Consider the following 54,457-nt stretch of genomic DNA (forward strand, 5'->3'; position numbering starts at 1 on the left):
TGTTAGAGGTTAGTCCAACTTTTGGGGGGCAGATCAGATAGGATGGCTTTTTTGTATCGGTTATAGATAGCGATTATTAGCGGTCGGTTTTGTGCAGTTTAGTACAAAACCATTGAGTTTCACGCCTGTTCTCGCAAAATGCTGGAGTGTCGCTTCTAACTCTGGACGAGTCGTTTCGCCAAATTTGCCGACTAGGATCGCAGTGCCAGCATAGCTGGCCGATAATTGCTGCATCATTTGAACTCAATACCGGCGGTGTATCAATAATGACTAAGTCATAATGTGTATTTGCCCACGATAGAAGTTGTTGGAAACGTTCGCCGAGTAAATATTCAGAGAGATTTTCCGTGATTTTACCTTTTGAGATCATATCAAAATGCGCGTTAGCCGCAGGGTTGACGACAGATTCAAAGGGTAATGATTGAGTTAAGGCTTCACCAATACCATTTTTATTTTCGGTATCAAACATTTTGTCTAAATAGCTATAACGTGTATCGAAATCAATAAGTAAAACTTTTTTGCCTGATTTCGCCACGATATTGGCTAGGTTGGTTGAAAGGTATTGCCGGTGTCATATGAAGCACTTGAAACCATTAACACCTTATTTTTCGCCTCTTGCATAGCGAAGTGAATATCTGCTCGCAAGCCTCGTAACGCTTCAAGCGCTGCATCTGTCGGTACATTTTCCGATAATAATTTCGCATTATTTATATTTAAGCGCCCTTGCTTGAACTTATCAAATGAAAAGTTCGGCTGCTTTTTGCTATTCGGTATGCTGGTATAAGCGGTTAGCCCTAATTTTTTCGCCATAGCCGGTGATTGAATTGTACGGTTAAATAGCGCTTTAATTAACGAGATGATAAGTCCTAATATGAATCCTAAAAATCCGGATAGTAATGTTGAAACCGCTTTGCTTAATACGCTTGGATTCGGTAGCACTTGAGCCGCATCTAAAATACGAGCATTTTCGACCGCACCGGCTCTAACTACATCCAACTCCTGCAATTTATTAGAAAGCTGCATATAGATTTGCTGATCCACTCCAAGCTCACGGTTTAATCTCACCATATCTCGTTGGGTTGCCGGTAAATTTTCCATTTCCTTAGTGATTTTAGCTTTTTCATCATATAAGGTTTTTTTCTGGTTTAGCAAGGCAACGTAAGTCGGGTGGCGTTTAGTAAACTTCTGAGCAATCTCGCCTTCTTTAATGGTTAAGGCGTTTAAATCTGCATCAATACGTACCAAGCGGTCTAAATAAGACTTAGCTTCTAAATCTAAGTCGATAGAGCTATTGTCTTCTTTATACTTATTCAGACTGTTTTCCGCTTCGACTAATTTTTCTCTTACTTCCGGTAAGCGATTTTGCAGTAGCTCTAAGCTTTTAGAGGCTTCTGCCGCATTTTTATGCGCATTTTGTTGCACATAACTTTCGGAAACACTTTTTATGATATTTTTGATATCACGCTGGCTTTCACCTCGGATCGCAATTTCGATCACACCGGTTTGTTTACCTTTTTCATTAATGTGTAAACGTTGTTGCAATCTTTCAATTGCCGCCAGTTCTGCGATCTTTTTCAAACTAAAGCGTTGTCCTGCATTGCCGTGCAAGATAGACACTTTAAATTTAAGTTGATCGTTAGCGTAAGAACGATTAACCAATCCCTCTAAAATTAGCGTTTCGCCATCTTTGTGATAAAGGCTATATTCCCCCTTATTTGCTCCGACCTCGAGTACTAATTCTTCCAAGTTCTCATTTTCTGGCACAAATTCGGCAACCAAAATATCCGGCGTATAACCAGAAAGATTCTCAAGCCCTTTGCTGATAAAAGGAATTGAGCGTATCGGTTTTACTTCTGTTGTCAGATTGAGATCTTCCACGGTTTTTGCCAGCACCAAGCGAGATTTAATCACCTCGATTTCAGTATTTGGCGAAGACTCTTGGGTAAAACCGTCGGACAATTCTTTTAAAATATTACCCGACTTCTTTTCATCAACCTGCACAACCGCATTCGCAGTATAAACAGGTGTAGAAAGAATACTGTAACTTAAGCCTAATGCGGCACAAACAACGGTGCAGAATAGGAGCAGATACTTATTATCAAGTAATACATTGATGAATTGCATTAAATCGATCTCATCATTTTTAACGTCTTTATTATTCATTCCATTACCTTTTCGATTGAGGTTTGATTACCAATTCTTAATACGAAGCGTACCTTCGGTTAAATCGTTAAAGCCGGTAATTGTCGGTAATACTTGAGTGATCACACGGTTCCAGCGGGTAAGAGGTGCTGTTGTAACATAAACGACATCGTATGGTTTCAGGAAGAACTCGGTACCTAAAATATAAGAAGTCGGATTGGTTACGTCTAACTGGTAGATATTTGCCACTTTTTCAATTTGGTTGCCGTTATTATCTTCAACCACTTGTTTTGTACCTCGTTCTCCACGGATAAGGAAAATATCCGTTGCATCGGCAGCGAGCTTATCAATGCCGCCGCTAGCAGAAATCGCTTCAGTAAGGCTCATGCCATTACGTCCGATTTTTAATAACTGCGGCGCTTGTACCTCGCCGATAACAAATACTTTTTGTGCGTCATTACGCGGGATATGAATAATATCGTCGTCTGTGAGCAAGCGATTTTGCGTAAGATCGCCTTTCTGTAACAGAGCTTCTACTGATACAATTTCATCTTGTCCACGATGAGTAATTGTGACGTTATTCCAATCTGCATCGGTAGAAAGTCCGCCAGCCTTATTAATCGCATCAAGCAGTGTTAAAGGCACATTGCTGATAAATTGTTGCCCCGGATTTTTTACTTCTCCGGTGACGTAAGCTTTTTTAGATTGGAAAGAAGCTACCGTCACTTCCACTTGCGGCTCCATAATATAAGAGGCAAGGCGGCTAGTGATGCGATCTCGAATTTGGTTCACGGTTAAGCCCTTTACTTTAATTGTGCCGACATAAGGATAAAAAATTGTACCGTTAGCATAGACTTGGTTACCGCTATCCGCTGCCGAACGATAAGTTCCTGCCGGTGTGGTTAGCTCAGGGTGATCCCAAACGGTAACATTTAATACGTCACCGATCCCGACGTGATATTGATAAGCCTTGATTTGCTGATCCAATGTGGGATTGTTCTGTGCGCTGGCCTTGAAAGGTGCGAGTTCTTTCAATAATTGCGGGGTAATCAGATAAGCATCAACCGCTTTATCGACATCAAGACTTCACCCTTTACTTCTACATTTTTATAACGAATCGGAGAATAACTACTCGGAAAAAGAGAGCAACTCGCCAATGCTAAAGAAGCGGTAAGAATTGAGAGTTTTTTTACTAATCTATTCATAAATACAATACTCTTTGTAAAAAAGAGTCGAAAACAGACCGCTTAGCGGGCACCGAAACCGGTTAACATGGTTTGGATCGTCTTAAAGAAAATTAATACGTCAAGTGCAAAAGAGAAATGTCTAATATAGTAGAAGTCATGTTCAATTTTTACTTGCGTTTCATCTTTGGTTGCAGCATAGCCGTGCGTTACTTGCGCCCAGCCGGTAATACCCTGTTTTACGATATGACGATAGCTATAAAACGGAATATTTTGGTCGAATTGTTCCACAAATGCTTTTTGTCCCGGACGAGGGCCGATTAATGCCATATCACCCTTAAGTACATTGAAAAATTGCGGTAATTCATCAATACGTGTTTTACGAATAAATTTACCGACCCGAGTAACTCGCATATCACCAACGCTTGCCAATTTCGCACCGTCTTTCTCAGAGTCTTTACACATACTGCGGAATTTATAAATACTAAATTCTTCGCCTTTCTGACCAATACGTTTTTGAATAAATAGTACCGGTCCTTCGCTTTCTAATTTAATCAGAATAGCGGTAATCAGCATTACCGGTAAGACGATTGGAAAGCTAAGTAAAACCAATACCGAATCAATAAACTACTTGGTTCTTAAATAGGCTACTGAAGGTTGAAGTGAACCAAGGTCATTTTCATACATATGAGTAATTTTATTACGTCCGGTAAGTGATTCGCGGATCTAGCGCACGTTATAAGTATCAACACCTGCTAGAGTTTGTTTTGAGATAAAACGCTCCCACTCATCGGTTAATTTTGGTGAGTACAGGTCTGCAACAAGTGTTTGTATATTTGAAACGACTTGATTCGGCTCTTCGAGTTTTACCAAATTTACATTTGGGATTTGTTCAAGATTTTTGGCTTTACCTAACGGAATATAGTGAATAGTCGGATTTGGACCGCTATATTTCATTCGGTTTGACCAATAATCTAAACAAATCACTAATAGGATATGCCAAACAAAATAAGCAACAGAATAAGTTACTTGGAATAAAGTGATGACAACTAAACTAAAGCTATAGGTTACGATTACGCTTGGTAATAAAATGAGATTCTCATGTTTACCTGGGTAATTTGATAATTTATGTGAAAGTAATAAGTGGAATACATAGCACACTGCACCGATAAAAATACTGTGCGAAATAAAACCTTCCGGTAAATCGGCAAATATATTTAATATGAATGCAGGTAGAAAAATGGCAATTACGCCACAAATAATAAATCTCATCTTAGCTCTCCTCTAGAATAGAAATCAGTTTGTCGTTGACTTTGGCAATATCAAATTTTTGTTCGGCCATTTTGCGGCTCTCAATGCCCATATTGAGAATTTCCTGTTTGTTTTCAATGAAATAGCGCATAGCTTGTGCAAGCTCATTCACCGAATATACCGGTACCAGTAAACCGTTTTTATGATCTGCAACAGTTTCTCGGCATCCCGGTACATCTGTTGTAATAACAGCTCGACCGATTGCCATTGCCTCTTGAGTACTTCTTGGCACGCCTTCTCGATAGGATGGCAATACGAATATCGAATTGTTAGCAATCACTTTCGGGACGTTATCTACATAACCAAGATATTCGATAACACCGTGTTTGATATAATCGTCCAATGCATCTTTTGATATTGCAAAAGGGTTACCTTCATCAAAGCCACCAATAATAGTGAAGCGTGTAGTTGGATATTCCGCTTTGATTTTTTTTGCCGCTTCAAGATATTCAAAAATTCCTTTTTCTTTTAATAGGCGAGAGATAAATAAGAAAGACACTTCTTTTGTGATATCTACTTCTTGATAACCAAATCGTTCCAGATCCATTCCCTCCTAGAATGGCGGTAGATTTTGTCGAAATACGGTAAGTATCGATTAAATCTTTTTTATCATCCGGATTTAAGAAAATAAGTTTATCCAAGAAGGGGAGAGAAATTTTATAAAGCAAGACTTGGATTGCTTGCACAATCTTCGCTTTTCGTGTTTTTCCTTCTTTATAAGGTGTAAACGCATTACCTAAGCCTTCAATCATACCGATCACTTTAGGTACTTGAGCAAGTTTTGCAGCTAAAGAACCAAAAATAACCGGTTTGATAAAGGTGCTGAAGACGATATCAGGTTGAAGCTGTTTTAATTCTTTCATAAGTAGATAAACCGCTTTTAAATCTTTAACTGGGTTCATGCCTTTTGGATTAATAAAATGCGCTTTAGGAATTGCTCCCCAACCGCTGACTTCTTTTTGTTCCTTTTCCGTATAGCCATAGGCATAACAGTAAACTTTATAGCCTCTACTCACTAATTCAATGACTAATTCTTTACGGAAATTAGTAATCATGGAGGCAACATTGCCGATAAGTACGATCTTTTTCATAATAAGCTACATAAATAGAACATTTCTGTAATCGAAACAGCATAAAGCATAAGGCGAATAATTTATCCAAATGAAAAACAGCATGGTATTTTCAATAATTAGAGCAATTAAAAATAATGCTTTTAATTCAAAGGATTTTAAATATTCAAAAAATCTTCCGAAGACAGCGATGTCGAAAATAAAAAAATAAAGATTAAAACGGTCAGCAATGGTTGAATAAACAAAGCTAACGGGTAAAAATATTAGAATTAAAATACATATTAAATCTAATAAACGATAGGTATTTGGGTAGCTTTCCACAAAAATATGTCGTTGCCATAAATAAACGACAATAGGTAATAAGTGGAGTGCTATCCTAAATACCGCACCTGCTGAGGATAATTCACCAGAGGTATATGCACTTTCTCCTTGTGAAATCATATAAATGATATAAAACGAGAAAAGAATGACGAATAAAGAATATAAATAAAACATTTTATTCTTATAAAATTCCGAGTTAATTAATGGTAAAAATGCGAGAAAAATAATTGCGGATTTATGAAATAAATAGGCAAGGGCAATCCATACGAAAAATTTCCATTTCTTCGGATTTGGTGCAAATAAGGTTGAAAATGCATAACATACTAGACCTATTGCGGCAGATTGACGGTATACCTCATACCTACGGCAATAATGGTATAAGAGAATGCAATCAGAAATGCTAGGAACAGATGCTTGAATTGGCGTGATAATTGATAAAATCCTATTATCAAACAGAACGCACAAACAAAGTTAACAAATGAAATCGAATAATTTAATTGATGGGCTAACCAGTTAAAAAATCCATATCCATATTCTGATAAACCGGCGACTTCAAAACGACCGCCAATAAAAATAAAGATAAATGCGGAGAAAATTAATAAGAAAATTTCTCCACCTTTATTTTTAGGAAGGTTTATGAGGTTCATGACAACAATAGTTGCCAAAATATACCAATAAACATAAATACTTATTATTTACTTTCTAAAATGTTGGTCAAAAATTCTGTAAAATGACAATTGTCTAGAATTGCTTCCCAAGAATACATAGACATATCTATGCGATGATATTTATCGAGTGATAAATCACATTGCTTAGCATTTATGTTTTCAAGCCAAATTGGTTCGTAGCCAATTTTTTTACAAAATTCTTCAACCCAGTAATAACGATTTGAAATCAAGCGTAATCCTGACGCTAAATATTCCAATGTTTTTGTGCTAGTTTGAATATTAAACGGATACACATCAGGTGTGTAATTTAATCCAAAACGTGCATTAGCATAAATTTGCGGCAAGTCAGTTCGGTTGACTTTACCGGTCATATTGATACCTGAGGTTTTTAAAATCGCATAGGTTTCATTATCAACTTCACCAACCACTACCACTTTGTAGTATTTGGCAAGATTTACCAGACTTTGTATTAAGCCTGTTCTTCCAATAATTGATCCGGCGTAAACCACATCATATTCGGGATGCGGATTTGGACTCTGAAATAAGGCGGAATCAATCCCCATATCCCGATATATGTAAGGAAGGTTATCGCAGAAACCGAACTCTTTTTTTACAATTTCATTAAGAAATATGCGCCCTTGGGGCTTTGTATTAGCACGTTTTTTAATGAAATTTTTTATGCTGGAATATTTAGGCATAGAAAGGCTTTGATATTCATGCACTTCTAATACCGATTGTGGCGCATATCGTTTCCAAAAAGGGCGCATTCCCAAGAAATAGATATTAATATCATTATCGGGAGCTAAGTTTTCTTCGTAATCTAACTGAACTAAATGATTGCGTTTAGTTAAATATTCTTTATAAGCGAAGGCCTCTGGGGTATAGGCCTGCCTTTTTAACGTAATGCCGATTTTCAATGGTTATTACCACCTAAATAATGCCAAGCTTAGTATTTTCTCTTCGATAATAATTCCACACTAAGGCTTTAATCATATTAACGCCTAGTGCAGTGGAAATTGCTGCACCGATAATGCCGTATAGATGAGCTAAGAATACGCATAAGAGAGCGCTAATACAGAAAACAACGGCTTGATATTTCAATAATATCTTTTTATTTTCCATATAGCTGGCGAGTGTCATTCCAAATCCCCATATTTGAGAAAGTGATACTCCCAGCATTAAAATCAGTAATGAAACATATCCTTCGTATGTATTTTCAACACCGTAAAGATAAAACAAGAAATCACCAATCACCGCACTTACTGCGACAATTGAGAAACTAAATAAGCATAAGAAAATCGTGTATTTTTTAGTGTAGCTATAAAGTTTCGTATATTCCTGTTGTTTATATAAATTGACGATATTTGGTGTTACTACCGCCATTACCGAGGCGGAAAAGTAAGAAATTAACGCCATAAAACGGTAACAAATGACATAGATCCCCACGGCTTTATCATCAACAAAGTAAGACAAAATAATACGGTCAAATTGTGCATTCAGTAGCACGAAAAGTGCCGATAATGTAGGAATTGCACCGTATTGCAACAAATCTTTATAGTGATAAGCGGTCGATTTCGTGTCATTTTTTACATATTTTTTCGTTAAGCACGCAGCAAATAAAAAGAGTACGAAAGTGGCATAAAAATATAACCAGAAGAAATTTACGTCTTCTATAAAATAGCTAAATACCAAGATAAAAATTAGTGGTAACAAATAACGTAACCCGTCATCAATCGAAGTATTGGGATACTGCATCTGGTTTACGATAAAAATCGAGGATTTACAGTAGAAAAAAGAGTAGAACAGCACTACAAATCCTATATACCAAAGCCCGAATTCAAACTGAAACAGCCAAACGGAAAAGGCGGTAATCAAGCATGAAGTTAATGTTCAAAAACCGAGGAATTTCGGGCTAATGGTTCGTTGGTTAAACTCAATAATGTGAACATAATTCCCCCAGTTGGCAATTAATGAAAGGATCAAAATATAGGTGGTTACTAACCCATATTGACCTAACACATCCATCCCGAAATATCGGGATATTGCCATACCTAGCAGTAATGATGATCCCGCACCAATCGCTTTTAGTAAAAGGAGGAAAAATACTTTTTTTCATTCTTATTCAATAAATGTCACGTTATTAGAGTGGGACATACTTTGTTCATATACGCCCTTGCATTTATAGTATCCATTGTTATAAATGCTTAATTTTTTATTTAGCAGATAAGCACCGACTGCTACATGTAATCTATCGGTTTTAACTTCTTCGTATAAATCAATGAGTTTTAAAAATTGTTTAGCGCTATAGAGTGAAGCTTGATAATTGTCAGTTCCAAAACTAGCAACAAGTGATAAGTCATTAGCCAAGCTTCTTTTTACATTTAAATTTTGATTACTCTCTTTATCGGTGCGCATAGCATTAATTTGAGAGGTAAATAGTAAACGTAAGCGGTGGAAATTGATCAATATTTTACGAATAATATTTTTACTCGTTAATTTAATTTTAAAATGAGGGTTGCTTGTCAAAATTTTCATTGAATTTATAACTATATTTTTCTCGACAAAAGATAATGCTATCTTCCGGTAAATTTGAAATTAATTCATCAATGCCACGAATAGAATGCGGTAAAATAATTAACTTTAGGTTTAAGTTGATTAATGCTTTTAAAAAATTTGGAGTTGAATTCCATTCAGGAACTAAACAACCACCACCGCCAATTAATACAATGTCGTTATCTTTTAATTGACTGATTTTGTCCTGAGAGATTAAAGAAAACTTCAGGTTAAATTGTTGTGCTAAAGTATAAAAGCCCATATATATCAGCGCATCACCTGCATTCCCTCCATTAGGATAGTAAAAAATGTTTCCTTGTTGAGATTCAGATAATGCTTTAAAAATAGTATGTAAATTAGACATAAAGACCCCTGTAATATTTATTAATTAGTAGATTTACTCGCTAGTTGTATTAAAAACTACAAATGTATTTTTTTATCTTCTGTTGAGTATTCTTTTGGTGTAAAAGCCATTATTTATAGGCTGTTTATCTAAATTGGGGTAAATGTTATTCGTCTGTTTTAGCGAAATATACAAATATACTGCTGAGTTTTATGTGGCAGTAATTTTTTAAAATCTGTTAACTTGTGTAATGTATTATAGCGAATAAATATAGTTAAATTTATTATAGAGTGATATTTATATGATAATCAATAGCGGTAGAGGTCTAACATGTCATATAAAATATAAATAGTGGTCTTATATGTTGTTAATATGGAACTTTTTTAAAATTTCATAATACAAAATATTATTTCTTTAAATAACAAGTGAAAAGCCGGACGTAAACCTATGTGAAGCTTGTTCACTGTTATCTTAAAACGAGTATAATAGAAAACTATTGATACTTAACTGAGGGGGCTATATGGCTATTTTAGTGACTGGTGGTGCGGGTTATATCGGTTCGCATACGCTCGTTGAATTATTAAATGCAAATCGTGAAATTGTCGTGTTAGATAATTTATCTAATTCCAGCGAAGTTTCTTTGGAACGTGTAAAACAGATCACAGGAAAAACGGTAACTTTTTATCAAGGCGATATTTTAGACCGTGATATTTTACGTAAAATTTTTGCAGAAAATAAAATTGAATCTGTTATCCACTTTGCAGGTTTAAAAGCGGTAGGTGAAAGTGTGCGTGAGCCACTACGTTACTATCAAAATAATGTAACGGGGTCTATCGTTTTAGTCGAAGAAATGTTAGCGGCAGGTGTGAATACGATTGTATTCAGTTCATCTGCAACAGTTTACGGTGATCCGCAAATTATTCCGATCGTAGAATCTTGTCCGGTTGGTGGTACGACAAATCCATACGGCACATCAAAATATATGGTTGAGCGAGTATTGGAAGATACAGTAAAAGCGTTCCCACAATTAAGTGCGGTAGTGTTACGTTATTTCAATCCGGTAGGGGCGCATGAAAGTGGTTTAATCGGTGAAGATCCGAACGGTATCCCAAATAACTTATTGCCTTATATTAGCCAAGTTGCAGTCGGTAAATTAAAAGAACTTTCAGTATTCGGTAGCGATTATGAAACACACGATGGCACTGGTATACGTGACTATATCCACGTGGTAGACCTAGCGTTAGGACATTTAAAAGCGTTGAATAAACACCAAGGCGATGCCGGTTTCCATGTTTATAATTTAGGTACAGGAACGGGTTATTCTGTGCTGGATATGGTAAAAGCGTTTGAAACGGCAAATGACATCAAAGTACCTTATAAATTAGTTGATCGCCGTCCAGGGGATATTGCGGTTTGCTATTCTGAACCGTCTAAAGCGTTAAAAGAATTAGGTTGGAAAACCGAACGTGGTTTAGAGCAAATGATGAAAGATACTTGGAATTGGCAAAAAAATAACCCGAATGGTTATAAAGGCTAATTATTTTTAGGAATATGAAGGCACAAGCGTTTACGTTTGTGCCTTTTTTATCTTTGAGGTTTTCTGTTATGATGCCTGATAATTAAGCTAACACAAGTTGGCGAATTCTCATCTATTTGTAAAAGAAAAGGAAAAAATGACCGCTTCTCATTCAGCCCCTCAGACCTCAATTTGGCGACAAATTTTTACCAAAAATATGTTGCTTTGTATTTATACCGGTTTTTGTTCTGGCTTACCTTTATTTGTCCTTATCCAATTAATGCCGGCTTGGTTTACCTCAGCAAATCTTGATATTAAAACCATCGCCGCCTTTACTTTAACCTCATTGCCCTATACGTGGAAATTCTTGTGGGCAGCATTATTGGATCGCTATTTTCCACCGTTTTTAGGTCGCCGCCGCAGTTGGATTTTTCTTTCTCAATTAGGCTTATTGGCAATTCTAGCCAGTTTTGGCTTTTTTGATCCGGTAGCGGATATCGGTATTATTACCGTGCTTTCAGTAATTTTAGCCTTTCTGTCTGCCACTCAAGATATTGTGGTGGACGCTTACCGTCGAGAAATTTTATCGGACAATGAATTGGGCTTAGGCAATTCCATTCATGTGAACGCTTATCGTATCGCCGGTCTAATACCGGGCGGTTTATCGCTTTTCTTGGCGGATCATTATCCATGGCAAACGGTATTTCTTATTACCGCCGCCTTTATGTTGCCTTGCCTATTGGTAACGCTCTTTGCAGATGAGCCGCAAAGTAAACCGATTGACCGTAGTAAACCGTTTTATACGGCGTTTGTCGATCCGTTCAAAGAGTTTTTCACCCGTAAAGGCGTGGCAGGAGCGATTGGGCTGATTCTATTTATTTTCCTATATAAATTAGGCGATTCCCTTGCAACTACGCTACAAACCAAATTTATTTTGGATATGGGTTTTACTAAATCGCACATTGCCGGCATTGTGAAAATAACTTCACTTTGGTGCAGCATTGGCGGCGGTATTATTGGTGGCGTGGCAATGTTGAAATTGGGCGTTAACCGAGCCTTATGGCTGTTCGGATTTGTACAATTAATTACTATTTTAGGCTTCGCTTACCTTGCCAGTTTTGAGCATTTCCCTACCGAAAGCATTGGAGCTGCCGAGCTTTGGAAATTAGGCTTAGTGATGGCAGGTGAATATCTGGGCGTGGGTTTAGGCACAGCGGCTTTCGTTGCCTTTATGGCTCGTGAAACTAATCCCGCTTACACTGCAATGCAGCTCGCCATTTTCACCAGCCTTGCTGCCCTACCAAGCAAAATGTTAGGGGCATACACAGGGCATTTAGTGGAAATGATGGGCTATTACCAATTCTTCTGGCTCTGTTTCTTTATTGGTATTCCGGGAATGCTAATGTTGTTTAAGGTTGCTCCTTGGGGACAAGCTGAATAGCTATTCATAAAAATAAGATTTTTTATTAAATATCCGACCACTTATAACCGATTGAATTACCTAGTAATTTAGTCGGTTATTTTTTATTTATCCTAAAATTTACCCTCACCTAAAACTAAATGATATTGACTTTTATTTATAATAAAAATATGTTTAGCATCGTTTTCATAATAGATTTTTATCTACTCATTTTCATTTTGATTGATTTGGTGGGGTAATCCCACCTTTTTATGCTCTTAAAACACAACACTATGATTCAAATAAATTCCATTAGCTACTCTGTTGAACAAAACCGTAAACTGCTAAGCAATATTTCCCTCAATTTAAGCAAGGGGCGTTTATATGGCGTAATAGGCCATAACGGCTCGGGTAAATCAACGTTAATGCGTTTACTAAGCGGAGATATAACGCCTACCAGCGGTTCAATTTTAGTCGATGGATTACCACTTCATCAGCTTTCTACCAAAGCAGCGGCAAAACATATTGCCTATTTACCACAACGTTTACCTGAAGCGGCAGATTTCTTAGTGCAGGAACTGGTTGCTTTAGGGCGATTTCCATATCAAAAATGGCTACAAAAACCAACAGAATTTGATGTTCAAATTGTTGAGCAAGCAATGGAAAGCACCTCCGTTACTCAGTTTGCTAAACAGCCTGTAAATAGTCTATCAGGCGGAGAAAAACAACGAGTTTGGCTTGCTATGTGCTTAGCCCAACAAACACCCTATTTACTGCTAGATGAGCCATTGGCTGCCCTTGATATTGTTTATCAAGTTGAAGTAATGCAGCTTATTCGCAAGCTAGTGAATGAACAAGGTCTAACTGTCATTATCATTATTCACGATATTAATCTTGCCTCCCAATTTTGTGATGAAATTATTGCGTTAAAGCAAGGCGAACTCTGTATTCAAGGTTCTGTTGATGAAATTATGCAAGAACAGAAATTACTTGAGATCTTCGGGCTAAAACTGCACTTGTTTAACCACCCTGCAGGCTTACATAAAGTGGCGGTATTATGATGTTTAGGCAATACAAGCGGTTCATTTTTCTCTTTATTTTGCAAATTTCTACCGCATTTGCTCAACCTAATATTTTTACACCAGATTGGTCTATTGCCTCTGCCCTTACTGAAATGGGAAATCCGCCCATTGCGATGGGGGATAAGCGAATTTATCCGCTATGGTCGCACCGCCCTATTCAGCCTAATAGCGTGTTAGATATTGGAGCGCGTTATCAGCCTAATCGCGAATTATTAGCACAGCTTCCTGTTGAATTGGTGCTATCAAACTTTTTCTACGCTCACTTGGCTTCTGTTTACCCGAAAGAAATTCCACAAATAGACGTGCTATTTGATGGTGGCAATACTGAACCTCAGCAACATTGGCATACTTACCAAAAAGCCACTCGTATGATTGGAACAGAGATTAAAAACCCTAATGCGGCAGAAGCATATTTAACGAAAACTGAACAAACATTGGCTCAATGGGGGAAAGAAATCCTTAACAGTAATCCAGATATTGATTACTACTCTGTTGTTCAATTTGGCTCTCCGAGAGAGTTACGCATATATGCGTCTAATTCAATGTTCCGTGTAGCCTTTGATTTGATGGGCTTAAAACAAGCTGATTTAGGTGTGGGAGATCGCTGGGGAAATAAACTTATTCCTGTGAGTGATTTAGCTAAATTACCCGAACGCACCTGTTTAATTGTCATCTCACCTTTTTCTAAAATGACGCAAGCAGATTTAGAAAATAGCTACATTTGGCAACGTTTAGGATTTGGTAAAAACCGTTGTATGAAAGTATTACCGCCTGTTTGGCTCTTTGGTGGGGCTGATTCCATCTCGCACTTTGCTGAGTTTTTACACAATGCAATGACACAAGGAGAAAAAGAGTAATGAAATCATCATTCTTATTGATTGGCTGTATTCTTTTATCCTTAGTAACAGCTGTTATCCGTTTAAATATGGTCTGGGAGTGGGAGTGGCAGTTACTACTCATAAATGTTGATTTATTGCCGATTAATCAAGCTGCGGTAAAAGCAGCTCTTTTACCTGAAATGACAACGTCATTTTTAGCAGGCGGTTTATTGGCTATAGCCAGCAGTGGCTTACAACATATTGTCAGAAATAATTTAGCGTCAGATAGCACACTTGCCGTCAGTAGCGGGGCTCAACTTGCATTGATGATTGCGGTTATCTTTTTCCCAGCCGCCGAGCTTTTTTCTAGTTTCTGGATTGCGTTACTTGGCTCTTTAGCTGCTATCATACTGGTTTTATTTATTGCTAAAGCCTCTAAGCTCAATCCCCTTACCCTTATTTTAGGGGGATTGATTGTTAATATTTTGTTTGGAGCTATTGCCTCTTTACTGACCCTTTTCTACTTTGATTTTTTATTTGGCGTGATGGTTTGGGGAAGTGGCTCACTTTTACAAGATGGTTGGGCAACTTCTATTACCTTAGCGATAACGGTAGTAGTTGCATTTTTTATCTTTGTCTTACTCTCTCGTCCACTCACAATTTTAAGTTTAGATGATGAACAAGCTCGCCGCTTAGGCGCGCCTGTTAATTTACTACGCTACTTAGTTATTTTTGTTTGTGCCGCCATTACAGCATTGGTTGTAAGCAAAATAGGTGTGATTGGCTTTATTGGATTTGCAGGTGCAAGTTTGGCTCATTTTGCCAAAATACGACATTTATTACTTCGCCTCTTGATTGCTTTTCTAGCGGGCGGATTTTTACTCTTTTTTACCAATAATCTCATCGGCATTGTTAGCAGAATTTACGACACTCTACTACCTGTTGGTGCATTTACCGCAACACTAGGCGCACCATTATTAATTTTCTTGGTATTACGCCAACGTAAAGCACAATTTGAAGCAAGCAATACAGCATACTTCCCCGTTAAACGCCTCAATTCGTGGAAACTGCCAATATTGTTGTTATGCGCTGGAGTTATCCTATTTTGTCTATTACAAATCATTGCTCCAACAATGAATGGCTGGGCTATTAGCATTGATGAAAACCTGATGAGTTCCTACCGCTTGCCTCGTAGTCTAAGTGCGATAGCAACAGGGGCAATGCTTGCGGTAAGTGGTAGCCTATTACAAATCTTAACGAGAAACCCAATGGCAAGCCCTGAAGTATTAGGTGTGAGTTCAGGGGCAACTATTGCTGCAATACTGTCATTCTTACTTTTCCCAACATTATCTAGCATTGGCTTCTTGTTATTTGGTGTATTAGGGAGTTTGACTGTTCTCGCTCTTATTATGTGGCTCTCTCGTAAATTACAACCATCAGCGTTAATGATTACAGGTGTTGCTATTGGAGCTTTAGTCAGTGGCTTAATGGCTATTATTCAACTAAGCGGCAGCCCTCGTTTAACGGCAGTTATTAGTTGGCTGTCTGGCTCAACCTATTACGCTAATCCGAATACAGTTTGGATTTTATTATCTGTTGCAATCCTACTTATCAGTGCCACTTTACTGTTTATCAAACCTTTACGTTTGATCTCACTTGGCGAGACCGTTTCTTACCATTTAGGGTTAGAGGTTAAAAAAGTACAAATGATTGTATTACTTTTAATTGCCCTAATGAGTGCCGCCTCTACACTTGCGGTAGGGCCAATGAGCTTCATTGGGCTAATGACCCCTCATTTAGCTAAAAATTTAGGTGCAATTACACCGGAGAAACAGATCCCTATATCGGCATTATTAGGGGCAATGCTAATGCTCATTGCCGATTGGCTCGGGCGTTATCTAATTTTCCCTTATGAGATTGGGGCAGGCATTATTGCCTCTATTCTCGGGGGTATCTATTTCTTACTGTTACTCAAACAACATAAATAATTTTTTATTCATTACTTAGGAGAAATTATGAACACGCTATCTAAAGCGATAAAACTTGCCTTATACAGTTCTGGTATAGGGTTTATCTCAACAGCTTACGCTGAAACAGTTACTCATCTTGATACCGTAGAAGTAAGTGCCGAAACGCCAAATGCCTCATCGGAAGAAACTGGACGTTATGCACAGAAAAAAGCCAAAGGCTCTAATGGAATGGCATTGAGTGCGAAAGACACGCCACAAAGCGTAACGGCTGTAACGCATCAACAAATCAGAGATCAAAATCTTAATACGATTGCCAAAGCACTTGAAGCAACTCACGGTGTTTCTGTTTCTTTACTTGACAGAGGACGCTATTCTTTCAGTGCTCGTGGTTTTGGGATTGATAAAGTCAAGGTAGATGGTATGGATCTCAAAGTAAATAACCAATGGACAACGGGCGAAAATACAGGCAACAGCGTGTTATACGACCGAGTAGAAGTTGTGCGTGGTGCTACAGGCTTAACTACTGGGGCAGGCGATCCTTCTGCAAGTGTTAATCTTGTTCGTAAACGAGCCAATAGCATTTCCTATTATACTATTTTAGAAGCTGGAATCGGGCGTTATGCTGATTTCAATACAATGATTGACCATAGCCAAGCATTGAATAATTCAGGATCAGTAAGAGGCCGCTTTATTGCAGAGCATAAAAACGGTAATACGTTCATTAAAAATGAAAAAGAACGTTACACCACGCTTTATGGCAATATTGAAGCAGACTTAACTGACACTACCAAACTTGGGTTAGGTGTAAGCTATCAAAAAGAAAAACGTGATGCAGCACTTTGGGGTGGTTTACCAGCATTCTATAGCGATGGTGGTGAAACTAACTGGAGCAGAAGCAAAAATGCCAGTCCGGAATGGGCTTACTGGGATAATGAATCCGTAAACTATTTTGCCGATATTACACAAAAACTAGGCGAAAAATGGGAACTTGCATTAAAAGGCAATTACCGTGTAGGCAAACATAATTCAGAACTTTTCTATTTCAGCGGCTCATCACTTAATCGACAAGATGGATTAGGTTGGTCGCCTTGGCCGGGTAAATTTAAAAATGATAATACACAATCTAATGTGCAGCTTGATCTTACCGGTTCATTCTCTGCTTGGGGATTAGAACACGATGCGGCAATCGGTATTCAATACAATCGAGCACATCGTAATTCCTACGCTGCCGATAACAGCACCTTTGACGGAGCTTTCGACTTTAATAATTGGAATGGCATTTATGCTAGACCAAACTGGGGAAGTATGTCTGAAAAATACTACCAAAACTTAAAAGAGTTCGGGGTGTATGTTTCTACCCGTTTACGTCTTACAGATAGACTTTCTATGCTTCTAGGTTCTCGTATTTCATCGTACCGCACAGAAGGCACTTTCTATGGTTCAACACAAAACTTCCACGCTAACGATGTTTGGACACCTTATGCAGGATTAACCTTTGATATTAATCCACAAAATACCGTTTATGTAAGTTATACCGATATTTTCAAACCACAAAGTCAAGTGGACATCAATAACAAACTACTCTCTCCTGTTACGGGCGAAACCTACGAAGCAGGTTGGAAAGGGAGTTATTTCAATGACAACTTGCAAACTCAAATTAGCGTATTTGAAACAAGACAAGATAATCTAGCTCAATCTGCCGGTATTAACCCTAATACATTATTAGCCTACTACACAGCCTCTAAAGGTGCGAAAGTTCGAGGCTTTGAAGTAGAAGCATCTGGAAATGTAACTGAAAAATTAAAACTCAATGCAGGATATACTCAGTGGAAAGGCGATGATGCTTCAGGTAACCCAATTAACACAACTCAACCACGCAAACAATTTAAATTCTTTGCAACTTACGATATGAACCGTTTAGTGCAAGGTTTAACGGTAGGAGCAGGTGTAAACTGGCAAAGCAGAATTTATACCAAACACGCTACTTATGGCGAATATGGTCAAAAAGCTTACACTTTAGTGAATTTGATGGCTCGTTATCAATTTAATGACAACTTCTCAGCACAGCTTAACATTGATAACTTATTCGATAAAAAATATCGTAACGCCCTCAGCTTTAGCCAATATAGCTACGGTGAGCCATTCTATACACGCTTAAATTTACGCTATGAATTCTAATTCCGTATAACAAGCGGTCAAATTTAGTAAAACATTTGCAATTTAAGGCAGTAATCGGTAAGGTTACTGCCTTAGCTTTTTTATTCATTCATCTTTTATTTTCAAGAGGCTTTACAATGAAAATTATCCTATTAGGCGCACCGGGTGCGGGTAAAGGTACACAAGCACAATTTATTATGAACAAGTTCGGTATTCCGCAAATTTCAACCGGCGATATGTTCCGTGCGGCGATTAAAGAAGGCACTGAGCTTGGTAAACAAGCAAAAGCATTGATGGACGAAGGTAAATTAGTGCCGGATAAATTAACGGTTGCCTTAGTAAAAGACCGTATCGCTCAACCTGATTGTGCGAACGGTTTCTTATTAGACGGTTTCCCACGCACCATTCCGCAAGCTGATGCGTTAAAAGAGGCTGGCGTAAAAATTGATTTAGTACTTGAGTTTGATGTAGCCGATGAAGTGATTGTTGAGCGTATGAGCGGTCGTCGTGTTCACCAACCATCAGGGCGTACTTACCACGTGGTGTACAATCAACCGAAAGTGGAAGGTAAAGATGATGTGACTGGTGAGGATTTAATTATTCGTCAAGATGACAAACCTGAAACGGTATTAGAGCGTTTAGCAATTTATCATAAACAAACTAAGCCATTAATTGCTTACTACACTGCAGAAGCGGAAGCAGGCAATACTCGCTATGAACGTTTAGACGGTACAAAACCGGTTGAAGAAGTGAGTGCGGAATTAGCAAAAATCTTAGGCTAATATAAATATATAAGCGGTCATTTTGGGTAAATATTTTGCAATATTTCATTTAAAAATGACCGCTTGTTTATTTTATTACTCAGAATGGTAACGAGAAATAATTTGTTTTGCGCCACCGTTACCGACACAAGCTTCATTTAGCGGTGAAGTTGAATAACTTCCATCTACACAAATTGCCGTGACATTAGTAGGTAAAGCTTGTTGAGGAGAATGTGGATTACGAATAGGTGTGTATTCCGTTTTGGTTGAAGGTTCTTTAACGATTTGAACCGGTTGATTTGAGCTACAAGCAGTAATCGTTACAGCAAGAGCCAATAAAGAAAATAAATGCGCTTTCATACATAAATCCTTGTATATTTATAGACGACAATTAATGCTTGTTGCCGTGCTTGAGTTTATAAAAAAGGGTTGAATTGCTCAACCCTTTTATAAATTTCAAGTTATGAATTTACAAAACTTTTCCCTAATTCAATATCTGCTTTAAGAATTGGTTTAATTTCGTCTAATTTTGTTTGTTCATATTCACTTAATTTACCGATTGGCAGAATTTCTTCTACACCGGTTAAACCGAATCTTACCGGATGTGCAAAGAATTCCGGATAATCTGAACCTTCTTTACTCTCTACATAAGCGTAGCGTACACAATCTTCACCTAATAACGCTTTGAAAATCGCTATGGCAAAACGAGCACCGGATTCTGCCATTGAAAGTGTCGCAGATCCGCCACCGGCTTTTGCTTCCACCACTTCAGTACCGGCGTTTTGAATACGATAAGTTAAAGATTCAATTTCTTCTTGGTTGAATGAAACCGGACGCCCTTCTGCAAGTGCTTGAGAAAGTAATGGTAGAATCGTTGGGCCTGAGTGACCGCCGATAACAGGCACTTTAACCGTTTCGACATTCTTGTCTTTCAATTCAGACATAAATGTTTTTGCACGCACTACATCAAGCGTGGTTACACCGAATAATTTACGTTTGTCGTATACACCTGCTTTACGTAATACTTCAGCAACAATCGGAACCAATGTATTCACTGGATTCGTTACAATACCGATACAAGCGTTCGGACAAACCTCAGCGACTGTTTCAACTAAGTTTTTAATGATACCCGCATTGATATTGAAGAGATCCGCACGAGTCATACCCGGTTTACGTGTGACACCTGCAGTTAATAGGACAAGATTAGCGTCTTTAAGTGCTTCACTCGGATCTTCACCTGAATAGCCGACAGCATTTACCGATGTTGGAATGTGACTGATATCTACCGCAATACCTGGAGTGACCGGCGAAATGTCATATAACGCAAGATCCGTTCCGGCAGGTAAACGAAGTTTTAGCAAGAGAGCAAGAGTTTGCCCAATCCCACCTGCAGCGCCTAAAAGTGCAACTTTCATAAACAACTCCTAATCAATAATGGTTATAAAATAAAACTAGGCTAAGTTTAACAAACATTTGTTAAGATTGATGCTAAATAAAACGAATCTCTGGAAAAAATTTTTCTAATGTTTGATTTAGATTGATTTTTTGGTACTTATAAGCAAAAATTATGCTTCTAATCGAAGCAATATTGCATAAGGGAGATGAGATGGAAAAGCTTGATAATTTATCAGAAGCATTTAAAGCATTGCTAAAACAAGAGAAATTCGGTTCTCAGGGTGAGATAATTAATGCGTTGCAAGAGTTAGGTTTTGAAAATATCAATCAGTCTAAAGTGTCTCGTATGCTTTCCAAATTTGGTGCGGTAAGAACGCGTAATACAAAAATGGAAATGGTCTATCAATTACCTGCCGAATTAGGCGTGCCGACAACCTCCAGCCCTTTAAAGAATTTAGTCGTTGATATTGATTATAACGATGTGCTAATTGTCGTAAAAACCAGCCCAGGTGCGGCTCAATTAATTGCTCGTTTATTGGACTCAATGGGAAAAGGCGAAGGTATTTTAGGTACAATCGCCGGTGATGATACGATTTTTATCACCCCAACACGCTCAACAGCAATGGAAGATCTAATCCAAAATATTACCGAATTATTTGAGTCATCACTCTAATGAAAATTTTAATTACTGGCGGAACGGGTTTTATCGGGCGGCATTTAGTTGAGGCGTTATTGGAGGAAGGTCATGCATTGACGCTGGTTACCCACCAATCGAATCCAAAGATTACATTTACTCAAGCGGTCGAATTTTGCCAAAATCTTGCAAGTTTAGAGAGTTTAGACGGATTCGATGCAGTAATTAATCTTGCTGGAGAGCCGATTTTTAATCGAGCTTGGACGCCTGAACAAAAGCAAAGACTTTCAGAGAGCCGTCTACAAACTACTTCTTTATTAGCCCAGTTAATTCAAGCAAGCCGAACGCCACCGCATACCTTTATTTCAGGTTCGGCAACCGGTTATTACGGCAATGTTCGTTCTGACTCCTTAATGGATGAATCTGCAGCTTGTGATACAAATTTTAGTGCAGAGCTTTGCCGACAGTGGGAAGCGGCAGCACTAACTGTCGAAAGTCCAAGAACACGAGTATGCTTAATTAGAACTGGCATAGTGCTTGCCCCGCAAGGTGGTGTGCTATTAAAGATGTTGCCGTTATATCGATTGAATTTAGCCGGTAAACTTGGCTCGGGGCAGCAGCATTGGGCGTGGATTGCTTTGGAAGATCACATACAAGCGGTCTTATTTTTATTGAAAAATGCAAATTGCCGAGGCGCATTTAATCTCGTTGCACCTCATCCGGTTACGAATGCAGAATTTAATGTTCGTTTAGCTGCTTATTTGAAACGTTGTGCGTGGTTTGCCGTGCCGGCTTTTATATTGAAACTGGTTTTAGGCGAGCGTTCGCAATTATTATTAGATAATCAACCACTTACCCCCGCTAAATTATTGGTAAATGGTTTTAGATTTCGACTGCTCGATTTAGATTTTAAACAGATCTTTGAGCAATAAAAAATCCCACCGACTGGTGGGATTTTTTATGCCTTATTATTGAAGGATTAAGTAGAAGTTTGAATTACCGCGTAGAATATTTAATGCGATAACTGAAGGCTTCGAACCTAACACTTCACGTAATTGTTTGATGCTGTCTACTTTGACACGGTTTACACCAACGATAATATCGCCTTCCGCGAGGCCTCGGTTTTCAGCAATCGAACCTTTAGTTACTTTTGCAATTTCGATACCTTTTACACCGTCTTTATCAATGTTTGCAAATTCGGCGCCTTTTAATGCAGGAATAACGTCTTTTGTGGTTGATTTTGTCGCATTTTTACTGTTTTTTGCCGTATTGTCAGTACTGTCCGATTGAAGCGTTACTTTCGCTTTTTCTTCTTTTCCGTCACGTAAGTACGTTAGTTCAATTTCCTTGCCCGAGCCTGAAGTCGCTACTTTGGCTCGTAATTCGCTGAAGCTATTGATTTTTTTGCCGTTTAATTCGGTAATCACATCACCTGCTTTTAAACCAGCTTTCGCAGCGGCAGAATCAGCTAAAACTTCACTTATGAATGCGCCTTTTTGTGCATCAATTTTGAATTCTTTTGCCAGATCAGCATTTAATTCGCCACCTTTAATACCTAACATACCGCGTTTTACTTCACCAAATTCAATGATTTGTTGCACGAGGCTGTTTGCCATATTACTCGGAATCGCAAAAGCAATACCGGCATTACCACCGCTTGGCGAAATAATCGCAGTATTAATACCGATTAACTCACCATTTAAATTAATTAACGGGCCACCCGAGTTACCTTGGTTTACTGCTGCATCCGTTTGAATATAGCTTTCGTAACCTTCGTCTGAATTACCGGTTGAACGCCCTAACGCTGAAATAATACCTGAAGTTACGGTTTGACCTAAACCGAATGGGTTACCGATAGCTACACTGAAATCACCGACACGTGACTTATCAGAGTCAGCAAATTTTAATTCAACTAAATTTTTAGGATTTTCAATTTGTACTAAAGCCACATCCGATAGTGGATCTGAGCCTAATAATTTCGCTTTAAATTCTCGACCGTCTTCTAATTTAATCGTAATTTTGTCCGCATTTTTAATAACGTGGTTATTCGTAATTACATAACCCTTTTCGGCATTGATGATTGCGCCTGAACCTTGCCCACGGAAATTACGCGGTGCACTACGTTCACCAAACATATCAGGGCCAAAGAAAAATTCAAATTCTTCCGGAATATCACGACGATAACGGGCTCTTTCTTCCGTTTTTCCTTCTACTGAAATACTAACTACCGCCGGACGAACTTTTTCAATCATAGAAGCTAAACTTGGTAGAGGCTGACCTTCAACGGCTGTCGGTAATGTCGCTTGTGCCGTTACTGGAACTGAAAATAAACCGAGACCTAATACTAGTGAAGCTAAGATCGATTTTTTCATTACTTTATTCATTTATATTTATCCTTTTTTGTGTCAAAAAATTCAACGAGCTTCAAAGGTAGCTCGTGTCCATTCAGACCACCTAATTTGGTGGCGGTTCCTTCAAAAAGCAAGTGTCTAGCTAAAAAATAATCAATTACTTATGCAAAAGTTTATTAAAAATGGTTATTAAATTGTACATTTTCTGTCAAAAGTTAAAAATCCTTTGACTTTATGTGGCGGTTAATAGAGTATTGCCAACCATTTTATGTTTTATATAAATTACTAAAGAAAATTCCAATGCGAGATAATGAATACTTAGTTGAAGTGAAAAACCTCACCTTTAGTCGGGGTGAAAGGGTGATTTATGACAACTTAAATCTGCGGGTGCAGAAAGGTAAAGTTACCGCGATTATGGGGCCGTCAGGAATTGGTAAAACGACTTTACTCCGCTTAATCGGCGGGCAGATTATTCCTGAAAAAGGGCAGATATTATTTGATGGCGAAGATGTATGTAAAGTGTCCAATAAAAAGCTTTATGAAATTCGTCAGCGTATGGGTATGTTATTTCAATCAGGGGCATTATTTACTGATTTATCTACCTTCGATAATGTTGCCTTCCCTATTCGTGAACATACAAGATTACCGGAAGCATTAATTAGAAAACTAGTGCTAATGAAGTTAGAATCGGTTGGGTTACGCGGTGCAGCGCAATTAATGCCGGCGGAACTTTCGGGCGGAATGGCGCGGCGAGCGGCGTTAGCGCGAGCAATAGCACTGGATCCTGAATTAATTATGTATGATGAACCGTTCACCGGACAAGATCCGATTAGTATGGGCGTAATTGTCGAGTTAATCAGAAAACTCAACCAAGCATTAAATTTAACGTCAATTGTGGTTTCACATGATGTAACGGAAGTGCTGAGTATTGCTGATTATGCTTATATTGTAGCGGATAAGCGCGTGATTGCTGAAGGTACGCCGGAAGCATTGATGGCAAGTCAAGATCCACAAGTGGTTCAGTTCTTAGCAGGTAAAGCAGATGGTCCGGTTCGTTTCCATTATCCGGCTAAAGAATATACGGAGGAGCTATTCAGTGATTAATTTTATTAGTAGCATCGGTTCTTCTGTGATTAGTTTTATACGAGCGTTTGGGCGAGCAACCTTTATGTTGTTTGGCGCATTGATCGGCAAACCGCAATTTCGTAAGCATACACCATTATTAATTAAGCAATTATATGTGTTAGGGGTTCAGTCTCTACTCATTATTATGCTGTCAGGCTTATTTATCGGTATGGTATTAGGCTTGCAAGGTTATGTGGTATTAGTCGATTTTGCAGCCGAAACCAGTTTAGGTACGCTTGTTTCATTATCGTTACTAAGAGAATTAGGGCCTGTAGTAACAGCACTTCTTTTTGCTGGGCGTGCAGGTTCGGCGTTAACTGCAGAAATCGGTTTAATGAAAGCAACGGAACAGCTATCAAGCCTTGAAATGATGGCAGTTGATCCGCTAAGACGAATTATTGCACCACGTTTTTGGGCTGGTGTGATTTCTATGCCTATTTTAGCGGCAATTTTTACCGCAATCGGCATCTGGGGCGGTTCGCTAGTTGGTGTCGATTGGAAAGGTGTTGATGGTGGTAGCTTTTGGTCGGTAATGCAAAACTCGGTAGATTGGAGCGATTTAATTAACGGCTTCATTAAAAGTATTATTTTTGCTTTTGCCGTAGTATGGATTGCATTATTTAACGGTTATGACTCTGTTGCAACTTCAGAAGGTATTAGCCAAGCAACAACAAGAACCGTGGTGCACGCTTCATTAGTTGTGCTAGGACTTGATTTTATTTTGACCGCTATCATGTTCGGTGGTTAATTCACAAAGGAAAAGACAATGCGTCAATCAATTAAATATGAATTTTGGGTGGGCTTATTTGTATTACTTGGCTTAGCGGCTTTAGTATTTTTAGGCTTGCGTGTTGCGAATGTACAAGGTTTTACCTCAGAGAAGACTTACACTCTTTACGCAACTTTTGATAACATCGGGGGACTAAAAGTCCGTGCGCCGATTAAGGTCGGAGGCGTAGTTGTAGGACGTGTTGCTGAAATTAATTTAGATGCACAAACCTATACGCCTAAAGTAACTTTAGCAGTGAATGAAGATTTTAATAAAATTCCTGATACTAGCTCGCTTTCAATTAAAACATCTGGTCTTCTAGGTGAACAATATATCGCTTTAAATATCGGTTTCATGTTAGAAGGTGAAACGGAGTATATGAAAGAAGGCAGTAGCTTTGCTGATACAAATTCAGCAATGGTGTTGGAAGATTTAATCGGTCAGTTCTTATATGGCGATAAAAAATCAGATAAAACTGACGGAGAAAAAGCGGAAGGCGAAACAGAGCCTAAAGCACAATAATTACACAGTGATTTTCACTGAGTGATATTTTATTTCGGGTGGGAAGACCACCTTACATTTGGAGATTTTAAATGTTAAAAAACATCAAAAAAGTAATCGTAACTGGTTTTGTAGCAGTCGCAACATTATTCTCAGCACAAGCATTTGCTGAAACAAGCCCATACGTTTTAATGCAACAAACAGCAGATAAACTCTTTAACGATATTAAGGCGAATCAAAGTAAAATTAAGGCGAATCCGGAATATTTACGTACCATTGTTCGCAATGATTTAATGCCTCGTGTGCATGTGAAATATGCAGGCCAATTAGTGTTAGGTAAATCGCTTTCTTCTGCGTCAGAAGCACAACGTGAGCAATTCTTTACTGCTTTCGGTCAATTTATTGAACAATCATACACACAAGTGTTAACGCAATACCAAGACCAACAAGTGCAAATTGAAAGCGAGAAACCGGTAGGTGACAAATCTATCGTAAGCATTCGTGTAAATGTGTTATCATCAGGCAACGCTGCGCCAATCAAATTAGATTTTAAATGGCGTAAAAACAGCAAAACTGGTGAATGGCAAGCATATGATATGGCTGCGGAAGGTGTAAGTATGGTTGCGACCAAACAAAATGAGTGGAGCGGCGTCTTACGTCAAAAAGGGATTGATGCTTTAACTGCACAAGTTGCGCAATCCGCTAAACAACCGATTACATTAAGTAAATAATTTTAGTTTTATGAAGCCACAAAAAACATTACAATGGGGCGTTCAGCAGAATAATGAAAGCCTATTTGTAAAATTGTCAGGCGAATTAACTCGAGACACGTTGCTTCCGCTTTGGAAGCAACGTGCTTCTTTTTTATCGCCGAAAGGTAACCAACATATCTATTGGGATTTAAAAGATCTTGAGCGTGTTGATTCCGCCGGTTTTACATTGCTTGCTGAATTGCTCAATCATTATCAGAAACAGACGCCGAACTGGTTAATCAATAGTCCTGAAACAGTGAAAACACTAGCGGAATTATTTGATTTATCAGAATGGCTAAATCGGTTTATAGTTTGCGATAAAAGCAAATTATGTTGTGAAAACGCTTAAGGAATTATAAGCACATGGAACCAAAACAACTCGAAGAAATTTTAAGAAATGCGTTACCGACAGCAGCGGAGATTCATGCGCAGGGTGAGAATTCACATTATGGCGTAATCGTTGTCAGTGATGAATTAGTACAATTATCAAAAGTAAAACAACAACAAGCGGTATATGCACCATTAGGTGAATATTTTGCAACAAATGCTATCCACGCATTGACGATTAAAGTTTTCTCGACAGAGCAGTGGAAAAAAGATCGCTTACTTAATATGGTAAGCTAGCCTATTCGATGAATAGTGGATAATGATAGCTAAGCGGTCGATTTTGTAAAAAAATTTGCAAAAATGACCGCTTGAGTTTTGTATATGATCCATTATTATCAGTTATTTATTTCTAAGGATTTTATAATGGAAAAATTTCGTGTTCACGGTCCTTTTACATTAAGTGGGACGGTTGATATTTCAGGTGCTAAAAATGCCGCACTTCCAATTTTGTTTGCAGCCATTTTGGCTACCGAACCTGTTACTTTAACGAATGTGCCAGATCTTAAGGATGTGGACACGACTTTTAAAATCTTACGTAAATTAGGCGTAGTAGTTGAGCGTGATGAGACCGGAGCGGTACAAATTGATGCAAGTCATATTGATCACTACGTTGCGCCTTATGAATTAGTAAAAACCATGCGTGCTTCAATTTGGGCGTTAGCGCCACTTGTAGCACGTTTCCACGAAGGTCAAGTCTCATTACCGGGCGGTTGTACGATTGGCGCACGTCCAGTTGACATGCACATTTCGGGCTTAGAAAAAATGGGTGCGCTAATTGAGCTGGATGAAGGCTATGTGAAAGCAACGTCAAACGGCCGTTTACAAGGCACACGCATTTATATGGATAAAGTGAGTGTTGGTGCAACTTTATCAGTGATGATGGCAGGTACTTTAGCGGAAGGCACAACAGTGATTGAAAATGCGGCTCGTGAGCCTGAAATTGTTGATACTGCATTATTCTTAAATGCCATGGGTGCAAAAATTTCAGGTGCAGGTACGGATACTATTACGGTTGAAGGCGTAGAACGTTTAACAGGCTGCCAACATCGTGTGGTTGCAGACCGTATTGAAACCGGTACATTCTTAGTCGCAGCTGCGGTTTCAGGCGGTAAAATTACTTGTCGAGGAACTAAGGCGGATACACTAGACGCTGTAATTGAAAAATTACGTGAAGCTGGTATGGAAGTAACTGTAACGGAAGATACGATTACCTTAGATTCGAAAGGTCAGCGCCCGAAAGCAGTAAATATTCGCACGATGCCGCACTCGGGGTTCCCAACTGATATGCAAGCGCAATTTACTCTGTTGAATGTTGTGGCGGAAGGTACAAGCCGTATTACAGAAACGATTTTTGAAAACCGCTTTATGCATATTCCCGAATTAAACCGTATGGGAGCTAAAGGTGAAATCGAAGGTAATACTGTAATTTGTCACGGTGTAGAAAAATTAAAATCAGCAGAAGTGATGGCGACAGACTTACGAGCGTCAATTAGCTTAGTATTAGCAGGTTGTATTGCTTCAGGTGAAACTATTGTTGATCGTATTTATCATATCGACCGTGGTTATGAGCATATTGAAGAGAAATTACGTGGAATTGGTGCGAAAATCGAACGTTTTTCTGAACCGTTCACTGGCGAATAATTTGAAATAAATTTAAAAGAGCTGTTTTAGAGTATGAATACTTTAAGCAGCCCTTTTTGATTAATATTACTTATTGGCTAGCTTTTTTCATCATTTTCTTTTCATGTTTTTTTGACATCATTTTGTCGTCTTTCATCATGTGTTTATCAGACATCATTTTGTCGTCTTTCATCATGTGTTTGTCAGACATCATTTTGTCGTCTTTCATCATGTGTTTGTCAGACATCATTTTGTCGTCTTTCATCATGTGTTTGTCAGACATCATTTTGTCGTCTTTCATCATGTGTTTGTCAGACATCATTTTGTCATCTTTCATCATATGATGAGAATCTTTCATGTCATTTGCATGCGCGTTAACCATAAGCGCTAAACCCATCATAACAGCTGAAAGTGATACGAATCTTTTCATATTAAAGTCTCCTTTTATAAATAATAAGTTGCATACTAAGTAATAGTAAGTTTCGCTAAATTGGACGTGATGGGATAGGGCTTCTTACAAATTATTTTTTATAAAAAGCAAAAGGCCGCAATAAAAGCGGTCTTTTGTGCAGTTTTTTTGCGATTATTTTATGCCTTTACGCAATAAGTCTTGGTAGCCACCGTGGTTTGTCATTTGGCGATAACCCAGTTTTTGTAATTCAGTTAATGCTACGTCAGCACGAAGCCCTGAACGGCAGTATAAGTGAATCGGTGCATCTCTATCTTCTGTCAGTTGATGGATTTTTGCACTAATTTGTTCAACCGGAATATTGATTGCGCCTTCAATATGTCCTGTAACAAATTCTTCTGCGGTGCGTACGTCAGTCCAAATACCTTGCGCTTTTTTTGCAGCGGCTGATTGGCTGTTTGCAACTTGTTGATTGCTTTCATTTGCAGATACTGTAATAGGAAGGCTCAATAAAAGTGCAGCAATAAGCGGGAAAGTTGTTTTTAACATAGTGGTAGCTCCTAGCTTTAATTATAGTCTTTGGTATATATTTATCTAAATATCTTACAACAAGCGGTCGAATTTTATGAAAAATTTGCAAATGTAGGAATCCCTATATTTCGCCCCTGTTTTCAAGTAAAATAGATAAGATTTTTTCTATGAGGAATACATAATGTCAACTCAATTTGTATATACGATGCATCGTGTCGGCAAAGTTGTGCCGCCGAAGCGTCATATTCTTAAAGATATTTCTTTAAGCTTTTTCCCTGGCGCAAAGATCGGGGTACTTGGTTTAAACGGTGCGGGTAAATCAACGCTATTACGTATTATGGCGGACGTGGATAAAGAGTTTGAAGGTGAAGCTCGTCCGCAACCGGGTATTAAAATCGGTTATTTACCGCAAGAACCAAAATTAGATCCGCAACAAACTGTGCGTGAAGCAATTGAAGAAGCGGTTTCGGAAGTAAAAAATGCGTTAACTCGTTTAGATGAAGTTTATGCGTTATATGCCGATCCAGATGCGGATTTCGATAAGTTAGCTGCAGAGCAAGCTAACTTAGAAGCAATTATTCAAGCACATGACGGTCACAATCTTGATAACCAATTAGAACGTGCGGCGGGTGCGTTACGCTTACCGGAATGGGATGCGAAAATCGAACATTTATCGGGTGGTGAACGCCGTCGTGTAGCGCTTTGCCGTTTATTACTCGAAAAACCGGATATGTTATTGTTAGACGAACCGACCAACCACTTGGATGCGGAATCGGTAGCGTGGTTAGAGCGCTTCTTACATGACTATGAAGGTACAGTAGTAGCGATTACCCACGACCGTTACTTCTTAGATAACGTAGCAGGCTGGATCTTAGAGCTTGACCGTGGTGAAGGTATTCCTTGGGAAGGTAACTATTCTTCTTGGTTAGAGCAAAAAGAGAAACGTTTAGAACAAGAAGCGGCAGCTGAATCTGCGCGCCAAAAATCGATTGCGAAAGAGTTGGAATGGGTGCGTCAAAACCCTAAAGGTCGCCAAGCGAAAAGTAAAGCACGTATGGCACGTTTTGATGAGCTTAATTCGGGCGAATATCAAAAACGTAACGAAACCAACGAACTCTTTATTCCGCCTGGTCCACGTTTAGGTGATAAAGTTATTGAAGTGAGTAACTTAACCAAATCTTACGGCGACCGCACTTTAATTGATGATTTGTCATTCTCAATTCCAAAAGGAGCGATTGTAGGGATTATCGGTGCCAATGGTGCGGGTAAATCGACCTTATTCCGTATGCTTTCAGGTCAAGAACAGCCTGATTCAGGCTCAATCGTAATGGGTGAAACCGTTACATTAGCTTCGGTAGATCAGTTCCGTGATTCGATGGACGATAAGAAAACCGTATGGGAAGAAGTATCGAACGGTCAAGATATTCTGACTATCGGTAACTTTGAAATTCCAAGCCGTGCTTACGTCGGTCGTTTCAACTTTAAAGGTGTAGATCAGCAAAAACACGTGGGTGAGTTATCCGGTGGTGAACGCGGTCGTTTACACTTAGCGAAACTTCTGCAACGTGGTGGTAACGTATTGTTATTAGACGAACCGACCAATGACTTGGACGTTGAAACTTTACGTGCGTTAGAAAATGCGATCTTAGAGTTCCCTGGCTGTGCAATGGTTATCTCGCACGACCGTTGGTTCTTGGACCGTATCGCAACCCATATTTTAGATTACGGCGATGAAGGTAAAGTGACCTTCTATGAAGGCAACTTCTCTGATTACGAAGAGTGGAAGAAGAAAACTTTAGGTGATGCGGCAACGCAACCTCACCGTATCAAATATAAACGTATTGCGAAGTAATACTTGAATAAGCGGTCGGATTTTGGTGAAAATTTGCAAATTTTCTTTGAAATTCGACCGCTTGCATCTTTTGATTAGGAAATAAAATGAGTGAACAACCGATAGTAAGACAGGTGGTGCTGGATACCGAAACAACCGGTATGAGTTTTAGCGGACCACCACAAATTGGACATAATATTATTGAAATCGGTGCGGTTGAAGTGATTAATCGTCGCTTAACCGGCCGTACTTTTCACGTTTATATTAAACCGCCACGAGAAGTAGAAGAAGAGGCGATTAAAGTTCACGGCATTACCAATGAGTTTTTGCAAGATAAGCCTGTGTTTGCCGAAGTTGCGGACGAATTTATTGAATTTATTAAAGGTGCAGAGCTAATCATTCATAATGCCCCCTTCGACGTGGCGTTTATGGATCAAGAGTTTTCTTACTTGGAAAACCCTCCGCCGAAGACGGCTGAAATATGCAGTGTGACCGATAGTCTTGCGGTCGCTCGAAAAATGTATCCGGGCAAGCGTAATAACTTAGATGCATTGTGCGATCGTTTAGGCATTGATAACAGTAAACGTGTGCTTCACGGGGCGTTACTGGATGCGGAGATTCTAGCTGATGTATTCCTGATAATGACCGGCGGACAGCTGGCGTTATTAGGTGAAGAGGATGCCAGTACGAATCATGAAAATATTACAGATCTCGGTTTAGGTACGATAACGAAGTTTGAAACAAGCGGTTTAATTGTGTTACAACTGAGTGAAGAAGAGCAGGCAGCGCATGAAGAATATCTCAAACTGATTGATAAGAAATCCAAAGGGAATTGTATTTGGATGCGCCCGAATGAAACGGAATCAGAACAAATTCACTAATTGCTTGATTTATTTGATTTTAAAATAAGCAAATAAATTCGTTTCGTGAAAAATTATTTGACGCTTTAGCGCAAAATCCGTATTATGCGCCTTACCAGTTGCGGAGTGGTAGTTCAGCTGGTTAGAATACCTGCCTGTCACGCAGGGGGTCGCGGGTTCGAGTCCCGTCCATTCCGCCAATTAATTTTTAATTATTGAATTTAATTCGATAATACCGTGTGGAGCGGTAGTTCAGCTGGTTAGAATACCTGCCTGTCACGCAGGGGGTCGCGGGTTCGAGTCCCGTCCGTTCCGCCACTTTTTCAAGAAAAAGCCTCTGAGAAATCAGAGGCTTTTTTGCTATTTGGTTTTCGAGGCTTTCCTATGTCTAAACCCTTTAATGGCCGCTATCAACTTGCCGTTGTGATAGTAACGGTTGGGCGCGAATCTTTACTACGTGCCGTTCGTTCCGTTTTTTCTCAGCAATTTAGCGGAAATATTCAAATTCTGATTGGTGTGGATCTCGATTTATCCGGTCAGCTTCCGCGTTATCGACAAATACTTGATCAAGAACGTCCGGCTAATGTGGATATCGTTTGGTTAGATCTCGGCTATTCAACCTCTAAACGTCACGGCGGTGTACATGATTGCTATTACGGCGGTTCATTGCGTTCGGCATTGACCTTACTCGCTGAGAGTGAATTGGTTACTTATCTCGATGATGACGATTGGTTTTACCACAACATATCGACAAAATGTATTCTGTGTTCTGCAAATATCCGGATGTGAATTGGGGACACGCTTTGTGTTACTACGCTGACGGTAATACTGGTGAAATACTGTGTTTAGACGAATTGGAAAGCGTTGGTGTTGATCAGGGTATTTTTAAGGATAGTTTCGGCGGCTTTGTTCGCCTATCGGGCTTAACACTGAATAAAATTAAAACACTGTCTTATCTCCATTGTTGGTCGCAATCTTTAGCGCAAGGAGATGGAGAAGATCGAGTGTTGTTTGAACAGCTAAAAACACTGAGGCACTTTTCTTTGGCGGAAGGCACGGCTTGTTGTGCGTTGGATCCGAAAGATTCGGAGCATGAAATTCGCCTTGCTTTTATCAAGCAAAAAACAGGACGAGATGTGGTGATGCAAGCCAAGCAAGGTTCAACCCGTTAAAGTTAAGCCGTAAGAATCAGTTTGTTAATTTGCTGTAATCCGTTTAAACGTGTATTCGTCAGATTCTGTGAGATTTTTAATTGATCAAACAGCTGAGGCAAATCAACATGAGCTAATTGCGCTGAATCGGCTTCGTTTAATAGAGTTACGACAATAAATAAAATCCCCTGCATTAAACGGGCATCGCTGTAGGCTTGAACTTTACGTGGTGTTGCTTGAAATTCAAACCATAAGCGGCTTTCACAGCCGTGAATTTCAGGTAATTTTGCTAATTCTTCCTCGCTAGGCTTCGGTAATTGGCGACTAAGTTGAATTAACAAGCGGTATCTTTCTTCCCAAGATTTGCAAAGTTCAAATTTTTGATAAATATCGGCTAAAGTCATATTTTTTTATGGATTAAGGCTAAGTTTTGCAAAAGATTGTAACAATCTGACCGCTTGTTGTTAATGATTTTCTTAAAGTTTGATAGAATTGCCGTATTTCTCAGATTTCGGATAAGGAACCCAAAAATGGCAGTAATCCCAATGGTGGTTGAACAAACCTCAAAAGGCGAAAGATCATACGATATTTATTCACGTTTACTTAAAGAACGTATCATTTTTTTAAACGGTGAAGTTGAAGACCATATGGCAAACTTGATCGTGGCACAGCTTCTTTTCTTAGAATCGGAAGATCCTGAAAAAGATATTTATTTATATATCAATTCACCGGGTGGTGTGGTAACGGCTGGCTTGGCAATTTACGACACAATGAATTTTATTAAACCGGATGTTGCAACACTTTGTACCGGACAGGCTTGCTCAATGGGGGCTTTCTTATTATCCGGTGGAGCAAAAGGTAAACGTTTTGCTTTACCTCACGCACGAGTGATGATTCATCAACCTTTAGGCGGTGCAAGAGGACAGGCGACCGATATTCAAATTCAAGCGCAAGAAATTTTAAAATTAAAAGAAATGTTGACGAAAAGAATGGCGGGACATAGTGGTCAACCGTTTGAAAAAGTGGCGGCGGATACCGAACGTGATAATTTTATGTCAGCATTTGAAGCGGCTGAATACGGTTTAATTGATAAAGTTTTAACGCACAGAGATACAAAATAATGGCAAATTTTGAGAAAGAACCACATTGTAGTTTTTGTGGCAAAAGACGTACCGAAGTTGATCAATTAGTTGAAGGTACGGAAGGTTATATCTGTAATCACTGTATTGAAGAGTCTTACGCATTGTTAAACGGCGAAGAAGAGCCGTTAATCGATGAAAAACAAGATGAAGAGAAATTCTTTGAAAATGTACCGACTCCACACGAAATTCATGCGCATTTAGATGAGTATGTTATCGGTCAAGAACATGCGAAAAAAGTGTTGTCCGTAGCGGTTTATAACCACTATAAACGTTTACGCAATGCGCTTTCAGGTCATAAGGAAACTAATGGCGTAGAGTTAGGTAAAAGTAATATTTTATTAATCGGCCCGACCGGTAGCGGTAAAACTTTATTGGCGGAAACCTTAGCTCGTCGTCTGAATGTTCCGTTTGCCGTAGCGGATGCAACCACGTTGACGCAAGCCGGCTATGTCGGTGAAGATGTAGAAAACGTGATTCAAAAATTACTGATGAAATGTGATTTTGACGCAGAACAAGCGGAGCGTGGTATCGTCTTTATTGATGAGATCGACAAAATTACCCGTAAATCGGAAAGCCCGTCTATTACTCGTGATGTATCCGGCGAGGGCGTGCAACAGGCGTTACTAAAATTAATTGAAGGCACGGTGGCGAATATCAATCCGCAGGGCAGCCGTAAGCACCCGAAAGGTGAAACGATCCCGGTTGATACCTCTAAAATCTTATTTATTTGTGGCGGTGCATTTGCCGGCTTAGATAAGCTTGTTGAAGCACGTACCAACAAACAAGGCGGTATCGGCTTTGGTGCAGAGCTGAAAAAAGACAAAGAACGTGAAGATCTCACCGAGTTATTCAAACAAGTTGAACCGGAAGATTTAGTCAGATTCGGTTTAATTCCGGAACTTATCGGTCGATTACCGGTTGTGACACCGTTGCCGGAACTGGATGAAGAGGCGTTAATTCAAATTTTAACCGAGCCGAAAAATGCGATTATCAAGCAATATCAAGCATTATTCCAAATGGAAGGTGTTGAGTTGAAATTTACTAAAGATGCGTTAATTGCGATCGCAGAGAAATCCATTTCACGCAAAACCGGCGCACGTGGTTTACGTTCGATTGTTGAGAATCTACTATTGGATACGATGTATAACCTACCGACACTTAAAGCAGAGAAAAATGTGAAAAAAGTGACGATTGGTAAAGATTGTGTTGAAAACGGCGATAAGCCGAAAGTAGAGTAAGCATAGCTAAGATGGACAATGTTTTTCATTGTCCATTTGTTTTATCTGTAGGCATAGCCGTTACGCAAACGATAGTATCTTTAAAGAAATTATATGAATATTTGGCAATCTACCTCAATTATTACTTGGCTGCTTGCGCCGTTTTCATTACTGTTTTGGCTGATTAGTCAAATCCGCCTATTTTTGTTTCGCAAAAAAATCTTAAAATCTTACCGCTCTCCGCTGCCGGTGTTAGTGGTCGGTAATATTTCGGTGGGCGGTAATGGCAAAACGCCGGTGGTTGTTTGGTTAGTGGAGCAGCTACAACAACGTGGCGTTAAAGTCGGTGTGATTTCGCGTGGCTATGGTGGTAAAAGCAAGGATTTTCCTCAATTAGTCGCCAAACAGAGTTCGGCGGAAATGGTAGGTGATGAACCGGTATTGATCGTGCAACGAACCAGCGTACCACTAGCAATCTCACCGAATCGTCAGCAAAGTATCGAATTGCTATTGAGTCAATTTGAGCTGGATTTAATTGTCACTGATGACGGTTTGCAACATTACGCCTTACAGCGAGATATCGAATGGGTTGTGGTTGATGGCGTGCGCCGTTTTGGTAACGGTTTTGTTCTGCCTGCCGGTGGCTTGCGTGAGCTGCCAAGTCGTTTGCAAACGGTACAGGCGATTATTTGTAATGGCGGAGTGGCTCAGCCGAATGAACATTTAATTACGCTAGAGCCTGAATTTGCCGTTAATCTCAAAACGGGCGAGCAAAAGCCGATAACTGATTTTATCGGGCAAGAATGTGTGGCGATTGCCGGAATCGGGCATCCTCCCCGATTTTTTTATATGCTCGAAAATTTAGATATTAAATTACTTAAAACACAAGGTTTTGCCGATCACCAAGCATTTGAACCAACTCAGCTTAAAGCGCTTGCACCCGAACAAATTCCGTTACTGATGACAGAAAAAGATGCGGTAAAATGCCGAACTTTTGCCCAGTCAAATTGGTGGTATATACCTGTTTCTGCAAAATTCTCGCCGGAATCGACCGCTTGTTTACTTGAACCGATTTTAAAACGATTAGGAAAATAATATGAACGAAAAACTTATCAATAATCTTGCTTGTCCGGTAACGAATACCAAACTGGAATGGGATAAAACCAGTAATCGCTTGATTAGCCGTGAGGCAAAATTAGCCTACCCAATTCAAAACGGCATACCGGTGTTATTACCGGAAGCGGGTGAAAAGCTCGAAGGCTAAATGTTTTAAAAATTTAAGGGGCTGTAGTAGATTAGCAAGAATGCTATACTACTACAGCCCCATTTTTTATTCTTTTCCTATGCAAAAAGAGTTAGTGCCCCACAATAGGCAATTATTAGGAGTATATGAACACAATCCGCTAGAGGCAGAATCTACTTTTACTGTTTTGGTCAATGTTTGACTGTTTCGGTAAAAGCATTAGGGGGCCTCAAATTTAGAGTGCGCCCAAAAGTGGGCATACCTCTCTAGGGTTGTTGCTGTGGTGTACTTATGCCTACGACTGCGGTTGTTATGACCATAATTAAAAAGCACCATCAAGAAGTGACAATAGCAAGATAAAATTAATTTTTACTCTAAAACCACTGTATAAGATTTTCACACCTTCCACCCTCTCTATTATATAAGGAAAAATTCGTAGTCCAATAGTCCAATTAGTCCAAAAGCTAACTTTTCTTTTTATATTCAATGGGTTACGTAAATTTTTTTTTTGGACTATTTTTTTCCGTTTTGGACTATTTTAGATGGTTTTTGGACCAAATACTTTTGAGTGTTTTCATTTTTTTAGCTTAAGCATTTAGTCCAAAAAGGGGAATTTTAGTCCAAAAATGGCGATTTTAGTCCAATAATTTTATATCTAACCTATTGATATATAATGATTTCATGCCTTAAAAAGGGTGTTTTGGACTATTGGACTATTAAAAATATGCTTCCTAATAGAAAGAGAGAATAAATTTATACAGGCTGTATAAAAAGTACATTTTATAAGCGCAAAGCATAACAAAAGATAACAAAAAACCGCCAATAGTGGCGGTCTGAATGTAGTTTTATAGCATGGCTATATTTCGCTGTCTTCGTTGAGAATCTCGACAAGATACGCCCGGGTTCTCTTTGGGTTGATCTTGTGCGGCATTCGCTGAAGGTATGCGTAGCCGTTGCCTTCTCCCTTGTGAAGAATTCCTGCTTTTAAAAGCACGGGTAAAGCGACCTCCTTCGCTTGCCCTTGTAAGGCTTCATCTTCAAATACGCTTTTGAAGACAAAATAACGGTCATCTTCTACCAGTCGATAACCGGCTTTATTGCTGATAGGCTTCTGTGTGCCGTCCGGTGGAAACTCTTCAAAACGAGCATCAGCATTTACCAATAGCCAACCATTCACCTGCTCAATGATTTGAGTGTGTTTCTTCGAGTGCCAGCCATAAGCATTTACCCATTCATTGAAGTTAGCCGTGATAGCGTTTGATATATCCTGCTCCGTCCATTGTAAGATATCCTTAGCCAATAATAGGGCGGTTTCAATGAGGGCGAATCTATCCGCCATCACTCGCTTAATTTGCGGCTCTGAATTATCCGGTAAGCTCTTTAATCGAGATTGTTTTACTTTGTCGTATAACGCTCTCAATGTGCTTTTTTCCGCTTGGACTAGATAAGTGAGCCAATCTACACCCACCGCACCAAAATAGCGCATGACGTTTGCATTAAGCGTATCAGCGTGCGTTTTACCGTCCGCCAAACCGTGAAACTCTGTCGCTCGTTTCATTGGGATATTGAGCAAGCGGACTAATTGACCGGCATTGACCTTTATTCCTTGTTGCTTGAGATAGCTTTCTAAACCTTCCTCACCGGTGGAGAGATTCGCTACTAGCCATTTAATCGACTTGCGATTCCCACCTTCTTTCGCACCTTGTAACTTACCTTGTCCGTTAAACAAGCTGTAAGCGGTCTGTGCGACGGCTTTCGGACTGGCTTCGCTGATTTCATCTAACGGCATAAATAGCCCGTTACGGCTAAAGGCTTCGTTCTGTAAGGCTAACGGTGTAGCGTTCCACGCTGTACGGGTTTCTCTTGGGTGGCCATAAATTGAGGCAGCAATATTTAAAGCGGTTGTTTTGCCGAATGTTGAATCTTCGTAGAGGTGTACGCCGTAGCCATCCGCTTCTAAGTGTTTCAGCAATGGCGCACTTAATGCCACGCCAACCGATAACATCATAGACGGATTACCTACGCAATAACGCCCGATATTCTCCACCCAGTCCGCTGTTGTTCCGCTTACTCTATACCCTTCGATATTCTGCGTTAAATTGCGGAAAATAGTCGGGGTTTGCGGTTGCCCTAAGGTTTCCCCGTTTGGCAAGGTAAAAGCGGTTAAATCGTCATTCCAACCGGTTTTATCGGTAATGTAATACTGCTTGGCGATTCGGCTTTTAAATTGTGAATAATCGGCTAATTCCGCCCGTAGTGCTTGCTTAGTAGTTACTGTCACATCATTACGTTTCAAATACTGTCAGCCGTCACGCTCGCCAATATCTTTTAGCGGCATAACAAGCGGTCGTTCTTGCTTCTCTTTTTGCAAAATAATGAAATATTCACTTTCTCCTTTGCTTAGCCCGATGACCTCGACAAAATCGGATAACCATTTTTCGCTTTCGACTTTCTCACCGTCCACAATACGAGTAGTAACATAGTACAAGCCTTTTAATCCGCCACGCTTACGCATTTCTACACGTGGAGCGGTATCATCTTAGGGGTTAAGTGTGCGTTGCTCTAAAAGCTCTGCGGTAGCGTGCTGTCCGTTCTTAATGCGCTGATATTCGCTGGTTAGGTTTTCCATATTAAAGCCTTCATCCAGCCATTCTACGGCGGTAAGATTCGGGCAATGTTCTGCGAGATTCATCAATACTCGGGTGCGAAAATCGTCTTTATCTTTCGCCAAAGTGGGGCGTTCCCCCACTTGGAATATTTTAATGAATCGTTGTGCTGCCGGCGCAAGTAACAAGCGGTCTAATTGGCCCAAATCTTTACTATCCAACAGGCACGGAATCATATCATTGCCTAGCCTGAAGCTATCACGAATTAATGCCCATCTTTCTCCCTTGCCGGCTTCTGAGCGGCTCATCGCATTATTCCATCGGTAATAGGCTTTATGTGCGTCTTGACCGGCGAGAATAATCCAATCGTTGAAGACGCTCGTTTTTGCTAACTGGTCATCATAAAAGCGGATTTTGTTCATACTCCACCTCTTCGATCACTTCCTGTAAGTACGTGTGCGCTTCGTCTAAGTATTGGAAGGCTTCCGCCAGTATTTCATCTCGGCTCATCAGCGTGCCGTTTTCACGTCGTACCGCATAAAGCTATTTCAAAGAACATCTTCGCCATATCTAACGGCTGTTTAATTGTTCGGAGGGTTTCTAAATTATTCATCTTTTGCTACCTCCACCGCTTTTCGTTCACATTCCGCCAATTTGTAAGCGTTCAATGCTTCGGTCTGTGCTTCGTGAACTTTGATTAATTCATAAATCTGTTGATCACGTTGGCGGTTTGCCTGTTTAATCTGTCCGATAAGGTAATCATTAAGCGCAAGTAAGCCGTCGGCAATATCGCTGCTATAAGTAAATTCGCTTTCACCATCTACGCTTAGGCACTCGGAATGATCAATGCTAATCGCACTTGATAAACTGCTCGCATAGACAAGTAGCATATCGATTTTATCGGTTTGCTCATGAATATCTGTTATCAATTTATTTGTGTTACGCATAAACCACCTCCTAAAGATTAATTTCTTCAAAATCAGCGAGAGTGTCGCACATTAACTTCGCTACGCCTTCAAGTGCTACAGCATAATCTATAGGCTCATGGTGTTCTGATTGGCTCATTGTCTTAATGATAGCGAAGGCACTCCATAACTGCTTACGTGCCTTTTTAATCGCTTGAATATCTTCAGCGGTTAGGGTTAGCTTGTGGTTTAACTGCTTGGTTACGCATAGATTCCCCCTTTCGTGTTGATACGGGCGAATAAGACAGCGTGCGAACAAATAAGCTTATTACGTGCTTCTTGCTCGTTGCGTGCGTGTACAGTGATTTTTAGGCGTTTTTCGCCTAGTGTGATGAATTTGAATAGCATTGCTAATAGTCCTTGTATGAATTTTGAGGGACTATCGCTAACACTTTCCACGGTGTAGGGCGATAGCGTGTAACGGGGTGGAAAAACTGCTATACAAGGAAAACAGTCAAGGGCGAAACCTTGCCCGCTACACGCTACCATAGAGGAACACGCTAAATTATAGCGTTCTTTAGGTGTGTGTAAGCCACAAACAAAAATAGCACGGTTCTTTGGCGTGCTAATAATGTTCGCCTTGTATAAATAATTCGAGTTTCCACGCTCGGCTTCCGATTTTGCGAAAGCGAGAATAGCATAAACCTTATTCGCTAAACTTGTAAAGTAATTCTTTTTACAAGCGGTCGAATTTTCTTCATTTTTTGCAAATTCCGCCGATAGTACGGAATGAACCATATCTAAATAACCTTGCTGATTATTGTAGATTGTGTCGCTATTTGTTGTGATGTACTGTAAAATATTCATCGGTTAAATACCTTTTTTAGATTTTTGTTTTCGCCCTCTTAGTGTCGCCTTGAGGGCGTTTTTATTTGCTAATAAAGTCAAGTTTTGCTAGTGGAACTTTTGAAAAAGTGTTCCGTTGTCGGACCGTATTCGCACCGTATCTTTACCATTCTGTTACCGTTTCCGTTTTGTTGCTCGTGATAACTGTTTCAATATTGTTTTAAAACCTCTGATTTCTTGTAGAAAGACTGTCTGTTGTCTTGGTGTTGGCTTGCTGCATTCACTCATTTCACTTACTAAATCCGTGCGATAAGTTCGCTTTCTAAATCTTGGCAACCGTTCCCCTCGTTCCGCCATTGCTTGCTTTTCTTGCTCGATTAGCCCCACGGTGCGATAGTCATTTAACAGTTCGCTTGCTCTTGCTCGTAGCGTTACCGCTTTCATTCGCTCGGCTCGTTCTGTACCTAATACGGTTTTTAAGGCGTGTGTTGCATTGCCCTTGTGGGCGTACTCAATAGCGAACCCTTGGCGGATTTGATAACCGTAGCCCATTGCGCTAATCTCCGAACTTAACGGCTAACATATCCCCCAATTTGGCTTTGTGTTGTTGGAAGTTAGTAATACCTAAATCTAAAAGCATTTCATCCGCCTGTTCCAAGTAAGTGAGCTTTTCTAATTGCGCCGCATTGAATACTTCTCTTGGCTCTTGAGTGATGCCGTGAGCTTGTTTCCATTGCTGAATGCTCATACCTACCGCCAATGATGACAACATATTAGATTCATTACTAAATATATGCGGCGGTGTTTCTTTGCCTTGTCGCTCTCTCGCTCGTTGTAACGCATTACAAACACGTTTATAGGGTGTCATCGCTTCGTTGCGTTTAACTCGCCATTCTTGGCGGTATTGGACCACCATATCAGGCGCAATCTGTGATAGCGTTTCCTCACACTTGATAAAATACTGCCGTGCTAGTTTGCCTTGTTGGTTGCGCTCTAACATTGCGATTTCTTTTGCAGTTGATAGTGTGAGGTGGTAATCAGTCTGCTTGCTTGCCCCTCGTACGCCCTGTTTACGTTTCATAATTTTATGAATCGTAAAATAATCCTTACTCTCTCTAAATTGCCCTATTTCGGCAGCATTTTTAAACCAGCCTGCGAATCGTTGTTTACTCTCTAAGAACTGCCATAAATCACGGGCATTGATTAATTGCTGTGGTAATCCGCCTTTTTGCAATGTTTGAATTACTGGTAATAATTCATTCAATCCTTTTATCTCACTTTCCCTTTCTAATCGGTTCCAATTGCTTAATTCTTTTCGCATATAGCCATATTGAAGTTTGCCGGCTCTCACTCTGTCGTATTCGTTGCTCCGCTTCTAAAATCTGAATATGCGTAGCAAGGCAAGTGATAAGCTCCTCAAGCGGGTAGGGTTCTTCGTCGTTGTACAGGCTCTTAAACGTGAATACGTTCTTATTGCCGGCAGTGTAGTGATCAAATGCGTACTGAATTAATACCGCATTCATCTTGGCTATTTCACACTTCATACTGAATCACTCCTTGTATACTCCTTTCACCGGTTTACGTGCTTTGTGCTGTAATTGTGCTTCTGTTGGTGCTGCTAACTGATTAAGTACGGATTCCGCCACCGTTGGCGGATAGGGAATCGCTGCGTTACGACTTACTGCTTTTCCATTTAGGAAAGTGATTAATCTCTCCGCCAGTGTCTTATCTGCTAAGAAATAGCGAAAATGCGTACCTCCGTTTTGGTTATGTTCTTGAATACGAATAAATTCAGTCTGTGTAATCGCTTCTAGTTCGTTGATCCCGTTTCGACCGCTGGTGATGCCTAATTCCCTCATTCCGTCCAGTTCAGAAAAGCCGTTACGGCTTGCTAATAAATAGCTTCCTAACTTTTCCTTGCGTGTAGTATTTGCGTTCATAAGCTAGCCTCTTACACTTGATTACCGGCTAACTTATCAATAGCCTTGGTACTGTTTGCCGATAACGTGCTAAGCCCTCTTTCGTTGTTGATTAAATCATTAAGCCATTGTTCTACGTCCTATGATTTCCAACGTGAAGCACGCCCTATCTTGATAGGCGGGGAAAGTTTGCCTGCTTGAACTTGCTTGTAGATAAAAGCACGACTAAATCTGCTTACGGCTTGAATATGTTTGATAGTTTTGAGTTCCATTGAGTTTTCCTTGTGTTGGTGTTTGTCAATGGGTGTATTTTGAAGGGTTCAAAATAAGGAATTCGGAATTTAAATATGGAATTTTGCGGAAAATAGAAATTTCTAATTTCCACAATTTAAGACTTGAAAAGTGAAAAAAAATGATAGATAAAATAAAGCCCCTTCAATGTTGTGCTGAACATTGTGGGGCGTGAGATTATTTCTTACGAATAGGATAAGTATTAAAAGGGTTTAGCTATTTAGCCATTTTTCGAGGGTTCTACCAAAAACTGGAAAGGTTAAGCCCTTTCTTTCAAAGGTGTTTAAAATAGCGTTCTTTTCTGCTTTCTTATAGCCTGTCTGTATATCTCCTTTCTTCTCTATAAAATATTGTCTAGGGTTCTTTGCCATATCTTCACTGCCATAAACTGCAATTAAAGAAAAAATAAAATCAGTTTTCTTCTTATCGGTTCTTGCTAACCCGTTAATGCTGCTAGTTAGTTCTTTTTTCTCTTTTGGTGTTATGTTTAACAGGTTAATTCGGTCTTTTAAGTCTTTGTGTTTGCTGGCTGCTTCGTTTTGTTCTTCTATTAAAAGCAGTTGGTCATTCTGTGTTTTCGGTTGCTGGGTTGATTTGATGTTTTTTCTCTGTTCTATATCCTCCCTAATCGCCTCAAACATTGCCTTTAATTCAAAATAGTTAAATCCTAAATTCTTATAATCTTCAACATCTGAACCTTTTTCTATCTCTTTTAGGGCTTTACCTAAAACAGTTAACGGTAAAACCGGCGGATCTGTAAAATCAAAAGGTTCATAATCAGATACATCATAAAGCGTTATATCATTGTGTAATACCTTGCGAAAATAACATAGTCTTTGCTTGAAAAATTTTACTGGGAACATTTCCCCACATTTAAAAATTAACTCATCAAAAATTTCACTAAGAGAAATAAATTCCTTCTCTAAATCCCATTCAATTAAATCGAATAATGAAGGAGTCTTTAGCTGTTCCTCATCATTTTTGACAATCTCGAAAATATAATCACTATAAAAATAATGCTCTTTTACACGCATAAAAAAAACTTAGCTTATGTACTTGTGGAATTTAAATTTACTGTACAAAATAGCAATTCTGATGACAAGAATTGACAAATAAAGAAAAAGCCTAGTTACTTGTTTTATAAGGGAAAAATTTTTAACTTGTGAAAGTGGTTAATTTATGCTAATGAAGATAGAAGTCTACTGGCGTACAAGATTGTAATATTGTTTATATACAATCCTTTGGAGCGTAAGAGGGAGTTTACCTTGGTATTAGTAGCTAAATTTGAGCCAATAAAGTAGTGGGGATTCATCGCAACGGCTTAGTTGTGGTTATATGACCATAGCTTATTAACGTTTACTCGTTTTGGTGTGCGGCGTGGGGATTTCCCCCATGCTGCCCTAATTTATGAGGCTTGTACCTAATTCGACATCAATCGTCATCTTTTAAGCCCTTGTGCTGAATGGAAGGTTTCTTATAAAATGAGGTAAAAGTCTTGTGCCGGCTTGTTCCTAGATCGTAGTAGCTTATTACTCCATGAAAATATTTTTAAATGATGATGCCTAAAAATCGTAAAATCTGCCGAAAACCGCGCGACCCTAACCCCGTGGAAAGGGTATCCCCTCAGGAGTACCTTTTTATATTCAGGTTTTACGACATTAAGGCGGTAGCTCTCCTCAAATTTGAGGCAACCGACTCAATATTGAGCCGGTTAGTCATACCTCTACTATTAAATAGTCGCCACCATTGAACAACGCTCTACATAATCCCCCCACATTTGCATCACACCTATACGTTGTTCTAAGTAGGTGGATTTGTTATAGGCTTGGCTAACCACATTCCCCACACTATGCGCTAGGTAAGCTTCTGCCACTTCGTGCGTTACGTCATTATCAGCTAGATAGGTTCTAGCTAAAGACCGCATACCGTGAGCGGTCAAAACATCTTTATAGCCCATTCGCTTAAGTGCCATATTTGCCGTGCTGCTATTCATATGTTCAGCCGGTTTACAGTAATGCGGGAAAACGTGTTTTAAATGCCCTGTAATCGGTTTAAGTCGTTCAAGCACTCGGATTGCTTGCGTTGATAGTGGCACAATATGCTGTAAACGTCCTTTCCTCGTTCCTTTCATCTTTTCCGGTGGGATTGTCCACAATCTTTTTTCTAAATTAATCTCTGCCCATTCAACACTAACCGCTTCACGGGGGCGAACCATCGTTAGTAGTTGCCATTGAATCAAGTAACGGGTTTGCGGTTCAATATGAGCATTTGCAATCTTTGCCATTAGCTCGGGCAATTTATCAGGTGGAATAGTAGGGTTGTTTTCCTTTTGCTTCTTCGCAAACATTTCTCCAATCGTCGAACAAGGATTGTATTTTACGAGTCCGCCATTTACCGCAAAATTCATGATTTCGTTGATCATACGAATTAAGCGATGCAAGGTATCATTCAGATTCTTTTTATAAAGTGGTTGTAATGCAGTAACCACAACAGGGGCGGAAATCTCATTAAGTGATAGGTGTCCTAAGTAAGGCAAGGCATAAAGCTCTAATCGACGATACTCTTTATTTATGGTGCTTTCCTGTACCTCATCACGCTTCTTTTCTCGCCATTTTTCAGAAAGGTTTTTAAAGGTGTTGGATTTCTCAAAGTTTTTTTGTTCTTCGAGTTGTTGGCGGTAGATTTTAGGATCAATACCTTTGGCTAATAGCTGATTGTATTCATTGCGGATTTCTCGAGCTTGCTTCAAGGAAATTTCCGGATACACGCCTAAACCTAAATTAGACCGATTTTTAGCATTAGGCTTAAAGTAGTTAAAAATCCAATTTTTCGCCCCGTTTGGTTTAATTCGTAAATATAATCCGTTGCCGTCAGATAGGTTGTACTCTTTATCTTGCGGTTTAGCTTTATCTACTTCGGTATTAGTAAGGGGCTTTGTAGTTCTTGCCATATGTAACACTCATTTTAGTAACACTAATTTTTGTTATTTGTGACGATGTTACTTACAGTGTTACTAAAAATCAATGATTTCAGAAGACGCGAATTGACAATAAAAGACAATAAAAAAAGCCTTAAAGCGTTGTGCTATAAGGCTTGCGTAGACGTTTATTTACATCAGTTTATTTTGAATTGGTGGAGATAATCGGGATCGAACCGACGACCTCTTGAATGCCATTCAAGCGCTCTCCCAACTGAGCTATATCCCCAAAAAGTGGCAACATAATAAATGCCGCCACTTTAGCTGTCAATAGGAAATTATGCTTGCGCTTGAATAAACTCAATCGCTTTTTGGATACGGGCTAAAGTACGTTCACGTCCGACTAATTTTGCTGTGATGTCCATTGACGGCGATTGCCCCGAACCGGTTACTGCTAAACGGAACGGCATCCCCACTTTACCCATACTGATTTCTAAATCAGTTGCTGTTGCGTTCATCGCATCGTGAATCGCTTCTACACTCCAATCCGTTAAAGCGGTCAATTTTTCCAATAATTTTGCAAGTGGTGCAACCGCTTCCGCTTTGAAGTTTTTCGCTGCGGCTTTTTCATCATAACCGTCAAATTCTTGATAGAAATAACGGCTTGAGGCAGCTAATTCTTTTAATGTTTTCTCACGTTCGCTTAATACCGGAATAATTTCTTCCAATGTAGGACCGTTTGACGTATCAATTGCTTGATCATTCATATGCCACGCTAAATATTTCGCTACGTGCTCTGCCGGTAAGCTACGCATATAGTGTTGGTTTAACCATTGTAATTTATCGGTATTGAAAGCACTTGCCGATTTGCTAACTGAGTGAATGTCGAATAATTCGATCATTTCTTCACGGCTAAAGATTTCTTGGTCGCCGTGAGCCCAGCCTAAACGTACTAAATAGTTTACTAAGGCTTCCGGTAAATAACCGTCATCACGATATTGCATTACGCTTACCGCACCGTGGCGTTTTGATAATTTTTGACCGTCATCACCGTTAATCATTGATACGTGAGCATAAGTCGGAATCGGTGCACCTAATGCTTTTAAGATATTGATTTGGCGAGGTGTGTTGTTGATATGATCTTCACCACGTACAACGTGAGTAATACCCATATCCCAGTCATCTACCACCACGCAGAAGTTATAAGTCGGCGAACCGTCTGTACGGCGAATAATTAAATCGTCTAACTCACTGTTACTGATTTCGATACGGCCACGTACCGCATCTTCAAATACTACTGAACCTTCTTGTGGGTTTTTAAAGCGCACAACATGAGGTTCATCTGCCGAATGTTCGTGATTACCTAAGCAGTGACGGTCGTAACGAGGTTTTTCTTTATTTGCTTCTTGTTCGTTACGTAAGTTTTCTAAACGTTCTTTTGAACAGTAGCAACGGTACGCTAAACCTTGCTCGAGCATTTGATCAATTACTTGGTTATAACGATCAAAACGTTTGGTTTGATAGTATGGACCATGTTCCCAAGCGAGATTTAACCACTCCATACCTTCAAGAATTGCTGCAGTTGCTTCCGGTGTAGAACGTTCTAAGTCGGTATCTTCGATACGTAATACAAATTCACCGTTAAAATGTTTTGCATATAACCAAGAATATAAAGCGGTACGTGCACCACCAACGTGTAAATAGCCGGTCGGGCTAGGCGCAAAACGGGTGCGCACTTTTACATTCGGATCTAAAGGGAAAAGAGTTTCGATATTCATTATTGTCAGCCTATTAAGTAATTTGCCGAGAACGGCTTTTTTAAACAAAAGATTTGTCTATTCTACTACGGTTAACCTAGCGGTTGAAGGTTAAAAAACGTAAAAAATGAGGGTTTTGGACGAAAAATTCAACAAACAAGCCAAAATGTTAAAAAAAGGGTTTGACGATAGGTGAAAAATCTCTATAATGCCACTCCACAACACGGGCGATTAGCTCAGTTGGGAGAGCACCTCCCTTACAAGGAGGGGGTCACTGGTTCGAGACCGGTATCGCCCACCACTTTCCAATAAGTATTTCGTGTTGATTACAATCTAATAATTGAAAACGGGCGATTAGCTCAGTTGGGAGAGCACCTCCCTTACAAGGAGGGGGTCACTGGTTCGAGACCGGTATCGCCCACCACTTTTCAACAAGTATTTCGTTTTTCAATTCCCTTTGATGAAATCTCAAGTGGGCGATTAGCTCAGTTGGGAGAGCACCTCCCTTACAAGGAGGGGGTCACTGGTTCGAGACCGGTATCGCCCACCACTTTAGATTTTCATCATAAACTTCAAGCTATAGCAAATGCTATATCATGGGGGCGATTAGCTCAGTTGGGAGAGCACCTCCCTTACAAGGAGGGGGTCACTGGTTCGAGACCGGTATCGCCCACCACTACTTCTTATCCTATTCTTTAATTCATTATCAAATAACATTTAAAATTTGCTATTTTACCCTCTATCTTTGCATTTCATCACTTTTTTGCGATCTTGATCGAAAATTTCAGATTAAAAACTTCCCATTTCGTTTAAAAATCACTAGCCTTAAACCTTATAGACGAGTAAAATTTGCGGTCTTTTTATTTTATCAACCTGCAAAACTAATCCTTTTGCCGTAAACCGTGTAACAACGAGGCTTTTACTCTCATGTCAGAACAAACCCAAACTTGTGCGAGCGAAATTCAAGCAATGAATGCCGCAGTGCAACACCCTAAATCAGAAAAAATTAACCTAATGAACTTGACTCGCCAAGAGATGCGTGAGTTATTTGCCGAAATGGACGAAAAACCGTTTCGTGCCGACCAATTAATGAAATGGATTTACCATTTTGGTGAAGATAATTTCGATAATATGAGCAATATCAATAAAGTATTGCGTGAAAAATTAAAACAAATTGCAGAAATCAAAGCACCGGAAGTATCTGTCGAGCAGCGTTCAAGTGACGGCACAATCAAATGGGCGATGCAAGTAGGTGATCAGCAAATTGAAACCGTGTATATTCCGGAAGCGGATCGTGCGACTTTATGTGTTTCTTCACAAGTAGGCTGTGCGTTAGCCTGTAAATTCTGTTCAACTGCTCAGCAAGGTTTTAACCGTAACTTAACCGTTTCTGAAATTATCGGTCAGGTATGGCGAGCTTCAAAAATCATTGGTAACTTCGGTGTAACCGGTGTGCGTCCGATTACCAACGTGGTAATGATGGGGATGGGTGAACCGTTACTTAACTTAAATAACGTGATTCCGGCAATGGAAATTATGTTAGATGATTTTGCTTACGGTTTATCTAAACGTCGTGTAACGCTTTCAACTGCGGGCGTAGTGCCGGCATTTGATATTATGCGTGAAAAAATTGATGTGGCATTAGCGATTTCATTGCATGCGCCGAACGATGAATTGCGTGATGAAATTATGCCGATTAACAAAAAGTATAATATCAAAATGTTGATGGATTCTGTGCATAAATACCTTGAAGTATCGAATGCGAACCACGGTAAAGTGACGATTGAATACGTGTTATTAGATCACGTTAATGACGGCACGGAACACGCGCATCAGTTAGCCGAAGTATTAAAAAATACGCCGTGTAAGATCAATCTCATTCCATGGAACCCGTTCCCGGAAGCACCTTACGGTAAGAGTTCAAATAGCCGTGTGGATCGTTTCCAAAAAACCTTAATGGAATACGGTTTTACGGTTATTGTACGTAAAACTCGTGGTGACGATATTGATGCCGCTTGCGGTCAGCTTGCCGGTGATGTCATCGACCGAACCAAACGTACCATGGAAAAACGTAAGTTTGGCAAAGGTATTGCGGTGCAAAACCATTAACCAATTTCTCCCTAAGCAACTCAAGCGAAGGGAGTATATCTTGAGGAGAACAATATGAACCTTGCAAAATTTTTGCGAAATTTGACCGCTTGTATGCTGTTATCTGTGCTGTTCGGTTGTTCTTCTCAGCTTCCTATCTCTCAAACCACTTTTAATCGTTCGGAAGCAGTTAAAGCGCGTATCAATTTAGCCTTAGCGTATCTCGATCAACATGATTTACCCAAAGCGAAAGAGAATATTGATAAAGCGCTAAGCCATGATCAAAACGATTACTTACCTCATTCCGTTTTAGCTTATTACTATCAGCAAATCGGTGATCAAACTCATGCGGAACAAGCGTATCAGCAAGCATTGAAATTAAGTGATAATCGTCCGGATGTCTTAAATAATTACGGCACTTTTCTGTGTAAACAAGCTAAGTTCAGGCAGGCGTACCAACAATTTGAACAAGCAGTGCAAAGCGAACAACCTTATTATCATCAAGCCGATAGCCTCGAAAATATTGTGTTGTGTGCCAAACAAGAGCCGAATTTAGCTAAAGTAAACGAAGCGTTAAACCAATTAGAAAAGTTAGATAAATCAAGAGCGGCGGCACTACGCTAGCTCGAACTTTTATTTTTGGGCATTGTCTTTTTTACTGCTAAAATAAAGCGAATTTTATTTGTTAGGAAAACGCAATGTCAGAGTTCAATACACAAATTAGCCAGATTATTGCCACAGAACTTTCTGTTGGGGCATATCAAATTCTCGCTGCAATCAAATTACTCGATGAGGGTAATACAATTCCATTTATCGCACGTTATCGTAAAGAAGTCACTGGCGGTTTAGACGATACTCAATTACGTCACTTTGAAACACGTTTAATTTATTTGCGTGAGTTAGATGATCGTCGTCAAACGATCATTAAATCGATTGAAGATCAAGGTAAATTGACGGATGAATTACGTACCAAAATTGAAACGACTGAAAGTAAAACCGAATTAGAAGATCTTTATCTGCCTTATAAACCGAAACGCCGTACTCGTGGGCAAATTGCGATTGAAGCAGGTCTTGAGCCGCTGGCTGATAGCTTATGGAATGATCCGAACCAATCACCGGAAGTGTTAGCGGAATCTTTTATTGATGCGGAAAAAGGTGTAGCGGATGTTAAATCTGCGTTAGACGGAGCTCGTTATATTCTGATGGAGCGTTTTTCAGAAGATGCTGATTTACTTGCAAAATTGCGCCAATATTTGACCGCTTACGCAACGTTGGAATCAAAAGTGATTGAAGGCAAGGAAGAAGAAGGCGAAAAATTTCGAGATTATTTTGCGCATAGCGAACCGTTTAAATCTGTACCTTCGCACCGTGCGTTAGCAATGTTCCGAGGCAGAAATGAAGGCGTATTATCACTTTCGTTAAATGCGGATCCTGAAGCGGAAGAAGGCGCTCGAATAAGCCATTGCGAAGAAATTATTCGCCAGCATTTAGGCGTGATATTCAATCAACAACCGGCAGACAAATGGCGTGAACAAGTGATTGCTTGGACTTGGAAAATTAAAGCCGCACTTCATCTGGAAACCGAATTAATGGGCGCATTGCGTGAGAAAGCGGAAGAAGAAGCAATTGACGTATTTGCTCGCAACTTGTCGGCGTTATTAATGGCGGCTCCGGCAGGTGCAAAAAATACCATGGGCTTAGACCCGGGCTTACGTACTGGTGTGAAAGTAGCTGTGGTGGATAATACCGGTAAATTATTGGCGACCGACACCATTTATCCGCACACAACAGGCAAAGCGGCAGCGGAAGTTTCGCTGTATAAATTAATCAAGCAACATAATGTTGAGCTGATTGCGATTGGTAATGGTACGGCTTCTCGTGAAACGGAACGTTTTGCCAAGGATCTGTTAAAACAGATCAAAGAAAGCAAACCGGATATGTTGATTCCGCAAACAGTGGTGGTCAGTGAGGCAGGTGCTTCGGTTTATTCGGCTTCCGAATTAGCGGCAAATGAATTCCCTGAATTGGATGTTTCATTACGTGGGGCGGTATCGATTGCTCGCCGTTTACAAGATCCACTTGCGGAATTGGTAAAAATCGAACCAAAAGCGATTGGTGTTGGGCAGTATCAGCACGATGTAAATCAGTCACAACTGGCTCGCAAACTTGATGCAGTGGTTGAAGACTGTGTAAATGCGGTTGGGATGGATCTTAATACCGCTTCTGCAGCGTTATTGGCTCGTGTTGCCGGTATGAGCAAAACATTAGCACAAAATATCGTGGCGTTTCGTGATGAAAACGGACGTTTTAACGCACGTTCCGACCTGAAAAAAGTGCCTCATTTAGGGCCGAAAGCCTTTGAACAGTGTGCCGGTTTTATGCGAATTATCGGCGGTAAGAATGCGTTAGATGCTTCGAGCGTGCATCCGGAGGCTTATCCGGTGGTGGAAAAAATTCTCCAAGCAACCGATTCAACCCTTGCGGAATTAATGGGCAATGCGACTCGTATTCATCAGTTGAATGCAAAAGATTTCGTGGACGAGCAATTCGGTTTACCAACCGTAAATGATATTTTCAAAGAGTTAGAAAAACCGGGACGCGATCCACGCGGTGAATTTAAAACCGCAACTTTTATGGACGGCGTAGAAGATATTAAAGATCTGAAAGTCGGTATGATCTTAGAAGGGACGGTAACAAATGTGGCAAACTTCGGTGCTTTTGTGGATATTGGAGTACACCAAGACGGTTTGGTACATATTTCAATGTTATCGAACAGCTTCGTGGAAGAACCGCATAAAGTGGTGAAAGTCGGTGATTTGGTGAAAGTGAAAGTATTAGAAGTGGACGTACAGCGTAAACGTATTGCGCTCACTATGCGTTTAGAAGATAAGCCGACCGACAAACCGGCAAGCGGTCGAAATCCGCAAGAAAATCGCAAAAATAGCGAAAAATCTGACCGCTTCTCCAATAATAAGTCACAACGTAATCAGTTCGCCAACAATACGTTTGCTGATGCGTTGAAAGGTTGGAAGAAGTAGCGTTTTAGTTGAAAAAACAAATTTGTATATCTATTTATCGGATATATTTAGAAAAATAGCTAGTTGGAAGCTTGCTATTTTATTTCCCTTAAGTCAATCTGTATTATTTAGCTTTCCTTTAGAAACCTTAATGCAATGGTAATCAGAATATGATGAGTCGCTTATACAAAAATCCGCAACTCCTATAACGCATACATATGCACCGCCTTTTTTAAGTATAAAAGCTAATGATATTGAAAACTGGATTAATACAGATGAAATTCAATCAAGAGCAAGGCTTGCTATTTTATTAAGAATATTAGTTCATTCAACAGTTAAGAATTTATATTTTTTTGAGGTATCAATATATTAAATACTAATCAGACTTTTAGTAAATCTTTAGGGCAAGATGACAGTAGCGGATTTGAGTTTGCTCAAGAAATGTTACGAAGAGATGTCACTTACGCAATTAACTTTGACCGTGTGCAAAAGCGTCCTAAATATGGATATATTATTTTTGAATATTTACGATGTCATGAAGATCAAGTTGTAACACCTCATACATCTCGCCCCAATAGATATTTTTTAAAAATAAATTTAAGTTTATCTCTCTATTTCAAATAGCGAAAGACTCAGGCGCTACTTTGTATTTGGTGAATTATGCTAAAAAAGGGACAAAACACGAAAATCTAGTAAAACTAATGAAAGTTATCAGTATTGATGAAACAAATCGAACATCACCAGTTACTACTGAAGAAGTCAATACAACTAGACAACAATTTAGTGAATGGTTTAGAAAATTAAATAGAGAATGCTCTATTATGTAAGATTAAAGCACGTCATAGACGTGCTTTTTAATTTAATAATTAGTAACTAATACTTCTTTAGCTTCTAATAA

The 54,457-nt window shown here is 39.5% G+C and carries 58 protein-coding genes, 7 tRNA genes and 1 pseudogene; 34 read left to right on the plus strand and 32 right to left on the minus strand.

Annotated elements, in window-relative coordinates; genetic code table 11:
- Window positions 1-76: 76 nt before the first annotated feature.
- The 14 genes and pseudogenes from HMPREF0027_RS12740 to HMPREF0027_RS12770 form a co-directional block, all read right to left on the minus strand.
- On the minus strand, window positions 77-535 hold the full coding sequence (locus tag HMPREF0027_RS12740; protein WP_005624502.1) for a tyrosine-protein kinase family protein: 459 nt from the start codon (window positions 533-535) through the stop codon (window positions 77-79).
- Between the two features lie 8 nt (window positions 536-543).
- Entirely contained in the window at window positions 544-2,163 is a 1,620-nt protein-coding gene (locus tag HMPREF0027_RS09160) for a Wzz/FepE/Etk N-terminal domain-containing protein (RefSeq protein ID WP_005624504.1), read from the minus strand.
- A 27-nt stretch (window positions 2,164-2,190) separates the two neighbouring features.
- Window positions 2,191-3,347 (minus strand): annotated as a pseudogene (locus HMPREF0027_RS09165) (polysaccharide export protein).
- 42 nt (window positions 3,348-3,389) lie between these two features.
- Complete coding sequence (locus HMPREF0027_RS12745; protein WP_005624510.1) at window positions 3,390-3,938, minus strand: sugar transferase; 549 nt, start codon at window positions 3,936-3,938, stop codon at window positions 3,390-3,392.
- 114 nt (window positions 3,939-4,052) lie between these two features.
- Window positions 4,053-4,598: a hypothetical protein gene (locus tag HMPREF0027_RS12750; protein ID WP_005624512.1), complete on the minus strand. Its 546-nt coding sequence runs from the start codon at window positions 4,596-4,598 to the stop codon at window positions 4,053-4,055.
- A 1-nt stretch (window position 4,599) separates the two neighbouring features.
- Entirely contained in the window at window positions 4,600-5,136 is a 537-nt protein-coding gene (locus HMPREF0027_RS12240; RefSeq protein ID WP_208853669.1) for a glycosyltransferase, read from the minus strand.
- A complete protein-coding gene (locus HMPREF0027_RS12245; protein ID WP_005624517.1) occupies window positions 5,087-5,728 on the minus strand; it encodes a glycosyltransferase in 642 nt (213 codons plus the stop codon). The genes HMPREF0027_RS12240 and HMPREF0027_RS12245 overlap by 50 nt, the downstream gene beginning before the upstream one ends.
- A gap of 6 nt (window positions 5,729-5,734) precedes the next feature.
- Window positions 5,735-6,469 (minus strand): EpsG family protein, encoded by a 735-nt coding sequence (locus HMPREF0027_RS11810; RefSeq protein WP_244261875.1) that lies wholly within the window; start codon window positions 6,467-6,469, stop codon window positions 5,735-5,737.
- Window positions 6,358-6,693, minus strand: coding sequence for a hypothetical protein (locus tag HMPREF0027_RS12755; RefSeq protein ID WP_044024498.1), 336 nt, complete (start codon window positions 6,691-6,693; stop codon window positions 6,358-6,360). Before HMPREF0027_RS12755 ends, HMPREF0027_RS11810 begins: the two co-directional genes overlap by 112 nt.
- A gap of 26 nt (window positions 6,694-6,719) precedes the next feature.
- Window positions 6,720-7,613 (minus strand): glycosyltransferase family protein, encoded by an 894-nt coding sequence (locus HMPREF0027_RS09195; RefSeq protein ID WP_005624522.1) that lies wholly within the window; start codon window positions 7,611-7,613, stop codon window positions 6,720-6,722.
- A 13-nt stretch (window positions 7,614-7,626) separates the two neighbouring features.
- A complete protein-coding gene (locus HMPREF0027_RS09200; RefSeq protein WP_276324241.1) occupies window positions 7,627-8,571 on the minus strand; it encodes an oligosaccharide flippase family protein in 945 nt (314 codons plus the stop codon).
- Window positions 8,572-8,586: 15 nt separating this feature from the next.
- On the minus strand, window positions 8,587-8,745 hold the full coding sequence (locus HMPREF0027_RS12760) for a hypothetical protein (protein ID WP_244261864.1): 159 nt from the start codon (window positions 8,743-8,745) through the stop codon (window positions 8,587-8,589).
- Window positions 8,746-8,814: 69 nt separating this feature from the next.
- Entirely contained in the window at window positions 8,815-9,231 is a 417-nt protein-coding gene (locus HMPREF0027_RS12765; RefSeq protein WP_005624530.1) for a hypothetical protein, read from the minus strand.
- Window positions 9,200-9,613, minus strand: coding sequence for a polysaccharide pyruvyl transferase family protein (locus HMPREF0027_RS12770; protein WP_005624533.1), 414 nt, complete (start codon window positions 9,611-9,613; stop codon window positions 9,200-9,202). The genes HMPREF0027_RS12765 and HMPREF0027_RS12770 overlap by 32 nt, the downstream gene beginning before the upstream one ends.
- A 499-nt stretch (window positions 9,614-10,112) precedes the next feature.
- Here HMPREF0027_RS12770 and galE point away from each other — a divergent pair, with 499 nt between their 5' ends.
- The 7 genes from galE (at window position 10,113) to adk (ending at window position 19,316) form a co-directional block, all read left to right on the plus strand.
- The gene (gene galE / locus HMPREF0027_RS09210; protein WP_005624536.1) at window positions 10,113-11,129 is read left to right on the plus strand and encodes a UDP-glucose 4-epimerase GalE; all 1,017 of its coding nucleotides are present in this window, start codon (window positions 10,113-10,115) and stop codon (window positions 11,127-11,129) included.
- Window positions 11,130-11,265: 136 nt separating this feature from the next.
- On the plus strand, window positions 11,266-12,549 hold the full coding sequence (locus HMPREF0027_RS09215; RefSeq protein ID WP_044024499.1) for an AmpG family muropeptide MFS transporter: 1,284 nt from the start codon (window positions 11,266-11,268) through the stop codon (window positions 12,547-12,549).
- Window positions 12,550-12,800: 251 nt separating this feature from the next.
- Window positions 12,801-13,568 (plus strand): ABC transporter ATP-binding protein, encoded by a 768-nt coding sequence (locus tag HMPREF0027_RS09220; protein WP_244261865.1) that lies wholly within the window; start codon window positions 12,801-12,803, stop codon window positions 13,566-13,568.
- The gene (locus HMPREF0027_RS09225; protein ID WP_005624547.1) at window positions 13,565-14,446 is read left to right on the plus strand and encodes an ABC transporter substrate-binding protein; all 882 of its coding nucleotides are present in this window, start codon (window positions 13,565-13,567) and stop codon (window positions 14,444-14,446) included. The genes HMPREF0027_RS09220 and HMPREF0027_RS09225 overlap by 4 nt, the downstream gene beginning before the upstream one ends.
- Window positions 14,446-16,395: a Fe(3+)-hydroxamate ABC transporter permease FhuB gene (gene fhuB / locus HMPREF0027_RS09230; RefSeq protein WP_005624548.1), complete on the plus strand. Its 1,950-nt coding sequence runs from the start codon at window positions 14,446-14,448 to the stop codon at window positions 16,393-16,395. Before HMPREF0027_RS09225 ends, fhuB begins: the two co-directional genes overlap by 1 nt.
- Window positions 16,396-16,422: 27 nt before the next feature.
- Window positions 16,423-18,555: a TonB-dependent siderophore receptor gene (locus tag HMPREF0027_RS09235; protein ID WP_005624550.1), complete on the plus strand. Its 2,133-nt coding sequence runs from the start codon at window positions 16,423-16,425 to the stop codon at window positions 18,553-18,555.
- A gap of 116 nt (window positions 18,556-18,671) precedes the next feature.
- Window positions 18,672-19,316 (plus strand): adenylate kinase, encoded by a 645-nt coding sequence (gene adk / locus HMPREF0027_RS09240; RefSeq protein WP_044024500.1) that lies wholly within the window; start codon window positions 18,672-18,674, stop codon window positions 19,314-19,316.
- A 75-nt stretch (window positions 19,317-19,391) separates the two neighbouring features.
- On the opposite strand, the gene HMPREF0027_RS09245 is transcribed toward adk, so the two are convergent.
- Both HMPREF0027_RS09245 and mdh read right to left on the minus strand, forming a co-directional pair.
- Window positions 19,392-19,655: a hypothetical protein gene (locus tag HMPREF0027_RS09245; protein WP_005624554.1), complete on the minus strand. Its 264-nt coding sequence runs from the start codon at window positions 19,653-19,655 to the stop codon at window positions 19,392-19,394.
- 101 nt (window positions 19,656-19,756) lie between these two features.
- Window positions 19,757-20,710, minus strand: a complete 954-nt coding sequence (mdh, locus tag HMPREF0027_RS09250) for a malate dehydrogenase (RefSeq protein WP_005624556.1) — start codon at window positions 20,708-20,710, stop codon at window positions 19,757-19,759.
- A 191-nt stretch (window positions 20,711-20,901) separates the two neighbouring features.
- Here mdh and argR point away from each other — a divergent pair, with 191 nt between their 5' ends.
- Together argR and HMPREF0027_RS09260 are read left to right on the plus strand one after the other, a co-directional pair.
- Window positions 20,902-21,363: a transcriptional regulator ArgR gene (gene argR / locus HMPREF0027_RS09255; RefSeq protein WP_044024501.1), complete on the plus strand. Its 462-nt coding sequence runs from the start codon at window positions 20,902-20,904 to the stop codon at window positions 21,361-21,363.
- Window positions 21,363-22,256, plus strand: a complete 894-nt coding sequence (locus tag HMPREF0027_RS09260; protein ID WP_005624559.1) for a TIGR01777 family oxidoreductase — start codon at window positions 21,363-21,365, stop codon at window positions 22,254-22,256. Before argR ends, HMPREF0027_RS09260 begins: the two co-directional genes overlap by 1 nt.
- Window positions 22,257-22,292: 36 nt before the next feature.
- On the opposite strand, the gene HMPREF0027_RS09265 is transcribed toward HMPREF0027_RS09260, so the two are convergent.
- Window positions 22,293-23,708 carry a DegQ family serine endoprotease gene (locus HMPREF0027_RS09265; RefSeq protein WP_005624561.1) on the minus strand — a complete coding sequence of 472 codons (1,416 nt, stop codon included), beginning with the start codon at window positions 23,706-23,708 and terminating at the stop codon, window positions 22,293-22,295.
- 267 nt (window positions 23,709-23,975) lie between these two features.
- On the opposite strand from HMPREF0027_RS09265, the gene mlaF reads away from it, so the two are divergent.
- The 7 genes from mlaF to murA all read left to right on the plus strand — a co-directional run bounded on the left by mlaF (window position 23,976) and on the right by murA (window position 28,850).
- A complete protein-coding gene (gene mlaF, locus HMPREF0027_RS09270; RefSeq protein WP_044024502.1) occupies window positions 23,976-24,779 on the plus strand; it encodes a phospholipid ABC transporter ATP-binding protein MlaF in 804 nt (267 codons plus the stop codon).
- Window positions 24,718-25,548: a lipid asymmetry maintenance ABC transporter permease subunit MlaE gene (gene mlaE / locus HMPREF0027_RS09275; protein ID WP_181893781.1), complete on the plus strand. Its 831-nt coding sequence runs from the start codon at window positions 24,718-24,720 to the stop codon at window positions 25,546-25,548. The genes mlaF and mlaE overlap by 62 nt, the downstream gene beginning before the upstream one ends.
- Window positions 25,549-25,566: 18 nt before the next feature.
- Window positions 25,567-26,091: an outer membrane lipid asymmetry maintenance protein MlaD gene (gene mlaD, locus HMPREF0027_RS09280; protein WP_005624567.1), complete on the plus strand. Its 525-nt coding sequence runs from the start codon at window positions 25,567-25,569 to the stop codon at window positions 26,089-26,091.
- Window positions 26,092-26,162: 71 nt separating this feature from the next.
- Complete coding sequence (gene mlaC, locus HMPREF0027_RS09285) at window positions 26,163-26,801, plus strand: phospholipid-binding protein MlaC (RefSeq protein WP_005624569.1); 639 nt, start codon at window positions 26,163-26,165, stop codon at window positions 26,799-26,801.
- Between the two features lie 10 nt (window positions 26,802-26,811).
- Window positions 26,812-27,171, plus strand: coding sequence for an STAS domain-containing protein (locus tag HMPREF0027_RS09290; RefSeq protein ID WP_005624571.1), 360 nt, complete (start codon window positions 26,812-26,814; stop codon window positions 27,169-27,171).
- 14 nt (window positions 27,172-27,185) lie between these two features.
- Window positions 27,186-27,446, plus strand: coding sequence for a BolA family protein (locus HMPREF0027_RS09295; protein WP_005624573.1), 261 nt, complete (start codon window positions 27,186-27,188; stop codon window positions 27,444-27,446).
- Window positions 27,447-27,572: 126 nt separating this feature from the next.
- Complete coding sequence (gene murA, locus HMPREF0027_RS09300) at window positions 27,573-28,850, plus strand: UDP-N-acetylglucosamine 1-carboxyvinyltransferase (RefSeq protein ID WP_044024503.1); 1,278 nt, start codon at window positions 27,573-27,575, stop codon at window positions 28,848-28,850.
- A 70-nt stretch (window positions 28,851-28,920) separates the two neighbouring features.
- Here murA and HMPREF0027_RS09305 read toward each other — a convergent pair whose 3' ends face one another.
- Together HMPREF0027_RS09305 and HMPREF0027_RS09310 are read right to left on the minus strand one after the other, a co-directional pair.
- Window positions 28,921-29,211, minus strand: a complete 291-nt coding sequence (locus HMPREF0027_RS09305; protein ID WP_244261866.1) for a hypothetical protein — start codon at window positions 29,209-29,211, stop codon at window positions 28,921-28,923.
- A 201-nt stretch (window positions 29,212-29,412) separates the two neighbouring features.
- Window positions 29,413-29,787, minus strand: coding sequence for a rhodanese-like domain-containing protein (locus HMPREF0027_RS09310; RefSeq protein ID WP_005624576.1), 375 nt, complete (start codon window positions 29,785-29,787; stop codon window positions 29,413-29,415).
- Window positions 29,788-29,950: 163 nt separating this feature from the next.
- Between HMPREF0027_RS09310 and ettA the strand changes: the two genes are divergently transcribed.
- The 6 genes from ettA to HMPREF0027_RS12780 all read left to right on the plus strand — a co-directional run bounded on the left by ettA (window position 29,951) and on the right by HMPREF0027_RS12780 (window position 33,632).
- Window positions 29,951-31,621 carry an energy-dependent translational throttle protein EttA gene (gene ettA / locus HMPREF0027_RS09315; RefSeq protein WP_005624577.1) on the plus strand — a complete coding sequence of 557 codons (1,671 nt, stop codon included), beginning with the start codon at window positions 29,951-29,953 and terminating at the stop codon, window positions 31,619-31,621.
- 86 nt (window positions 31,622-31,707) lie between these two features.
- Window positions 31,708-32,481 carry a DNA polymerase III subunit epsilon gene (gene dnaQ, locus HMPREF0027_RS09320; RefSeq protein ID WP_005624578.1) on the plus strand — a complete coding sequence of 258 codons (774 nt, stop codon included), beginning with the start codon at window positions 31,708-31,710 and terminating at the stop codon, window positions 32,479-32,481.
- A gap of 102 nt (window positions 32,482-32,583) precedes the next feature.
- Window positions 32,584-32,660 (plus strand) — tRNA-Asp (locus HMPREF0027_RS09325).
- A 41-nt stretch (window positions 32,661-32,701) separates the two neighbouring features.
- Window positions 32,702-32,778 (plus strand) — tRNA-Asp (locus HMPREF0027_RS09330).
- Window positions 32,779-32,844: 66 nt separating this feature from the next.
- Window positions 32,845-33,249 carry a glycosyltransferase family A protein gene (locus HMPREF0027_RS12775; RefSeq protein WP_005624580.1) on the plus strand — a complete coding sequence of 135 codons (405 nt, stop codon included), beginning with the start codon at window positions 32,845-32,847 and terminating at the stop codon, window positions 33,247-33,249.
- Window positions 33,225-33,632, plus strand: coding sequence for a hypothetical protein (locus HMPREF0027_RS12780; RefSeq protein ID WP_244261867.1), 408 nt, complete (start codon window positions 33,225-33,227; stop codon window positions 33,630-33,632). The genes HMPREF0027_RS12775 and HMPREF0027_RS12780 overlap by 25 nt, the downstream gene beginning before the upstream one ends.
- A gap of 2 nt (window positions 33,633-33,634) precedes the next feature.
- Here the strand turns inward: HMPREF0027_RS12780 and HMPREF0027_RS09340 are convergent, their stop codons facing one another.
- The gene (locus tag HMPREF0027_RS09340) at window positions 33,635-34,015 is read right to left on the minus strand and encodes a SufE family protein (RefSeq protein ID WP_005624584.1); all 381 of its coding nucleotides are present in this window, start codon (window positions 34,013-34,015) and stop codon (window positions 33,635-33,637) included.
- A 126-nt stretch (window positions 34,016-34,141) separates the two neighbouring features.
- On the opposite strand from HMPREF0027_RS09340, the gene clpP reads away from it, so the two are divergent.
- The 4 genes from clpP (at window position 34,142) to HMPREF0027_RS09360 (ending at window position 37,234) form a co-directional block, all read left to right on the plus strand.
- Complete coding sequence (clpP, locus tag HMPREF0027_RS09345; protein ID WP_044024504.1) at window positions 34,142-34,732, plus strand: ATP-dependent Clp endopeptidase proteolytic subunit ClpP; 591 nt, start codon at window positions 34,142-34,144, stop codon at window positions 34,730-34,732.
- A complete protein-coding gene (gene clpX, locus HMPREF0027_RS09350) occupies window positions 34,732-35,991 on the plus strand; it encodes an ATP-dependent protease ATP-binding subunit ClpX (RefSeq protein ID WP_005624588.1) in 1,260 nt (419 codons plus the stop codon). Before clpP ends, clpX begins: the two co-directional genes overlap by 1 nt.
- Before the next feature lie 93 nt (window positions 35,992-36,084).
- The gene (gene lpxK, locus HMPREF0027_RS09355; protein ID WP_005624590.1) at window positions 36,085-37,065 is read left to right on the plus strand and encodes a tetraacyldisaccharide 4'-kinase; all 981 of its coding nucleotides are present in this window, start codon (window positions 36,085-36,087) and stop codon (window positions 37,063-37,065) included.
- Between the two features lies 1 nt (window position 37,066).
- On the plus strand, window positions 37,067-37,234 hold the full coding sequence (locus tag HMPREF0027_RS09360; RefSeq protein WP_005624592.1) for a Trm112 family protein: 168 nt from the start codon (window positions 37,067-37,069) through the stop codon (window positions 37,232-37,234).
- 835 nt (window positions 37,235-38,069) lie between these two features.
- Here HMPREF0027_RS09360 and HMPREF0027_RS09365 read toward each other — a convergent pair.
- The 12 genes from HMPREF0027_RS09365 to gltX form a co-directional block, all read right to left on the minus strand.
- Window positions 38,070-39,509, minus strand: a complete 1,440-nt coding sequence (locus HMPREF0027_RS09365) for a DUF927 domain-containing protein (RefSeq protein WP_244261868.1) — start codon at window positions 39,507-39,509, stop codon at window positions 38,070-38,072.
- Between the two features lie 6 nt (window positions 39,510-39,515).
- Entirely contained in the window at window positions 39,516-39,728 is a 213-nt protein-coding gene (locus tag HMPREF0027_RS12785) for a hypothetical protein (protein WP_005624596.1), read from the minus strand.
- Between the two features lie 24 nt (window positions 39,729-39,752).
- Entirely contained in the window at window positions 39,753-40,241 is a 489-nt protein-coding gene (locus HMPREF0027_RS12790) for a hypothetical protein (protein ID WP_005624598.1), read from the minus strand.
- Between the two features lie 183 nt (window positions 40,242-40,424).
- Window positions 40,425-40,766, minus strand: coding sequence for a hypothetical protein (locus HMPREF0027_RS09375; RefSeq protein WP_005624600.1), 342 nt, complete (start codon window positions 40,764-40,766; stop codon window positions 40,425-40,427).
- A gap of 219 nt (window positions 40,767-40,985) precedes the next feature.
- Window positions 40,986-41,591: an ash family protein gene (locus HMPREF0027_RS12795; protein ID WP_005624602.1), complete on the minus strand. Its 606-nt coding sequence runs from the start codon at window positions 41,589-41,591 to the stop codon at window positions 40,986-40,988.
- A gap of 153 nt (window positions 41,592-41,744) precedes the next feature.
- On the minus strand, window positions 41,745-42,122 hold the full coding sequence (locus HMPREF0027_RS09390; RefSeq protein ID WP_005624604.1) for a hypothetical protein: 378 nt from the start codon (window positions 42,120-42,122) through the stop codon (window positions 41,745-41,747).
- 4 nt (window positions 42,123-42,126) lie between these two features.
- Window positions 42,127-42,891 (minus strand): antA/AntB antirepressor family protein, encoded by a 765-nt coding sequence (locus tag HMPREF0027_RS09395; protein WP_244261869.1) that lies wholly within the window; start codon window positions 42,889-42,891, stop codon window positions 42,127-42,129.
- A gap of 229 nt (window positions 42,892-43,120) precedes the next feature.
- Window positions 43,121-43,510 carry a hypothetical protein gene (locus HMPREF0027_RS09405; RefSeq protein WP_005624611.1) on the minus strand — a complete coding sequence of 130 codons (390 nt, stop codon included), beginning with the start codon at window positions 43,508-43,510 and terminating at the stop codon, window positions 43,121-43,123.
- A gap of 482 nt (window positions 43,511-43,992) precedes the next feature.
- Window positions 43,993-44,814, minus strand: coding sequence for a hypothetical protein (locus HMPREF0027_RS09410; RefSeq protein ID WP_005624616.1), 822 nt, complete (start codon window positions 44,812-44,814; stop codon window positions 43,993-43,995).
- Between the two features lie 695 nt (window positions 44,815-45,509).
- Window positions 45,510-46,730: a tyrosine-type recombinase/integrase gene (locus HMPREF0027_RS09415; protein WP_005624620.1), complete on the minus strand. Its 1,221-nt coding sequence runs from the start codon at window positions 46,728-46,730 to the stop codon at window positions 45,510-45,512.
- A gap of 180 nt (window positions 46,731-46,910) precedes the next feature.
- A tRNA-Ala gene (locus HMPREF0027_RS09420) sits at window positions 46,911-46,986 on the minus strand.
- A 49-nt stretch (window positions 46,987-47,035) separates the two neighbouring features.
- Window positions 47,036-48,475 (minus strand): glutamate--tRNA ligase, encoded by a 1,440-nt coding sequence (gene gltX, locus HMPREF0027_RS09425; RefSeq protein WP_044024506.1) that lies wholly within the window; start codon window positions 48,473-48,475, stop codon window positions 47,036-47,038.
- A gap of 204 nt (window positions 48,476-48,679) precedes the next feature.
- Between gltX and HMPREF0027_RS09430 the strand changes: the two genes are divergently transcribed.
- The 8 genes from HMPREF0027_RS09430 to HMPREF0027_RS12250 all read left to right on the plus strand — a co-directional run bounded on the left by HMPREF0027_RS09430 (window position 48,680) and on the right by HMPREF0027_RS12250 (window position 54,386).
- A tRNA-Val gene (locus tag HMPREF0027_RS09430) sits at window positions 48,680-48,755 on the plus strand.
- A 47-nt stretch (window positions 48,756-48,802) separates the two neighbouring features.
- A tRNA-Val gene (locus HMPREF0027_RS09435) sits at window positions 48,803-48,878 on the plus strand.
- A 50-nt stretch (window positions 48,879-48,928) separates the two neighbouring features.
- Window positions 48,929-49,004: transfer RNA gene (locus tag HMPREF0027_RS09440), tRNA-Val, on the plus strand.
- A 50-nt stretch (window positions 49,005-49,054) separates the two neighbouring features.
- Window positions 49,055-49,130: transfer RNA gene (locus HMPREF0027_RS09445), tRNA-Val, on the plus strand.
- 251 nt (window positions 49,131-49,381) lie between these two features.
- Window positions 49,382-50,563, plus strand: a complete 1,182-nt coding sequence (rlmN, locus tag HMPREF0027_RS09450) for a dual-specificity RNA methyltransferase RlmN (protein ID WP_005624627.1) — start codon at window positions 49,382-49,384, stop codon at window positions 50,561-50,563.
- Between the two features lie 54 nt (window positions 50,564-50,617).
- Window positions 50,618-51,166 (plus strand): type IV pilus biogenesis/stability protein PilW, encoded by a 549-nt coding sequence (gene pilW, locus HMPREF0027_RS09455; RefSeq protein ID WP_005624630.1) that lies wholly within the window; start codon window positions 50,618-50,620, stop codon window positions 51,164-51,166.
- A gap of 74 nt (window positions 51,167-51,240) precedes the next feature.
- Window positions 51,241-53,580 (plus strand): Tex family protein, encoded by a 2,340-nt coding sequence (locus tag HMPREF0027_RS09460; RefSeq protein WP_005624632.1) that lies wholly within the window; start codon window positions 51,241-51,243, stop codon window positions 53,578-53,580.
- 632 nt (window positions 53,581-54,212) lie between these two features.
- The gene (locus HMPREF0027_RS12250; RefSeq protein WP_181893782.1) at window positions 54,213-54,386 is read left to right on the plus strand and encodes a hypothetical protein; all 174 of its coding nucleotides are present in this window, start codon (window positions 54,213-54,215) and stop codon (window positions 54,384-54,386) included.
- Window positions 54,387-54,457 lie beyond the last annotated feature (71 nt).

Origin of the sequence: Actinobacillus ureae ATCC 25976 (assembly GCF_000188255.1) — a bacterium.
Taxonomy (GTDB): domain Bacteria; phylum Pseudomonadota; class Gammaproteobacteria; order Enterobacterales; family Pasteurellaceae; genus Actinobacillus; species Actinobacillus ureae.

What these genes read in the sequence shown, in the direction of transcription:
- HMPREF0027_RS09160 (WP_005624504.1), bottom strand. Translation starts at nt 2,163, where the DNA reads ATGAATAATAAAGACGTTAAAAATGATGAGATCGATTTAATGCAATTC.
- HMPREF0027_RS12750 (WP_005624512.1), bottom strand. Translation starts at nt 4,598, where the DNA reads ATGAGATTTATTATTTGTGGCGTAATTGCCATTTTTCTACCTGCATTC.
- HMPREF0027_RS12245 (WP_005624517.1), bottom strand. Translation starts at nt 5,728, where the DNA reads ATGAAAAAGATCGTACTTATCGGCAATGTTGCCTCCATGATTACTAAT.
- HMPREF0027_RS12760 (WP_244261864.1), bottom strand. Translation starts at nt 8,745, where the DNA reads ATGGCAATATCCCGATATTTCGGGATGGATGTGTTAGGTCAATATGGG.
- HMPREF0027_RS12765 (WP_005624530.1), bottom strand. Translation starts at nt 9,231, where the DNA reads ATGAAAATTTTGACAAGCAACCCTCATTTTAAAATTAAATTAACGAGT.
- HMPREF0027_RS12770 (WP_005624533.1), bottom strand. Translation starts at nt 9,613, where the DNA reads ATGTCTAATTTACATACTATTTTTAAAGCATTATCTGAATCTCAACAA.
- galE (WP_005624536.1), top strand. Translation starts at nt 10,113, where the DNA reads ATGGCTATTTTAGTGACTGGTGGTGCGGGTTATATCGGTTCGCATACG.
- HMPREF0027_RS09215 (WP_044024499.1), top strand. Translation starts at nt 11,266, where the DNA reads ATGACCGCTTCTCATTCAGCCCCTCAGACCTCAATTTGGCGACAAATT.
- HMPREF0027_RS09220 (WP_244261865.1), top strand. Translation starts at nt 12,801, where the DNA reads ATGATTCAAATAAATTCCATTAGCTACTCTGTTGAACAAAACCGTAAA.
- HMPREF0027_RS09225 (WP_005624547.1), top strand. Translation starts at nt 13,565, where the DNA reads ATGATGTTTAGGCAATACAAGCGGTTCATTTTTCTCTTTATTTTGCAA.
- fhuB (WP_005624548.1), top strand. Translation starts at nt 14,446, where the DNA reads ATGAAATCATCATTCTTATTGATTGGCTGTATTCTTTTATCCTTAGTA.
- HMPREF0027_RS09235 (WP_005624550.1), top strand. Translation starts at nt 16,423, where the DNA reads ATGAACACGCTATCTAAAGCGATAAAACTTGCCTTATACAGTTCTGGT.
- adk (WP_044024500.1), top strand. Translation starts at nt 18,672, where the DNA reads ATGAAAATTATCCTATTAGGCGCACCGGGTGCGGGTAAAGGTACACAA.
- HMPREF0027_RS09245 (WP_005624554.1), bottom strand. Translation starts at nt 19,655, where the DNA reads ATGAAAGCGCATTTATTTTCTTTATTGGCTCTTGCTGTAACGATTACT.
- mdh (WP_005624556.1), bottom strand. Translation starts at nt 20,710, where the DNA reads ATGAAAGTTGCACTTTTAGGCGCTGCAGGTGGGATTGGGCAAACTCTT.
- argR (WP_044024501.1), top strand. Translation starts at nt 20,902, where the DNA reads ATGGAAAAGCTTGATAATTTATCAGAAGCATTTAAAGCATTGCTAAAA.
- HMPREF0027_RS09260 (WP_005624559.1), top strand. Translation starts at nt 21,363, where the DNA reads ATGAAAATTTTAATTACTGGCGGAACGGGTTTTATCGGGCGGCATTTA.
- HMPREF0027_RS09265 (WP_005624561.1), bottom strand. Translation starts at nt 23,708, where the DNA reads ATGAATAAAGTAATGAAAAAATCGATCTTAGCTTCACTAGTATTAGGT.
- mlaF (WP_044024502.1), top strand. Translation starts at nt 23,976, where the DNA reads ATGCGAGATAATGAATACTTAGTTGAAGTGAAAAACCTCACCTTTAGT.
- mlaE (WP_181893781.1), top strand. Translation starts at nt 24,718, where the DNA reads ATGGTCCGGTTCGTTTCCATTATCCGGCTAAAGAATATACGGAGGAGC.
- mlaD (WP_005624567.1), top strand. Translation starts at nt 25,567, where the DNA reads ATGCGTCAATCAATTAAATATGAATTTTGGGTGGGCTTATTTGTATTA.
- mlaC (WP_005624569.1), top strand. Translation starts at nt 26,163, where the DNA reads ATGTTAAAAAACATCAAAAAAGTAATCGTAACTGGTTTTGTAGCAGTC.
- HMPREF0027_RS09290 (WP_005624571.1), top strand. Translation starts at nt 26,812, where the DNA reads ATGAAGCCACAAAAAACATTACAATGGGGCGTTCAGCAGAATAATGAA.
- HMPREF0027_RS09295 (WP_005624573.1), top strand. Translation starts at nt 27,186, where the DNA reads ATGGAACCAAAACAACTCGAAGAAATTTTAAGAAATGCGTTACCGACA.
- murA (WP_044024503.1), top strand. Translation starts at nt 27,573, where the DNA reads ATGGAAAAATTTCGTGTTCACGGTCCTTTTACATTAAGTGGGACGGTT.
- HMPREF0027_RS09305 (WP_244261866.1), bottom strand. Translation starts at nt 29,211, where the DNA reads ATGGTTAACGCGCATGCAAATGACATGAAAGATTCTCATCATATGATG.
- HMPREF0027_RS09310 (WP_005624576.1), bottom strand. Translation starts at nt 29,787, where the DNA reads ATGTTAAAAACAACTTTCCCGCTTATTGCTGCACTTTTATTGAGCCTT.
- ettA (WP_005624577.1), top strand. Translation starts at nt 29,951, where the DNA reads ATGTCAACTCAATTTGTATATACGATGCATCGTGTCGGCAAAGTTGTG.
- dnaQ (WP_005624578.1), top strand. Translation starts at nt 31,708, where the DNA reads ATGAGTGAACAACCGATAGTAAGACAGGTGGTGCTGGATACCGAAACA.
- HMPREF0027_RS12775 (WP_005624580.1), top strand. Translation starts at nt 32,845, where the DNA reads ATGTCTAAACCCTTTAATGGCCGCTATCAACTTGCCGTTGTGATAGTA.
- HMPREF0027_RS09340 (WP_005624584.1), bottom strand. Translation starts at nt 34,015, where the DNA reads ATGACTTTAGCCGATATTTATCAAAAATTTGAACTTTGCAAATCTTGG.
- clpP (WP_044024504.1), top strand. Translation starts at nt 34,142, where the DNA reads ATGGCAGTAATCCCAATGGTGGTTGAACAAACCTCAAAAGGCGAAAGA.
- clpX (WP_005624588.1), top strand. Translation starts at nt 34,732, where the DNA reads ATGGCAAATTTTGAGAAAGAACCACATTGTAGTTTTTGTGGCAAAAGA.
- lpxK (WP_005624590.1), top strand. Translation starts at nt 36,085, where the DNA reads ATGAATATTTGGCAATCTACCTCAATTATTACTTGGCTGCTTGCGCCG.
- HMPREF0027_RS09360 (WP_005624592.1), top strand. Translation starts at nt 37,067, where the DNA reads ATGAACGAAAAACTTATCAATAATCTTGCTTGTCCGGTAACGAATACC.
- HMPREF0027_RS12785 (WP_005624596.1), bottom strand. Translation starts at nt 39,728, where the DNA reads ATGCGTAAGCGTGGCGGATTAAAAGGCTTGTACTATGTTACTACTCGT.
- HMPREF0027_RS12790 (WP_005624598.1), bottom strand. Translation starts at nt 40,241, where the DNA reads ATGAACAAAATCCGCTTTTATGATGACCAGTTAGCAAAAACGAGCGTC.
- HMPREF0027_RS09375 (WP_005624600.1), bottom strand. Translation starts at nt 40,766, where the DNA reads ATGCGTAACACAAATAAATTGATAACAGATATTCATGAGCAAACCGAT.
- HMPREF0027_RS12795 (WP_005624602.1), bottom strand. Translation starts at nt 41,591, where the DNA reads ATGAATATTTTACAGTACATCACAACAAATAGCGACACAATCTACAAT.
- HMPREF0027_RS09390 (WP_005624604.1), bottom strand. Translation starts at nt 42,122, where the DNA reads ATGGGCTACGGTTATCAAATCCGCCAAGGGTTCGCTATTGAGTACGCC.
- HMPREF0027_RS09395 (WP_244261869.1), bottom strand. Translation starts at nt 42,891, where the DNA reads ATGCGAAAAGAATTAAGCAATTGGAACCGATTAGAAAGGGAAAGTGAG.
- HMPREF0027_RS09405 (WP_005624611.1), bottom strand. Translation starts at nt 43,510, where the DNA reads ATGAACGCAAATACTACACGCAAGGAAAAGTTAGGAAGCTATTTATTA.
- HMPREF0027_RS09410 (WP_005624616.1), bottom strand. Translation starts at nt 44,814, where the DNA reads ATGCGTGTAAAAGAGCATTATTTTTATAGTGATTATATTTTCGAGATT.
- HMPREF0027_RS09415 (WP_005624620.1), bottom strand. Translation starts at nt 46,730, where the DNA reads ATGGCAAGAACTACAAAGCCCCTTACTAATACCGAAGTAGATAAAGCT.
- gltX (WP_044024506.1), bottom strand. Translation starts at nt 48,475, where the DNA reads ATGAATATCGAAACTCTTTTCCCTTTAGATCCGAATGTAAAAGTGCGC.
- rlmN (WP_005624627.1), top strand. Translation starts at nt 49,382, where the DNA reads ATGTCAGAACAAACCCAAACTTGTGCGAGCGAAATTCAAGCAATGAAT.
- pilW (WP_005624630.1), top strand. Translation starts at nt 50,618, where the DNA reads ATGAACCTTGCAAAATTTTTGCGAAATTTGACCGCTTGTATGCTGTTA.
- HMPREF0027_RS09460 (WP_005624632.1), top strand. Translation starts at nt 51,241, where the DNA reads ATGTCAGAGTTCAATACACAAATTAGCCAGATTATTGCCACAGAACTT.